58 protein-coding genes and 1 pseudogene (2 of these 59 cut by a window edge) are annotated in these 56,914 nt (G+C 61.2%); 8 read left to right on the top strand and 51 right to left on the bottom strand.

Annotation, left to right across the window (positions count from 1 at the left end; all coding sequences use genetic code 11):
- The 3 genes from DXD16_RS02445 to DXD16_RS02455 all read right to left on the bottom strand — a co-directional run.
- Positions 1-476 carry the 5' end (the start) of a hypothetical protein gene (locus DXD16_RS02445; protein ID WP_117655016.1) on the bottom strand. Its footprint begins 2,011 nt before the window's first position, so only the first 476 of its 2,487 coding nucleotides appear in the window; its start codon is at positions 474-476; its stop codon lies off the left edge, out of view.
- 325 nt (positions 477-801) lie between these two features.
- On the bottom strand, positions 802-1,461 hold the full coding sequence (locus DXD16_RS02450) for a 3'-5' exonuclease (RefSeq protein WP_158551512.1): 660 nt from the start codon (positions 1,459-1,461) through the stop codon (positions 802-804).
- Positions 1,462-1,820: 359 nt separating this feature from the next.
- Positions 1,821-2,462: an SIMPL domain-containing protein gene (locus DXD16_RS02455; protein WP_117655018.1), complete on the bottom strand. Its 642-nt coding sequence runs from the start codon at positions 2,460-2,462 to the stop codon at positions 1,821-1,823.
- A gap of 649 nt (positions 2,463-3,111) precedes the next feature.
- On the opposite strand from DXD16_RS02455, the gene DXD16_RS02460 reads away from it, so the two are divergent.
- Entirely contained in the window at positions 3,112-4,110 is a 999-nt protein-coding gene (locus DXD16_RS02460) for a hypothetical protein (RefSeq protein WP_117655019.1), read from the top strand.
- 414 nt (positions 4,111-4,524) lie between these two features.
- Here DXD16_RS02460 and xdh read toward each other — a convergent pair whose 3' ends face one another.
- The 5 genes from xdh to DXD16_RS02485 form a co-directional block, all read right to left on the bottom strand.
- The gene (gene xdh, locus DXD16_RS02465; protein WP_117655020.1) at positions 4,525-7,302 is read right to left on the bottom strand and encodes a selenium-dependent xanthine dehydrogenase; all 2,778 of its coding nucleotides are present in this window, start codon (positions 7,300-7,302) and stop codon (positions 4,525-4,527) included.
- Positions 7,303-7,314: 12 nt separating this feature from the next.
- Entirely contained in the window at positions 7,315-7,794 is a 480-nt protein-coding gene (locus tag DXD16_RS02470; RefSeq protein WP_117655021.1) for a 4Fe-4S binding protein, read from the bottom strand.
- 11 nt (positions 7,795-7,805) lie between these two features.
- A complete protein-coding gene (gene ygfK, locus DXD16_RS02475) occupies positions 7,806-10,805 on the bottom strand; it encodes a putative selenate reductase subunit YgfK (protein ID WP_117655022.1) in 3,000 nt (999 codons plus the stop codon).
- Between the two features lie 150 nt (positions 10,806-10,955).
- Positions 10,956-12,311, bottom strand: coding sequence for a putative aminohydrolase SsnA (gene ssnA / locus DXD16_RS02480; protein WP_117655023.1), 1,356 nt, complete (start codon positions 12,309-12,311; stop codon positions 10,956-10,958).
- Between the two features lie 195 nt (positions 12,312-12,506).
- Positions 12,507-13,901: a uracil-xanthine permease family protein gene (locus DXD16_RS02485; RefSeq protein ID WP_055285183.1), complete on the bottom strand. Its 1,395-nt coding sequence runs from the start codon at positions 13,899-13,901 to the stop codon at positions 12,507-12,509.
- Positions 13,902-14,251: 350 nt separating this feature from the next.
- Between DXD16_RS02485 and DXD16_RS02490 the strand changes: the two genes are divergently transcribed.
- The gene (locus DXD16_RS02490; RefSeq protein WP_231501550.1) at positions 14,252-14,908 is read left to right on the top strand and encodes a transcriptional regulator; all 657 of its coding nucleotides are present in this window, start codon (positions 14,252-14,254) and stop codon (positions 14,906-14,908) included.
- Between the two features lie 112 nt (positions 14,909-15,020).
- On the opposite strand, the gene DXD16_RS02495 is transcribed toward DXD16_RS02490, so the two are convergent.
- Positions 15,021-15,398: a RidA family protein gene (locus DXD16_RS02495; protein ID WP_035137477.1), complete on the bottom strand. Its 378-nt coding sequence runs from the start codon at positions 15,396-15,398 to the stop codon at positions 15,021-15,023.
- A 298-nt stretch (positions 15,399-15,696) separates the two neighbouring features.
- Between DXD16_RS02495 and DXD16_RS02500 the strand changes: the two genes are divergently transcribed.
- Positions 15,697-18,192 carry a U32 family peptidase gene (locus DXD16_RS02500; RefSeq protein ID WP_117655024.1) on the top strand — a complete coding sequence of 832 codons (2,496 nt, stop codon included), beginning with the start codon at positions 15,697-15,699 and terminating at the stop codon, positions 18,190-18,192.
- Between the two features lie 15 nt (positions 18,193-18,207).
- Positions 18,208-18,867, top strand: coding sequence for an RluA family pseudouridine synthase (locus tag DXD16_RS02505; RefSeq protein WP_233502584.1), 660 nt, complete (start codon positions 18,208-18,210; stop codon positions 18,865-18,867).
- Positions 18,868-19,299: 432 nt separating this feature from the next.
- On the opposite strand, the gene DXD16_RS02510 is transcribed toward DXD16_RS02505, so the two are convergent.
- Both DXD16_RS02510 and DXD16_RS02515 read right to left on the bottom strand, forming a co-directional pair.
- Positions 19,300-20,046 (bottom strand): DeoR/GlpR family DNA-binding transcription regulator, encoded by a 747-nt coding sequence (locus DXD16_RS02510; RefSeq protein WP_117655025.1) that lies wholly within the window; start codon positions 20,044-20,046, stop codon positions 19,300-19,302.
- Positions 20,047-20,049: 3 nt separating this feature from the next.
- Positions 20,050-21,129 carry a Gfo/Idh/MocA family protein gene (locus DXD16_RS02515; RefSeq protein ID WP_117655026.1) on the bottom strand — a complete coding sequence of 360 codons (1,080 nt, stop codon included), beginning with the start codon at positions 21,127-21,129 and terminating at the stop codon, positions 20,050-20,052.
- A 632-nt stretch (positions 21,130-21,761) separates the two neighbouring features.
- Here DXD16_RS02515 and DXD16_RS02520 point away from each other — a divergent pair.
- Entirely contained in the window at positions 21,762-21,998 is a 237-nt protein-coding gene (locus tag DXD16_RS02520; RefSeq protein WP_117563753.1) for a DegV family protein, read from the top strand.
- Positions 21,999-22,114: 116 nt separating this feature from the next.
- On the opposite strand, the gene DXD16_RS02525 is transcribed toward DXD16_RS02520, so the two are convergent.
- The 8 genes from DXD16_RS02525 to DXD16_RS02560 all read right to left on the bottom strand — a co-directional run bounded on the left by DXD16_RS02525 (position 22,115) and on the right by DXD16_RS02560 (position 30,181).
- A complete protein-coding gene (locus DXD16_RS02525; RefSeq protein ID WP_199407873.1) occupies positions 22,115-22,999 on the bottom strand; it encodes an ROK family protein in 885 nt (294 codons plus the stop codon).
- Positions 23,000-23,078: 79 nt separating this feature from the next.
- Positions 23,079-24,203 (bottom strand): glycoside hydrolase family 172 protein, encoded by a 1,125-nt coding sequence (locus DXD16_RS02530; protein WP_172676343.1) that lies wholly within the window; start codon positions 24,201-24,203, stop codon positions 23,079-23,081.
- A 12-nt stretch (positions 24,204-24,215) separates the two neighbouring features.
- Positions 24,216-24,614 (bottom strand): PTS sugar transporter subunit IIA, encoded by a 399-nt coding sequence (locus DXD16_RS02535; protein ID WP_089572475.1) that lies wholly within the window; start codon positions 24,612-24,614, stop codon positions 24,216-24,218.
- Between the two features lie 26 nt (positions 24,615-24,640).
- Complete coding sequence (locus tag DXD16_RS02540; RefSeq protein ID WP_089572476.1) at positions 24,641-25,474, bottom strand: PTS system mannose/fructose/sorbose family transporter subunit IID; 834 nt, start codon at positions 25,472-25,474, stop codon at positions 24,641-24,643.
- Between the two features lie 2 nt (positions 25,475-25,476).
- The gene (locus DXD16_RS02545) at positions 25,477-26,262 is read right to left on the bottom strand and encodes a PTS sugar transporter subunit IIC (RefSeq protein ID WP_117655027.1); all 786 of its coding nucleotides are present in this window, start codon (positions 26,260-26,262) and stop codon (positions 25,477-25,479) included.
- A 9-nt stretch (positions 26,263-26,271) separates the two neighbouring features.
- Positions 26,272-26,745: a PTS sugar transporter subunit IIB gene (locus DXD16_RS02550; RefSeq protein ID WP_089572478.1), complete on the bottom strand. Its 474-nt coding sequence runs from the start codon at positions 26,743-26,745 to the stop codon at positions 26,272-26,274.
- A 123-nt stretch (positions 26,746-26,868) separates the two neighbouring features.
- On the bottom strand, positions 26,869-29,610 hold the full coding sequence (locus DXD16_RS02555; protein WP_117655028.1) for a PRD domain-containing protein: 2,742 nt from the start codon (positions 29,608-29,610) through the stop codon (positions 26,869-26,871).
- 226 nt (positions 29,611-29,836) lie between these two features.
- Positions 29,837-30,181 carry a 5'-methylthioadenosine/S-adenosylhomocysteine nucleosidase gene (locus tag DXD16_RS02560; protein WP_233502308.1) on the bottom strand — a complete coding sequence of 115 codons (345 nt, stop codon included), beginning with the start codon at positions 30,179-30,181 and terminating at the stop codon, positions 29,837-29,839.
- A gap of 329 nt (positions 30,182-30,510) precedes the next feature.
- Between DXD16_RS02560 and DXD16_RS10450 the strand changes: the two genes are divergently transcribed.
- On the top strand, positions 30,511-30,612 hold the full coding sequence (locus DXD16_RS10450; RefSeq protein ID WP_231501554.1) for an IS3 family transposase: 102 nt from the start codon (positions 30,511-30,513) through the stop codon (positions 30,610-30,612).
- Between the two features lie 767 nt (positions 30,613-31,379).
- Here the strand turns inward: DXD16_RS10450 and rplX are convergent.
- From rplX to DXD16_RS02690, 25 genes and pseudogenes are all read right to left on the bottom strand, one after another.
- On the bottom strand, positions 31,380-31,685 hold the full coding sequence (gene rplX / locus DXD16_RS02570; protein ID WP_006235043.1) for a 50S ribosomal protein L24: 306 nt from the start codon (positions 31,683-31,685) through the stop codon (positions 31,380-31,382).
- Between the two features lie 13 nt (positions 31,686-31,698).
- Complete coding sequence (gene rplN, locus DXD16_RS02575; protein WP_006235041.1) at positions 31,699-32,067, bottom strand: 50S ribosomal protein L14; 369 nt, start codon at positions 32,065-32,067, stop codon at positions 31,699-31,701.
- 118 nt (positions 32,068-32,185) lie between these two features.
- Entirely contained in the window at positions 32,186-32,446 is a 261-nt protein-coding gene (rpsQ, locus tag DXD16_RS02580) for a 30S ribosomal protein S17 (protein ID WP_006235040.1), read from the bottom strand.
- Between the two features lie 16 nt (positions 32,447-32,462).
- Positions 32,463-32,678 (bottom strand): 50S ribosomal protein L29, encoded by a 216-nt coding sequence (gene rpmC, locus DXD16_RS02585; RefSeq protein ID WP_006235039.1) that lies wholly within the window; start codon positions 32,676-32,678, stop codon positions 32,463-32,465.
- A gap of 107 nt (positions 32,679-32,785) precedes the next feature.
- Positions 32,786-33,181, bottom strand: a pseudogene (rplP, locus tag DXD16_RS02590) (50S ribosomal protein L16); the annotation flags it as partial.
- The gene (rpsC, locus tag DXD16_RS02595; RefSeq protein ID WP_006235037.1) at positions 33,181-33,891 is read right to left on the bottom strand and encodes a 30S ribosomal protein S3; all 711 of its coding nucleotides are present in this window, start codon (positions 33,889-33,891) and stop codon (positions 33,181-33,183) included. The gene rpsC and the pseudogene rplP, both read right to left, overlap by 1 nt.
- A 6-nt stretch (positions 33,892-33,897) precedes the next feature.
- Positions 33,898-34,269, bottom strand: a complete 372-nt coding sequence (gene rplV / locus DXD16_RS02600) for a 50S ribosomal protein L22 (protein ID WP_006235036.1) — start codon at positions 34,267-34,269, stop codon at positions 33,898-33,900.
- A 14-nt stretch (positions 34,270-34,283) separates the two neighbouring features.
- Positions 34,284-34,544: a 30S ribosomal protein S19 gene (gene rpsS, locus DXD16_RS02605; RefSeq protein ID WP_006235035.1), complete on the bottom strand. Its 261-nt coding sequence runs from the start codon at positions 34,542-34,544 to the stop codon at positions 34,284-34,286.
- Positions 34,545-34,576: 32 nt separating this feature from the next.
- On the bottom strand, positions 34,577-35,407 hold the full coding sequence (gene rplB / locus DXD16_RS02610) for a 50S ribosomal protein L2 (RefSeq protein WP_055250219.1): 831 nt from the start codon (positions 35,405-35,407) through the stop codon (positions 34,577-34,579).
- Positions 35,408-35,586: 179 nt separating this feature from the next.
- The gene (gene rplW / locus DXD16_RS02615) at positions 35,587-35,874 is read right to left on the bottom strand and encodes a 50S ribosomal protein L23 (protein WP_022094197.1); all 288 of its coding nucleotides are present in this window, start codon (positions 35,872-35,874) and stop codon (positions 35,587-35,589) included.
- A complete protein-coding gene (gene rplD / locus DXD16_RS02620; RefSeq protein WP_006235032.1) occupies positions 35,875-36,501 on the bottom strand; it encodes a 50S ribosomal protein L4 in 627 nt (208 codons plus the stop codon).
- Between the two features lie 46 nt (positions 36,502-36,547).
- Complete coding sequence (gene rplC / locus DXD16_RS02625; RefSeq protein ID WP_035137484.1) at positions 36,548-37,168, bottom strand: 50S ribosomal protein L3; 621 nt, start codon at positions 37,166-37,168, stop codon at positions 36,548-36,550.
- 449 nt (positions 37,169-37,617) lie between these two features.
- Positions 37,618-38,244, bottom strand: a complete 627-nt coding sequence (locus tag DXD16_RS02630) for a histidine phosphatase family protein (protein WP_117655029.1) — start codon at positions 38,242-38,244, stop codon at positions 37,618-37,620.
- Between the two features lie 39 nt (positions 38,245-38,283).
- Positions 38,284-39,438: a cation diffusion facilitator family transporter gene (locus DXD16_RS02635; protein WP_192934459.1), complete on the bottom strand. Its 1,155-nt coding sequence runs from the start codon at positions 39,436-39,438 to the stop codon at positions 38,284-38,286.
- Between the two features lie 150 nt (positions 39,439-39,588).
- Entirely contained in the window at positions 39,589-40,803 is a 1,215-nt protein-coding gene (locus DXD16_RS02640) for a PTS fructose transporter subunit IIB (protein WP_147326441.1), read from the bottom strand.
- Between the two features lie 40 nt (positions 40,804-40,843).
- Positions 40,844-42,568 (bottom strand): acetyl-CoA carboxylase, carboxyltransferase subunit beta, encoded by a 1,725-nt coding sequence (gene accD / locus DXD16_RS02645; protein ID WP_117655032.1) that lies wholly within the window; start codon positions 42,566-42,568, stop codon positions 40,844-40,846.
- A complete protein-coding gene (locus DXD16_RS02650; protein WP_117647602.1) occupies positions 42,555-43,898 on the bottom strand; it encodes an acetyl/propionyl/methylcrotonyl-CoA carboxylase subunit alpha in 1,344 nt (447 codons plus the stop codon). Before DXD16_RS02650 ends, accD begins: the two co-directional genes overlap by 14 nt.
- Positions 43,899-43,908: 10 nt before the next feature.
- A complete protein-coding gene (gene fabZ, locus DXD16_RS02655; protein ID WP_117655033.1) occupies positions 43,909-44,331 on the bottom strand; it encodes a 3-hydroxyacyl-ACP dehydratase FabZ in 423 nt (140 codons plus the stop codon).
- A gap of 9 nt (positions 44,332-44,340) precedes the next feature.
- Positions 44,341-44,814 carry an acetyl-CoA carboxylase biotin carboxyl carrier protein gene (gene accB / locus DXD16_RS02660; RefSeq protein ID WP_117655034.1) on the bottom strand — a complete coding sequence of 158 codons (474 nt, stop codon included), beginning with the start codon at positions 44,812-44,814 and terminating at the stop codon, positions 44,341-44,343.
- A 3-nt stretch (positions 44,815-44,817) separates the two neighbouring features.
- Positions 44,818-46,065 carry a beta-ketoacyl-ACP synthase II gene (fabF, locus tag DXD16_RS02665; protein ID WP_117563765.1) on the bottom strand — a complete coding sequence of 416 codons (1,248 nt, stop codon included), beginning with the start codon at positions 46,063-46,065 and terminating at the stop codon, positions 44,818-44,820.
- Between the two features lie 39 nt (positions 46,066-46,104).
- Positions 46,105-46,878, bottom strand: coding sequence for a 3-oxoacyl-[acyl-carrier-protein] reductase (fabG, locus tag DXD16_RS02670; protein WP_089572490.1), 774 nt, complete (start codon positions 46,876-46,878; stop codon positions 46,105-46,107).
- A gap of 30 nt (positions 46,879-46,908) precedes the next feature.
- The gene (locus tag DXD16_RS02675; RefSeq protein ID WP_117655035.1) at positions 46,909-47,835 is read right to left on the bottom strand and encodes an ACP S-malonyltransferase; all 927 of its coding nucleotides are present in this window, start codon (positions 47,833-47,835) and stop codon (positions 46,909-46,911) included.
- Positions 47,823-48,767: an enoyl-[acyl-carrier-protein] reductase FabK gene (gene fabK / locus DXD16_RS02680; RefSeq protein ID WP_117563768.1), complete on the bottom strand. Its 945-nt coding sequence runs from the start codon at positions 48,765-48,767 to the stop codon at positions 47,823-47,825. The genes DXD16_RS02675 and fabK overlap by 13 nt, the downstream gene beginning before the upstream one ends.
- A 2-nt stretch (positions 48,768-48,769) precedes the next feature.
- Positions 48,770-49,006, bottom strand: coding sequence for an acyl carrier protein (locus tag DXD16_RS02685; protein ID WP_006235019.1), 237 nt, complete (start codon positions 49,004-49,006; stop codon positions 48,770-48,772).
- A 52-nt stretch (positions 49,007-49,058) separates the two neighbouring features.
- Positions 49,059-50,018, bottom strand: a complete 960-nt coding sequence (locus DXD16_RS02690; protein WP_117655036.1) for a beta-ketoacyl-ACP synthase III — start codon at positions 50,016-50,018, stop codon at positions 49,059-49,061.
- A 174-nt stretch (positions 50,019-50,192) separates the two neighbouring features.
- Here DXD16_RS02690 and DXD16_RS02695 point away from each other — a divergent pair, with 174 nt between their 5' ends.
- Complete coding sequence (locus DXD16_RS02695; protein ID WP_117635351.1) at positions 50,193-50,969, top strand: biotin--[acetyl-CoA-carboxylase] ligase; 777 nt, start codon at positions 50,193-50,195, stop codon at positions 50,967-50,969.
- Positions 50,970-51,085: 116 nt separating this feature from the next.
- Here DXD16_RS02695 and rpsJ read toward each other — a convergent pair whose 3' ends face one another.
- The 6 genes from rpsJ to DXD16_RS02725 all read right to left on the bottom strand — a co-directional run bounded on the left by rpsJ (position 51,086) and on the right by DXD16_RS02725 (position 56,314).
- The gene (gene rpsJ, locus DXD16_RS02700; RefSeq protein WP_022094184.1) at positions 51,086-51,394 is read right to left on the bottom strand and encodes a 30S ribosomal protein S10; all 309 of its coding nucleotides are present in this window, start codon (positions 51,392-51,394) and stop codon (positions 51,086-51,088) included.
- A 60-nt stretch (positions 51,395-51,454) separates the two neighbouring features.
- Positions 51,455-53,554, bottom strand: a complete 2,100-nt coding sequence (fusA, locus tag DXD16_RS02705) for an elongation factor G (RefSeq protein ID WP_022094183.1) — start codon at positions 53,552-53,554, stop codon at positions 51,455-51,457.
- Between the two features lie 19 nt (positions 53,555-53,573).
- Positions 53,574-54,047: a 30S ribosomal protein S7 gene (gene rpsG / locus DXD16_RS02710; RefSeq protein WP_006235013.1), complete on the bottom strand. Its 474-nt coding sequence runs from the start codon at positions 54,045-54,047 to the stop codon at positions 53,574-53,576.
- Positions 54,048-54,120: 73 nt separating this feature from the next.
- Positions 54,121-54,498 (bottom strand): 30S ribosomal protein S12, encoded by a 378-nt coding sequence (gene rpsL / locus DXD16_RS02715; RefSeq protein WP_006235012.1) that lies wholly within the window; start codon positions 54,496-54,498, stop codon positions 54,121-54,123.
- A gap of 270 nt (positions 54,499-54,768) precedes the next feature.
- Positions 54,769-55,845 (bottom strand): DUF4179 domain-containing protein, encoded by a 1,077-nt coding sequence (locus tag DXD16_RS02720; protein WP_117655037.1) that lies wholly within the window; start codon positions 55,843-55,845, stop codon positions 54,769-54,771.
- The gene (locus tag DXD16_RS02725; protein WP_055285248.1) at positions 55,796-56,314 is read right to left on the bottom strand and encodes an RNA polymerase sigma factor; all 519 of its coding nucleotides are present in this window, start codon (positions 56,312-56,314) and stop codon (positions 55,796-55,798) included. The genes DXD16_RS02720 and DXD16_RS02725 overlap by 50 nt, the downstream gene beginning before the upstream one ends.
- A 21-nt stretch (positions 56,315-56,335) precedes the next feature.
- Between DXD16_RS02725 and DXD16_RS10340 the strand changes: the two genes are divergently transcribed.
- Complete coding sequence (locus DXD16_RS10340) at positions 56,336-56,527, top strand: hypothetical protein (RefSeq protein WP_199408073.1); 192 nt, start codon at positions 56,336-56,338, stop codon at positions 56,525-56,527.
- Positions 56,528-56,624: 97 nt separating this feature from the next.
- On the opposite strand, the gene DXD16_RS02730 is transcribed toward DXD16_RS10340, so the two are convergent.
- Positions 56,625-56,914 carry the 3' portion of a DNA-directed RNA polymerase subunit beta' gene (locus DXD16_RS02730; protein ID WP_187361807.1) on the bottom strand. It continues 4,186 nt past the right edge of the window, so the window shows 290 of its 4,476 coding nt (coding positions 4,187-4,476); the start codon falls outside the window, past its right edge — the gene reads right to left on this strand; it ends in the stop codon at positions 56,625-56,627.

Consider the following 56,914-nt stretch of genomic DNA (forward strand, 5'->3'; position numbering starts at 1 on the left):
GCGTCTTCTAGAGTTGCATCCGCCTTTGTCATACCCGCAGACTTGGCAATCGTAAGAACGAATTTGCCAACCTTCTCGTCGCTCCACTCTTTGGCACCCTCTAGGTTGAAGTCTTTCTGCCAAAGGATATTCAACGCACCCGTGAGGAGCCCGCTAACGGCTGCAAGTTCATAGTCGAGCTTCGTAGCCCTTTCAGCCCGAGGGTCAAAATCAAAGAGGACCTCCTCCCCATCGGGAGCGTCCTTAAAACCAACCAGCACGGCGCTACCGTTCAGCGGCACAGATGTAACTTTGGGCAGTTGAGGCATGGCGTAAACTATCTCGCCAGCACTAAAAACAAGTTCGTCTGCCATACCGGCTTCCTCCTGCAAACGCGTAAAATCAGATTGCTCTACGCCGCCAAATCCCTCTTCGTAGAAGTATTCGAAAATCTCGGTGATGCAGTTGCTCAGAACCTCGTCGGGATAGTTCGCCACTGGCAGCCTATACACCTCATTGTGCACGATGACGCACGCAGCGTCACGGGTCTCTGCCTATTCGTCCAGCGAATCATGTTAGCAAGCCGCTCTTCGATAATGGAAGCCATCTCGATGTCCACGCTCTTGACCTGCTTGGTCCCAGCGAGTGTCAGCGCGTCCTTGAGTAGGATCCCAAACGCAGTCTTCTGCTGCTGATCCTAGAATCCTTCGCGCAACCATTCCGTCCGCTTGTCGCCAAATGAGCCTCCTACCTCCCCTCCGCCTTCAGCTTCAGCAGCAGGTCACCCAGCTCGAGGCACTTGCTGGAAAGGCGCGTCTGGGCTCACTCGCCCATCCCCCGCCGCTGGCGGACTTCCTGGGCGCGCGGACTCACGTGATAGTCCCCCTCCATCATCTGCTTGAGCAGCTTGGCGGTCACGCGCGCATCGGCTAAGGCGCTGTGGGCGTGGCCCGTCGACTCGTCGAACTCGATGCCAAACCACGTCGCCGCGTCACTCAAAGAGACGCACCCGTGGCTGCCAACGTCCATGATCGAGGTGTAAAACGCCTGTATGTCGGCCCAGTCCGTAGGAAATGCGGAAAGATCGATGTGCTTTGCCTGGCACTCGGTCAAAAGCTGTCGACGGTCCGTCCCACTCCAGCAAACCACCTGGGCGGAGTAGCGACCGACCCAATCGCTGAGCCTTTTGATCACCACGTAGAGCAGATCGGCCATCGCGGTGTCCACAGCCGATATCCCCGTAAGCTCGCGGACGGGAAACGCAACGCCTTCGGTAAATTCCGTCTGCACAAACTGCGAGAACTCGCCCATAACGTTGCCGTGGTAATCGAGCTTGACGGCGCCGACCTCGATAATCTCGTTGCGCAGTCCACGACGCTGGCGCTGCTTTGGCACCGGCGCAAACTCAAAGTCCAGCACGATCTGGCGCGCAAAGTTCGTCGTATCGATAGCCGAGATACCCGGCGTCTTTTCAGCTGACAAGGTTAGGGCCTTTCTCCGTTGCTTGCCGCTTGCTACATAGCTACATAGGCGGCTACATTGCCGTAAGAATAGGCGCCCACGCGGACATGAAATGACCAATCTGATTGATTTCGTGAAGCTCCTGACCGCTTTGGTCTCGCTCCTCACGGCGCTTATCGGGCTTACCGAGGCACTCAAGCAGCGTGCGAAGCATAAAAAGAGGGGTCGACGCCGCTAAGGCATTGACCCCTTAAACTAAGTAACGGCGCTGCCCAGCTCTTCACCACTTGGGCTGCCGTCGACTTTATTCTACCCACGGACGTTGGGTTTAACAAATGGTTTTTCAGTCATGAAGGCTCGACGCCCACCCGACTCGTCCGCTATTCCAGCCACCACTCCACGTCCACGGAGCACTCGACCTCGATGGGTTCCGGATCCAGCACCGTTTCCCCAAGGCCTCCGGATACCCCATCGGGAGCGCCCATGGCAGCGCAGTACACCCCGCCATAATCCCCCGGCCGGCTGTTATACGAGATATGCTTGATGCCGCCCAGCTTAGCCCCCGCCGCCGCAGCAAGCGCCTGTGCATTACCGCGGGCGCGCTCGACAGCGCGGGCAATCAGGACGTCCTCCGCCGCGCGCTCATCCGCAAGTTCAAATCGAATGTTCATGTCGGCATGCGATCCGCAGGTGTTGAGCGCCGTCCACACAGCCGCACAGTCAATCGAATCGACAGGCGCGGCAACCGTGCCGTACGCATAGTAGTCGTAGCCCACGATGATTGCCCTTTTGCGCGTCGTCTGCGCATAGCAGGTGTACCGGCGACACGTTAACTCGTCATCCAGACCAAAGGGCACCAGCGCGGCGGCGACCTTGGCGCGATCGGCGTTGTAATCGTCCAGGCACGCCTCCTTGGTATCAAAGCGGCCGCCAAAGCCAATGCTAAAGATCACGCGATCGGGCATGACCTTATCCTCGATCCGGGCACCAACGCTCACATAACCGGTCTTATCCGTTGCCATGGCATCCGTCCTTTCCACGAATGGCTACGTTGCAGTAAACATAGCCGTCCGTGCGGACACAAAGTTGTGTGGCGACGCCGTGTGGGGCCCCGGGACGCATGTTCCATTTGAAGCCCCTACCGGAAAGCGAATCCCATTCTGAGCGTCGAATCCGGAACACAGTTTCCGTCTGCGGCCCCATTGGGAAAGTTCATCCCGCTCTGAGCGCTCATTCCGGGATGCAATTTCCGCTTGAGGCCCGATCCGGAAACGGCATCCCACTCTGAGGCCGAAATCTGGGACACAGTTTCCGGTTGAGGGCTGTTCCGGAAAGCGTATCCCATTCCGAGCGGCAATTCCGGGTCACAGTTTCCGCAGATACAAGGCGACAGTCCGCCGCCCTTATCACATGCCTTCAAATATGCGATCCAGAAACACAAAACAGCAGATAGAATGCTCTTTTTCAAAAAAGTACACGTCCCTAAACTTACCAAGACTTCATATCTAGCTACCGTTCAAGGTCGCCGATTACCGCCCACCGATTCGGATGTAAAAATGTCGCCAAAAGCAGGTCATCTACCTGCATGGTTAGATTTTGGTCAGCTTTTGGTCAGCTGAGCGGCAAGTTCCAGCTGATACGTTTTTGCTACCCAAAAGGAGGCGGTAGCTCATGACCCATTGCAATGACCAGCTCATCGACCAACTGCTCACTCAAGCCGAACAAGAGGGGCGCTGTCTGATTCCCCCGAGCACGGCGATCCGAAAAGCGCTCCTTCGGCGCACCGGCGGCACGGTTGTCTCGCCCATGCCGGGGTTGTTTGCGCGAAAACCGCGCTGGGATGAACTCAACCGAGCGCAACGCCATTGCGAGATTATCCGCGCCCTTGCGATCATCCATCCCGATTGGACGTTCTGCTCGTTTTCGGCAGCTTGCTCGCTGGGGCTCGAGGTCTCGTGGCGACACCTGAACGTCGTGCATGTTTGCAGCTCGACAAAGCCGTCGGCTCGTCCGGGCGCACATATTCAGCGACACCAGATTGAGCCGACCGGAGCAATACGCAGAGCCGGCGTATCGGTAACGCCGCCCATCCAAACGGCCACAGATTGCCTGCTGCAAACTGGTTTTGCCGACGGCATGCCCATTGCCGATTCGGCGATCTCAAAGCTCGGCCTTGCGCCGGAACAGCTGATGGAGGCCGTTGAGCAACGAGCGACTGCCCGCAATGGTCGCGCGATTCGCACCGCCCTCACAACGCTTCGATATGCCGACGCCCGCGCCGAGAGCGGCGGGGAATCGGTCGCCCGAGCCGTCATGATCGAGACGGGCTTTGCGCCCGACTGGCTTCAATACGAGCTGACGGACCCCTTCGATTCGGCCAAGCCCATACGAACGGACTTTGCCTGGGAGCGCCAGGCGCGGGAACTCACGCTGGGCGAGCTCGACGGGCTCATCAAATATACCGACCAGACCATGCTGGCCGGACGCACCACCGCCGAGGCGCTCGTTGTCGAACGACAGCGCGAGGCGCACCTATCGCTCTACGGTCACCCTCTGCTGCGCTTTACCATGAGCGAAGTCCGCTCGGCAGGACTGCTCGCGAAAAAGCTGCAGACGGCAGGCATCCGGCAGACCGCTCTGCCGACATGGCTCAACGAGGTGGACCTGTAGGAGCTGCTAGGCCACGCATCGCCGGATCGCATCCCCCCCTATCTGGGCCGCGTTTTCCCAACGGCCACGCCAGCGGAAAGCGCATCCCAACCTGGACGCTCAAAACGGGATGCACTTTCCGGATGGCGGACCTAGCGGAAAGCGTATCCCGGAATCCGGCCTCAGAACGGGTTGTGCTTTCCAAACGACCGGCCAGCGGAAAACGCATCCCATTCTGAGGCACGATTCCGGGACGCAGTTTCCGCTTGAGGCTTCAACCGGAAAATGCAACCCATGTTGGAGCCATATTCCGGGACACAGTTTCCGCTTCAAACAAAAGGCCCCGGCTCGCGATGGAGCCGGGGCCAAAGGCGCAGCATATACAGTTGATGTTGAGCGCGGACGGCAGTCAGCAATGGCCGACCGCGCCCTACCCTATCCGCGGTTACGAACGCGGCTGTACGGCGTATCCACCATGGGCAGATCCGGACGCAGTTTGCCGTCAAACGCGCGGTAGGCGTTCTGTACGGCGGGCGCCGTGGGGATCGTTGCGATCTCGCCGATGCCCTTGCCGCCGTATGCCACGGGCAGCAGTTCGTCCTTCTCCACGTAGATGGCGTGGATATCCGGAATCTCGGGCGCACGGAACAGCCCGAGCGTGCCGTACCTTGCCTGGGGTACGCAGTCCTTGAGCGGCCAATCCTCGGTAAGCGCATAGCCCATACCCATGAGCACGCCGCCTTCGATCTGACCCTGAATGGAGATGGGGTTGACCACCTTGCCGGAATCGTGTGCGGCATAGACCTCGCTCACGCGGCCGTCGTCGTCCAAAATGACCACATGCGTGGCAAAGCCGTAGCAGATGTGACTCTTGGGATTGGGAACGTCGGCACCCAGTTTGTCGGTCGGCTCCAGGTACACGTAGCCAAACTCGCATCCCTCGAGTGCCTTGATGGCGGCCGCGGGGTCCTGAGGATGCATGCCCTGGCCGGCGACGAGTTCCTGCGTGCGCAGCTGATAGGCGCGACCGTCGTCGTACTCGATCTTGACGCCGTCGCCATGCGCACTCACGGGAGCATCGGGCGCAGGCTTGCCGGCCTCGATGCCAACCATGGCATCGCGCAGCAAGAAGGCGGCGCCGCGCACGGCCTCGCCGGTCACAACCGTCTGACGCGAGCCAGACGTGGTGCCGGAGTCGGGAGCGTTCTCGGTGGAGCACTCGCCGTTAGCGATGCAGCTCAGCGGCAGACCGCACGCCTCGGCAACGTCCTGCAAAAAGACGGTGTTGCAGCCCTGGCCGATGTCGGACGTGGCGGCATAGACCACAGCCACGCCGCCCTCGATGCGAATCTTGCAGCGGCCGGCATCGGGCAGGCCCACGCCCACGCCAGCATTCTTCATGGCGCAGGCAATGCCGGCGTGTCCGGGATGCGCGTAGTAGGCATCCTTGACCTCGAGCAGCGTCTCCTTAAGCGCCGTGGAGCAGTCGGCAATCTGGCCGTTGGGCAGAACCTCGCCCGGCTCGATGGCGTTGCGGTAGCGAATCTCCCACGGGTCCAGGCCGACCTTCTCTGCCAGCAAGTCGATTAGGCTCTCGAGTGCAAACTCGGACTGGCAAACGCCAAAGCCTCGGTACGCGCCGGCGGGCGGGTTGTTGGTGTAGTAGCCAAAACCGCGAATGTCGGTGTTCTGGTACTTGTAGGGACCGACGGCATGCGTGCAGGCACGCTCGAGCACCGGGCCGCACAGCGAAGCGTAGGCGCCGGTATCAAAGTTGATCTCGCAATCCAGGCCGGTAAAGTTGCCTTCGGCATCGCAGCCCAGTGTAAAGGTGCCGTCCATGGCATGACGCTTGGGATGGAACGCGAGCGACTCGGCACGCGTGAGCTTGCACTTCACAGGACGCTGGAGCTTATAGGCAGCAAGCGCGGCCAGGTGCTGGATCGAAACGTCCTCCTTACCGCCAAAGCCGCCGCCCACGAGCATGGTCTCGACGACCACGCGCTCGGGCTCGTTGTCCCAGCCAAACATGTGGGCACACTCTTTGCGCGTGTCGTAGGCACCCTGGTCGGTCGACTGCACCTTGACGCCGTTCTTGTACGGGAAGGCAACGGCGCACTCGGGCTCCAAGAAGGCATGCTCGGTAAAGGGCGTGGTAAAGCGCTGCGTCACGGTGAACGCGCTTTCGGCCAGCGCCTTGGCGGCGTCGCCGCGCGTCACGTGGCGGCTTTGACACACGTTGTCCTTGAGCTCCACCGTGTTGCCGAAGGCAAAGAAGCTGTCGTGCAGGCGCGGGGCGTCGGCGGCCCTGGCCTCGACAATGTTACGCACGGGCTCCAGCGGCTCGTAATCAATCTTTACGAGCTTCTTGGCCTTCTCGAGCGTCGCTTCGTCCTCGGCAACCACCAGCACAATGGCATCGCCCACGCAGCGGGTGATATCGCCCTGAGCGATCATGACGTCCCAGTCCTGGATAAGATGGCCGACCTGGTTGACCGGCACGTCCTCGGCGCGCAGGATGCCCACCACACCGGGCAGGGCCTCGGCCTTGGAGGTATCGATGGAGAGCACGCGGGCGCGCGGATACTTGGAGCGCACGGCGCTGGCATAGGTCAAGCCCGGCTGATCGGACTCGTCGATGTCGTCGGGGTACTTGCCCTCGCCGAGAACCTTCTTGCGCACGTCGATGCGGAAGGCGCGCTTGCCCACGCCGTAGTCATCGCCGCGCTCCAGATCCTCGTCGATCTGCTTTTCGCCGCGGAGTACCGCAGCGGCCAGCGAGATGCCCTCGATAATCTTCTTGTAGCCGGTGCAGCGGCAGACGTTGCCGCGGATGGCGTACTTGATCTGCTCCTCGGTGGGCTCGGGGTCCTCGGCGATGAGCGCCGCGCCCGCCATGACCATACCGGGGATGCAAAAACCGCACTGCACGGCACCCACGGCACCAAAGGCGTACACAAAGGCCTCGCGCACGTCCTCGGGCAGGCCCTCGACAGTCACGATGTTGCGACCGGCGGCAAGAGCAGTGGTCAGTACGCACGCCTTGACGGCCGCGCCGTCCACATGGATAGTGCAGGTGCCGCAGGCGCCCTCGGAGCAGCCGTCCTTGGCGGAATGGATGTGCAGGTCGTCGCGCAGGTAGCGCAGCAGCGGCTTGTTCTGAGTCGTTGTGCGCTCCACGCCGTTAACGGTAAAAGTGAATTCCTGTGCCATGGTGATTCCCTTCTACACGCCGGCGGCGATGCCGGTGCGGTCGTGAATGGCGCCATGCGGGCAGACGACGGCGCACATGCCGCACGACAGGCAGTCCGCGCCGTCGATATGGGCGCAGTTGTCCTCGATGCGGATAGCGCCTGCAGGGCACTTTTTGGCGCACATGCCGCAACCGATGCAGCTCGTGTCGCAGATCTTGCGCGCAATGGCACCCTTATCGGTGTTGTTGCAGCGCACCAGGATGTTCTGGTAGCCGGGAACGAAGGCAATCACGCGCTGCGGGCATGCCATGCCGCACAGGCCACAGCCCGTGCACTTGGAGCGGTCCACGCGGGCGATGCCGTCGACCAGCGCAATGGCACCGTGGGGGCAGGCCGTGACGCAGGCGCCACAGCCAATGCAGCCTTCGCTGCAGTGGGCATCGCCGCCTGCGGAAGCACAGCCGCTTCCGCAGGCAACGTAGGCCACGTTATGTTGAATGGATTTGGCCATAAGAGACTCGCCTATTTCTTAAGAAGATACGGATAGCTGTCGCGCACGGCCTTGATGGTCAGGCGGACGGCCTCGGGAAGGCCGGTGTTGACGGCATCGACCGAGACGGTACGGACCGTGCCGGCAACACGGACCTTAAAGTGATCCTCGTCCACGGCCAGGAAGCCCTCGTTCTCGGAGTTCTCCATGTCCTCCTCGCTCCAGAACAGGGTGAGCTTGTCCTTGTAGGGACGACCCTCCTGGTAGGGGCAGAACACAGCGCAGTTGCCACACTCGTTGCACATGCCATCGACATGTACCACCTGATGCTTGGCCAGGCCCGGCACCTTAATAGCAACGTTTGCGCGGTTGGGGCACACGTCGCAGCAAACCTCGCACACCGAGCCGCAGCCCAGGCAGCGGGTCTTGGTGCAGCTGCGCTTGTCGCGGCGCAGCGATCCCTTGCGCTCGTAGCAGGTGTCCTCGCGACCGGCCTGCTCGTTGCAGTCGGCGTACTTGTTAAAGTCCACGCCGGCGATGGCACGGGCGACCTCGGCGGCGTCGGCAATAGCCTCGACCACGGTGGCAGGACCGCGGCGGCAGTCGCCCGCAGCCCAGACGCCCTCGACGCCGGTGGAGGTGGCGACAAGGCGACCGCGACGGTCGTGCTCGACGCCCGCGGCATCGTACAGGCTGGCATCGATACCCTCGCCCACGGCGCAGATCACCGTGGTGGCGGAAAGCTCGACGGTCTCGCCCGTGGCGACGGGGCTGCGACGGCCGCTTGCATCCGGCTCGCCAAGCTCCATGACGTCGCAGGTCAGCACGGCGCCGTTGAGCGCCTTGGGCGCCAGCAGCTCGCAGAACTCAACGCCATCGGCAAGAGCAAGATCGAGCTCTTCCTCGTCGGCGGGCATCTGCTTCTTGGTGCGGCGATACACCAGGCGCACGTTCTTCACGCCTGCCAGGCGCTTGGCCACGCGGGCGGCGTCCATGGCGGTGTTGCCGGCACCAATGACCACGACGTCCTCGCCCAGCTCAAGCTTCTCGCCCTTCTTGGCGGCCTCGAGGAACTCCAGCACGTCGAGCTCGGCACCCTCGCCCAGGCCCGCAGAGCCGGGCATCCAGGCACCGGTGGCCACGACCACGTCGGTAAAGCCCTGGGCCTTGAGCTCGTCAATGGACTCCACGCGGGCGTTAAGCTGAACCTTGGCGCCAAAGGCCAGGCAGAGCTCGGCGTCGTGCGAGATATCGTCGCTGGCGATACGGAACTCGGGGATTACGTGACGGACCACACCGCCGAGCGAATCGCGGGCCTCAAAGATGGTAACGGGCACGCCGACACGCGTCAGGAAGAACGCCGTCGCCAGGCCGGCCGGACCGCCACCGATAACGGCAACGTTGCGCTCGCCGTCGTTGGCGATAGCCTGGGCGCGCAGCTTGGGCAGCACGGCGGTCATTGCCTCGCGGGCGGCCTTGAGCTTGCTGGCGCGAATCTGGGCGCCCTCGGGCTCGTAGAATGCACGCTCGCAGGCACGGCCGCAAGGATGCGGGCAGATAGTGCCGGTGATGAACGGCAGGGCGTTGCGCTCGATGATGATGTTGAGTGCGTCCTCGTAGCGGCCCTCGTCAACAGCCGCCAGATAGGCGGGAATATCCTGCTGGATGGGGCAGCTCGTGCGGCACGGCGTGGTAAAGCAGTCGGAAAGCGGGCTCTTGCCGGCGACCTTGCGGTCGGGCAGCGGGCGCAGCGGCTTCTTGTAGAGCGGGTTGGTGAGCGAGTCGGTCTGGATCGCCGTCACGGCCTCGAGCGAAACGCCCACGAACGGCTTGCCATCCAGATCGGTAAACTCGCCGGCCATCTGGCTAAAGCGCTCGTAGCCACCGGGCTTGAGCACGTCAGTCGCCAAGGTAACGGGCCAAATGCCGGCGTCATACAGGGCGCGGATGTTGTAGACCGTGGCACCGCCGGAGTAGCTGATGCGCAGCTTGCCATCGAACTGCTCGGTAATGCGGCGGGCAGCCTCGATGGTCAGCGAGAACAGCGAACGGCCGGACATATACATCTCGGTGGAAGGCAGCTCGTTCCTCGTCACGTCGACGGGGAAGGTGTTGGTGAGCTTGACGCCAAACTCCAGGCCGCGCTCGGCGCACAGGGCAATCAGGCGCTCGAACATAGGCACGGCATCGGCCCACTGCAGGTCCTCGCGGAAGTGCGTGTCATCGAAGACGATGTAGTCAAAGCCCAGCTCGTTGAGGCGCTGGCGGGCAAACTCATAGCCCAACAGCGTGGGGTTGCACTTGATGTAGGTGTTGAGGCCCTTCTCGGTGATCAGATAGGTCGCGATGCGCTCGATCTCCGCCGGCGGGCAGCCGTGCAGGGTAGACTCGGTGATGGAGTTGGAGACGCGCGCCGGGATGGACTCGACAAACGCAGCGTCGACATGCTCAAACTTGTCCAGGTTGGCGAGTGCCCATGCGCGGCACTCGTTCCAGACGTCGGAGCCGCTGGCGTCCTTCATGCCCTCGATGTAGGCGTCGACCTTGGGGCTCTTGATGCCCTCGAGGTCATAGCCCACGGACATGTTGAAGACAAAGCCGTCCGGGCTACCCAGGCCGTACTCGCGAGCGATCAGGTGGCAGGCGAACCATGCCTTCACGTACTCGGCAAAGGCCTGCGGAACCTCGAGCTCGGTCGACCACTCGCAGTTGTAGCACTCGTCCTGAGCCACGATGCAGGGCTTGTTGACGCACTTGGAGAGCTCCTCGCCGTCCATAACCTGGACGGTCTTGAGCTCAAAGAAGCGAGAACCGGCCACATAGGATGCCACGATGTTCTGGGCAAGCTGCGTATTGGGACCGGCGGCCGGGCCAAACGGAGTCTCGATGCGCTCGTCAAAAATGGGAAGCGCGCCCTCCTGGTTGGTCGCGACCATCTTGCGTACGCCAAAGATGGCGTCCTGGGTCTTGTGCTCCTCGATGATCCAGTTCATCAGCTGCGAAAACGGGATCGGCCTCATGATGTCGCTCATAGTGAGCTCCTCTCTGTAACGCCCGGCGAGACCGCGCGGCGGGCGCAAATACGGTGTAGCGCTAGCACAGCGCCGGCGACCCCGCGGAGGCCGCCTATGCGCGCGTCGGATGCGGCGAAACATCCGACGCGCGCGAATCTCCAATTGGAATTAATACACGCGATCGTTGAGCGTGCTCCAGAGCTTCTTGGACTCAGCCATGGTCCACGCGTTGATCTTTTCCTCATCAATGCCAACGAACTCGCGATCCTTGTACAGGACGCGGCCGTTGATGATGGTGGTACGGCAGTTTTTGCCCATCATGCCAAAGAGCATGTGGCCGTCGATGTTCTCCTCGCTCAGCGGCGTAAAGGGCTTGTAGTCCATGACGATGACGTCGGCGGCAGCGCCGGCCTCGAGCACGCCGAGCTTGCGATCGAAGTACTTGCTCGCCATCTTGGCGTTGTTCTCGAACAGCATCGTCATGGCCTCGCACCAGCCCACGTTGGGCATGGCGGCGTTGTGGCGCTGAATGATCAGAAAGACCTTGAGGCTCTCGAGCATGTCGTGGGTGTAGGCGTCGGTGCCCATGCACACGGGGATGCCGCGGCGGAAGAACTCGAGCACGGGGGCGCAGCCCACGGCGTTGCCCATATTGGATTCGGGGTTGTTGACGAGCCAGGTGCCGGACTCCTTGACGATATCCATCTCGGCAGGCGTCACGTGGATGCAGTGGCCGAGCATGGTGTCGGGACCCAGCAGGTTGTGCTGCAGCAGGCGCTCGACGGGGCTGATGCCGCCGCGGTTGAGGCGGGAATCCCACACGTCATTCATGCCCTCACACACATGGATGTGGAAGCCGGTCAGGCCGTTGTTGGCCTCGGCCATCTTATCCATGGTCTCGTCCGACAGCGTAAAGGTGGCATGTCCGCCAAACATGGCGGCGATCATGTGGTTGTCGTTATCGCGACGCTCCTTGGCGGCCCACTGGGCAAACTCGGCGTTCTCGGCAATGGCCTGGTCGCATTTTTCCTGACCGCGGCGGTCGGAGACCTCGTAGCACAGGCACGAACGCATGCCCAGCTCCTGAGCGGCGTCCTTAATGGTAAAAAGGCTTCCCGGGATCTCGCAGAAGCTCGCGTGGTGATCGAAGATCGTGGTGACGCCATCGCGGATGGAGTCAAGAATCGTGGCATAGGCGCTTGCCTTGGTGCCGTCGAGCGTCAGGTTGTCGTCGATCTTCCACCACTGCTGCTCAAGATTCTCCAGGAAGTTGGTGGGGTTGCAGCCCTTAATGGCAAGGCCGCGGGCCAGACCCGAGTAGATGTGGGTGTGGCAGTTGATGAGTCCGGGCATGATGAGGTTGCCCCGGGCATCGACGTACTCGGCATCCGGGTACTTGGACTTGAGCTCGCACTCGGGGCCCACTTCGACGATCGTATCTCCGTCAATGGCGACCGCACCGTTTGGAATGAACGGGGTCTGAGAATTGCGGGTAAAGACGGAACCGTTAGCGACCAGAAGCATGAATGCTCCCTTCAACATCAGGGGCGGGGTTTGACACCTCTGACATGGCGGAGTGCGAAGCGCCGGCCTACACCGGAAACGGGCCCTCTCCCGTCAACGCTTCACCAAAGGGACAAACCCTTTGAAGTGCGGCTTGGCGCCGCATGACGTCGGCGGACGAGGCGATGCGTCCGCCGACGAATAGCACCGAATTGGTTACTTCTTGCTCTCGGGCAAGACCAGATCCACGGCAGCGTCCTTGGCAGCATCGATGTGCTGAGCCACGACCGGCGTCTGCGGAAGGATCAGGTTAAGGACAATGGCCATAATGGCGGTGGGGGTTACGGCATTGGAGCCGATGACGGTGGATACCCAGGCGGGCATACCCTCGCCGGCAAGGCAACCGCTGGCCATCCAGATACCCAGGCCAAAGACGACGGAGGTACCGACGATGGTGGTAGTGCGCTGCGTGAGGCCTTCGCGGGTGAACATGCGCACGCCGTTCATGGTGATGGTGCCGAAGACGCCGACGGTCGCGCCGCCGATGACGGGCTGCGGGATAGCGGAAAGGACGGCAGAGAGCTGCGGGAACAGACCGGCGATGGCAAAGACGGCCGCGATGATCACAAAGACCCACTTGTTGACGACCTTGTTGGAGCAGATGATGCCCACGTTCTGGCCAAGGGCGCTGGTGGGAAGACCGCCCAGCAGGCCGCCGACCATAGAGGTGAGGCCCTGGGACACGATAGCGCCGGAGAGCTCGCGCTCGGTGGGCATACGGTCGATGGAGCCCAGGCAGGCGGCGGAAACGTCGCCGATAACCTGGATGGCAACCATGGGGAACACGACAGCGAGGGTAATGCAGACCTCGGGATCAAACTCGAGCGCGTAGGGCATGAGCTTGGGAAGGGCGAAGACCTGAGCGGTGGCGACGCTGGAGAAGTCGATCATGCCAAAGGGGATGGAGACGATCATGCCAACGATCATGCCAAAGAACACGGATCCCAGCTTGAGCGTGCCCTTGCCAAAGTTGGCGAGCGCAAAGACCACGGCGAAGGTGATAAGAGCGACGCACCAGGCCTGCGGGGTGCCCCATAGCGGCGTACCCATACCGCCGGCCATATACTTGACGGCCGTGGGATAGAGAGAGACGCCAATGGAGAAGATGACCGTACCGGTCACGACGGGCGGGAACAGCCACTTGATCTTGCTGTAGGCCAGACCAAAGAGGACCGCGACGGCGCCGCCGACGATCTCGCCGCCCAGCAGCGCACCAAAGCTAAAGCCCGAGGCACCCATGGCCTGCAGAGCCGGCAGGAACGCGAACGAAACGCCCATGACGATGGGCAGGCCGCCGCCGATGCGACGGAAGGGAGCGAAGGCCTGAAGGGCCGTGTCGATTGCCGAAAGAATGAGCGCAACCTGAATGATGTCGGTGCTCTGCTGGCTATTAAAGCCGTAGACGCCGGCCATGATGACAGCCGGGGTGATGATACCGGCAAACGAAGCCAGTACGTGCTGAAGGGCACACGGGATCATTTCCTTAACGGGAGGCATGCCTTCACGAGTGAACAGGGCTTCAGTGCCGTTCGTAACCGTCTCCTGGGTCATTTGACCACCAATCCTCGAAATAGTTGTTTCGCATCTAACGCTCTATTGTGACGCAGTGCGGGGTTGAGGTTGTGCCTTCGTTGCATATCGTATTAAAGATGATTCTCATTCTCAATAATAATTTTTTGTTATCAGACTATTCTTCAGCTGAGATAATGCATTTCCGCAGGTCAGGAAAGTGTCTGGTCAAAATAACATCTAACTTTTCTTTTGGTCAACCGTTTACCGCCAAATTCCTACCGTTCGTCTGTATTACGCAATGTACCTGCGGATATACGAGATGAAGAGTAGCGTGTTACCATGAGAAAAAATTGTTATGAACCTTCCGATTTCACCCAAAGGAGTTGCCCGTGAACGAGACCGTACGTCGCTTTTTGCCGATGGTCGATTTCCTGGAGCAGATACTCGGTAAGAACAGCGAGATCGTCCTGCACGATTTCTCGGATCCCGACCACGCCATCGTCGATATTCGCAACGGCATCGTGAGCGGCCGCAAGGTCGGCGGTCCCGCCACCGATCTGGCGCTCAAGATCATGCACGACCCCAAGTATCGCGACCTGCCGTTTATTACGGGCTACGAGGGGCGCGGTGCCGGTGGCAAGACGTTGGAGTCCGCGACGTTCTTTATCCGCGAAAATGACGAGATCGTCGGTATGCTCTGCGTCAACACCGACCTCTCGACCGTACGCTCCATCAACGCCATGGCGCAGCAGCTCATGGCGTGCTTCGACGCAGCGCCGACGCGCACGGAGCCCGCCCCTATCGAGGTCGAAAGCCTTTCGGAGTCCACCCAGGAGCTCATCGACCGCAGCATTGCCGAGTTGCTGAGCGCGCGCGGGCTGGATGTAGCGTCGCTTGGTCAGAGCGACCGCGTGGACGTCATTCGCCACCTCAACGGCAACGGGGTGTTCATGCTCAAGGGCGCCGTGGCCTGCGCCGCCACCGCGCTGGGCATCTCGGAGCCCAGCGTGTACCGCTACCTGCAAAAAGTCCGCAAGGAGGGCTAACGAGCAAAATGGAGCGCGGCTCCACAAGCGATTCGTCACCTGACAAAAGACCCTGCAGCTCGCACGCGCTGCAGGGTCTTTTTGCATGTCATGTTTAGTTGTGGTCAACGCCTTAGAGAGCGGCGACGACCTCGATCTCGACCAGACCGCCAGCCGGAAGAGCGGCAACCTGGAAAGCGCTGCGCGCGGGGAACGGGGCCTCGAACTTGGAGGCGTAGATCTCGTTCACGGCGGCGAAGTCGGCAATGTCAGCCAGGTAGACTGTGGTCTTGACGACATCGGCAAAGGTGGCGCCGGCAGCGGTCAGCAGGGCCTCGACGTTAGCAAGGGACTGCTTGGCCTGGGCCTCGACGCCCTCGGGCATCTTGCCAGTTGCGGGATCGATGCCCAGCTGGCCGGACAGGAACACCATGTTGCCGGTCTGGATACCAGGGGAATACGGGCCGATGGCTGCGGGTGCGTTATCGGAAGACACGACGGTCTTGCTCATGTTTTTCTCCTTACAAGTAAAAGGGAACGGGAGCGCGGCGTTCACACCGGGAGGCACAGTTCGGTCTGAACACCGCGCTTGATTGAGATAGTACTCAAGGTTTCCGCGCGATGCAAGATTATTATCACGTTGCGAGAATATTTTATCGCCCAACGGTTTCCCCGGACCGCTGAACGGTTCTCATGTGAAGCAGCCAGTCCAAGCTGCTGAAGACTTTATCCCGCTTAGAGCACGGGCATCGCCTGCCGCGACGGCACCACTATACTTTTGATTATCTGAGCATTTTGAAAGGCAGGATATGACCGCAACCGCCAGTCGAACCACCAACCGCAGACCCGAGCTTTTGGCGCCCGCCGGAGGGCCCGAGCCCTTTGCCGCCGCACTCGCCGCCGGGGCAGACGCCATCTACTGCGGCATGGGCAGCTTCAACGCCCGCCGCAAGGCCACCAACTTTACCGACGAGGCCTTTGAGCAGGCCTGCCGCGCCGCGCATCTGGCCGGCTCGCGCGTCTACGTCACGGTCAACATCGTCATCAAGGAATCCGAGATGAGCGATGCGCTGCAGCTCATCCATCGCTGCTCCACGCTGGGCGCCGACGCCTTCATCATCCAGGACTGGGGCCTGTTCTTTGAGGTCAAGCGCACGATGCCCAGCATCGAGACGCATATCTCGACCCAGGCGAACATCCACGACGACCGCGGAACCCTTTGGTGCCGCGAGCAGGGCGCCGACCGCGTGACCCTCTCGCGCGAGCTTTCCATCGACGAGATTGCCGCCATTCACGATGCCGCGCCCGATGTGGACCTTGAGGTCTTTAGCCATGGCGCCATCTGCTTTTGCTACTCGGGCCTGTGTCTGCTTTCGAGCTTTGCCATGGCGGGACGATCGGCCAACCGTGGCATGTGCGCCCAGCCCTGCCGCTTGCCCTACGAGCTGATCGACGAGAACGGCCGCTCGCTCTCCCCTGCCGGTCGCGAGCGCGCGCTGTGCCCGCGTGACACCAACACCTCGCAGCTTGTTCGCCGTCTGTATGACGCCGGCGCCGCGTCGCTCAAGCTCGAGGGCCGCATGAAGGCGCCCGATTACGTGTACTCCATCGTTGATGTGTATCGTCATCAGATTGACGATATGCTGGCCGATGTTTCGACCTCTAAGGACGAGGAAGCCGCCCGTCAGCGCCAGCTCAAGCGCTGCTTTAACCGCGACTTTACGCACGCCTATCAGGACGGCACCTCGGGCGACGAGATGATGAGCTATGAGCGTTCCAACAACCGCGGACAGATCGTGGGCACGGTGCTGGGCAGCCGCCCGGCCAACCGCGATGTGCGCGGCCTCAAGCCCGACGACCGCCGTCGCCGCGCCGCCATCGCCCGCATTGAGCTGTTTGAGCCCGTGGGCAAGGGCGACCTGCTGGAGCTTCGCCACGATAACGAGTTTGACCAGTTCCTGACCACCATTGCCGCCGATGATGCCGCTGCCGGCGATGTTATCGAGTGTCGCGTGCCCCGTAGCATGCCCGAGGGCTGCCGTGTCCGCGTGATTCGCAGCCAGCGTGCCATCGACGCCGCCGGCGCCGCGCTCAAGCGCGATGTGCTGCGCCGCCGCGCTGTTGATGTGTCCGTCGTGGCGCGCCTGGGCAAGCCGTTTACTGTCACACTCACCTGCTGTGACGACCCCGCGCTCACCGCCACCGCCACGGGCTTCACCGTCGAGGCCGCCAAGACCCGCGCCGTCGAGGCGGCGGACATGGTTGAGCATGTGGGCCGCATGGGCTCCTCGCCCTTTGAGGCAGCGAGCTTTGAGGTGGCGCTCGATGAGGGCTGCGGCATGGGCTTCTCCGCCGTGCACAAGGTGCGCGCCGCCGCCTGTAAAGCATTGGAGGAGGCCATTCTGGCGCCGTACGCGGAGCGCGCGAAAACGCTCGAGCTGCCGGCGATTGTCACCAGTGATTCCCGCCCCGCGCCCGAGCACTACCGCGACGAGCCGCAGATCTGCGCCACCGTCACCTCGCTCGAGGCCGCCGAGGCAGCGCGGGCGGAGGGTGCAACGCGCATCTACATGACCACCGACGCGCTCGATGCGGCCAAGCTCTCCCCCGCCGATACGTTTGAGCAGGACATCGTACCCGTGCTCGATGAGGTCTGCCGCGCCGTTGACCACGTCCGCGTTGACCCATGGGTTGTTGCCGGCGCCACGGTCGCTATTGGCAACATCTCTGAGCTTGCCCTGGCCGCCCAGGTTGGCGCCACGGCCGAGATTCGCTCTTGCCTGCCGGTGCACAACACGCCCTGCATGGAGGCGCTTGCCGAGCGCGGAGCCGGTGCGTTTTGGCTCTCGCCCGAGATCACGCTCGACGAGATTGTCTCGCTCGGCGCCGCCGCGCCCGCGGCTCTAGGCATCACCGTCTTTGGCCGCCCGCGCGTCATGACAAGCGAGCATTGCATTCTGCAGGTTGCCAACGGCTGCATCCACGATTGTGCCAACTGCCGCCTGCGTGCCCGCAAGCTCTCGCTCAAGAATATCGACGGAAAGGTCATGCCCGTCCGCACCGACATCCACGGCCGCTCTCGCCTGTACGACGCCTACCCCATCGACCTCACACCGCAGGTTCCACAGCTGCTCGACGCCGGCGTGCGCCGTCTTATGGTCGACGGAACCTTGCTCGAGGCCGATGAGATTGGCCGTGCCGTCGCTCGCGTCCGTCGCGCTGTCGAGGCGGCTCAAGCCGGCCGCAAGCCGGCCGCCCGCCTGCGCGGCGCCACCTCGGGCTGCATGTTTGTGGGAATTAGCTAACCGAAAGGCTTACACGTGAACGAAGAACCTCAAGTCCTCTACTGCGACGCCTGGCTCATGGCCATCGACAAGCCCGCCGGCATGATCGTCCACGGTGACGGCACCGGCGAGCGCACACTTACCGACTACGCCAGCGACCTGCTGCTGGCGATGGGCGACGGCTTTGCCGCGACCGACATGCAGCCGCTCAATCGCCTGGACCGTGACACCACCGGCGTGGTGCTGTTCTCACTCGACAAGCAGACGCAGCCCGCCTTTGACCAGATGGTCATCGACCACGCATTCGAAAAGCACTATCTGGCGCTCGCCGAGGGCAAGATCGACTGGAACGAGAAGCTCATCGACAAGCCTATCGCCCGCGACCGTCACGACAGCCGCAAGATGCGCGTCGGCGCCAGCGGCAAGCCGTCTCAGACGCGCGTCAAGGTACTCAAGCGCCTTAAGAGCCGCCGCGGCCTGCCCACGCGCTCGTATATTGATGTCGAGCTGCTCACCGGCCGCAAGCATCAGATTCGCGTGCACCTGGCAAGCGAGCATCATCCCCTGGTTGGCGACGACCTGTACGGAACGCCGCGTCCCTGCGGCCTCATGCTCCATGCCCACAGCGTGTCCTTTACGCATCCCGTAACCGGCGAGCACATCCACATCGAAGCCCCCTGCCCCTGGGAGCCCTAAACCACCACAAAGGGGACAAGCACCTTTATGGTGGTTTTGCCGCAATGGCTCAGCCGCGGTCCCAAAACGTCTCGATCTGTAACAGTTAGAACCCATTTTCCGGTCTATCTGTTACAGATCGAGACATTCGAATCCCCCTTAAGGGAAAACCTCAATCTGTAACAGTAACTCGGCAAAATCGATCCCAGATGTTACAGATTGAGACAAAGGGACGGCGCGGTTCGGAAGCATCTCAATCTGTAACACCTATCCCACTTTTAACGGTCCAGTTGTTACAGACTTAGACAGAAACAGTAGACGACGAAAGCGGCAACGTCCGTGATGGACGTTGCCGCTTTTCTATTGAGAAAACTACTCGGTTTTCGTTACTAACCACCACAATGGGGACAGGCACCTTTGTGGTGGTTTTGGCCTTAGCCCGTCCCCCTGCTGCTAGACCGTGATGACGTTGTCCATTGCCCGGTACTTGGCGGGGACCTCGCCTGCGGTAATAATCGTTGCGTCGCGGAAGTCCGCGAACTTGACGGGCGCCACCATGCCAAATTTGCTGGCGTCCGAGATTACGTAACGTTTGGCCGTATGACGCATCGAGATACGCTTGACCTGCGCCTCCTCGATATCGGGCGCCGTGAAGCCCTGCTCGGTGGCAATGCCGTTAGAGCCCCAAAAGCCGCAGTTGAAGTTATAGCGGTCTAGGGTTGCCAAGGCATCGGGACCGACGAGAGCCTCGGTCTCAGGCTTGAGCTCGCCGCCCAGCACAACGGTGCGCATGCCGCGCACAGCGAGATGCTGAGCATGGAGCACGGAATCAGTCACATAGGTGACATCTTCAAGGTGTGGAAGATGCTCGATGAGCCTGAGCGTCGTCGAACCCGAGTCGATGTATACAAAGCTCTCGGGCTCCACAAGTGCCGCCGCACGGGCGCAGATACGCTCCTTGTCGTCGTTATGGAGGTCGCTGCGCTCATTAAGCGTTAGGTCGCGCGTCACGTGCGCGCGCTCCAGACTTGTCGCGCCTCCGTGCACCTTGGCGATACGGTGTGCTCGGTCGAGCGTCTGCAGGTCGCGCCGAATGGTAGACGCCGTCACGCCCAGGGCTTCGGCAAGCTCCGGCACGGTAACCGAGCCGGTCTGCTGAACCATCGACACGATCGCGTTGAGCCTATCTTCCGCTAGCATCGCTTACTCCTCCTCGGGGTACACGACTCCCCAGTCGGCGCGTAGCTTGGTCATCAGCTCCATAACATCAGAAGCATAGCCCAGAAGCTCACGCTTAGAGTCGTCGCCGGCAACGGCCTTCTCAAGATCGGCCATCTCGTAGCACAGTGCGTAGGCCTCGGTGCCAGCGTGGACCTCCTCGCGGTGACCGTCGGCAGTCCACACGATGGTCGCGTGATCGGCACGCGGATATTCGTTGACCTCGATATAACACTTGTCGAAGCTAATGATCGAGCGCTTGGGCTGCTTGGAGTGGAGCGTAAGGCTCACCACGCCCAGCTGCTGTTCGGCATTACGGCAGACGATGCCGCCCGCAACGTCAACACCGGTCTCACAGGTGTTGCCCAGTGAAACGACCTCAGCGGGCTGGCTTGCCATAAAGAGACGCATGACGGACAGGGCATACACGCCAATGTCGAGCATGGCACCGCCAGCAAGGTTGCGGTTGTAGAAGCGATTGGTCAGATCGCCGTACTCCTTGTAGCTACCAAAGTTGAGCTGGGCGAGGTTCATGCGACCAAACTCGCCGGCATCCATGCGACGGCGCAGCTCTTGATACAAGGGCATATGAAGCACCGTGGTGGCGTCCATGAGGACGACGTTGTGCTCGTCGGCGATGGCACGCGCCTCGTCGAGCTCAGCGGAATTGAGGGTAATGGCTTTCTCGCAGAGCACGTGCTTGCCGGCGGCCAGCGCGTCACGCAGATAGGTGATATGCGTGTTGTGCGGCGTGGTGATATAGACGGCGTCGATGCCCGGATCGGCGTAGAGGTCCTCAACCGATTCATAGACCTTCTCGATGCCATACTGCTCGGCAAAAGCCTGAGCCTTGGACAGCGTACGGTTGGCGACGCCCGCAAGCTTGCGGCCGGCAAGAGCGAGAGACTGGGCCATCTGGTTGGCGATAACGCCGCACCCGATCACAGCCCAACGAAGCTCGGGAGCCGTAAAGATATCATCGGGGAATGGCTTGTCCTGGACCGAAGCGAACGCTGCTTTTGCGGCTGCCGCGGAGTCGAGTGGAGCCTGCTTGGAATCTACCATATGTGCCTCCTGTGTCATAGAACGTCTTGCATTTCGGATAGCTCTATATTCGCACAAACACGCGCGTCTGTGCGTGTTTGTGCGTATCTCACCGCTAAACGGTCATTTTTGTCCCGTAAACGGCGCATCTATACGCATATTCACGCAATCCCACGCACGCAAATACGCACAAATGCGAACCGGTCATTGCTCAGAGACAGGGGCTTATGCTTAGAACTCAAAAGACAGGATGATCCGCTTCGCCTCGTCGCTCATGGCGCGCTGCAGCTCTAAGGACCGTCCCAAACTGCCGACAGAAAAGGAACGTTCCAAACTGCAGACAGAAAAAGAACGTCCCCAGGCGCCGGCATTTCAAGAGCACTCATTTAAGTCTGTCCCCAATGAGTGGGAGTAATCAGAGACCCTTTGCGAGGGAGGCCGGACGTGGCCTTCCTCGTTTTTATTCATGGACTTTAGTCCGTGCCGCGCGGCACGCGCGGCATAGAAAGCCACCCGCTCAGCGGGTGGAGGCCAATTTCCGCTACGCGACAAAAACCTTCCCCCTAGCATGAGGATTGTTCAGGTCATCATACTAGGGGGAAGGTGATTGCTGTGGCCCAGAAAGCCAACAGCCTCGCGTACACGAAATGGCTGTGCAAGTACCGCATCGCACCGAGGTCAAGCTCATCGCCGCCATCGTCGAGAAGCACCCCAAGGTGCGCTTTGCCGCGAGCCGCACCTCGGCCCACGCCGACCTCTACGACCGCATGGAGCAGGCCCTGTGCGAGTGCGTGGCCAACGCGGTGGAGGTCGTCCGCTCCGACATCAGCCCCGCGCTTCTTGTCCACACCGGTCCAAACCTCGTGGGTGTGGCGGTCCAGGGACTCTAGCGGAGGCGGGGCGTCCTGCCCCAAAAACAAATGCAAAAGACGAGCACTTCTTGCCGCTCAATTGGCAAGAAGCGCTCGTCTTTTCTTAACGCGTTGTATGGCGGAGAGAGCGCAAGTTACGCGAGCGCCCTTCTTGCCAGCTCGGCCGCGCCGAGGATTCCTTGGTCGCCGCCGCAGCCCGGGGCGCAGATGTAGCTCTCCATGTCCTTAAGCTCGGCGGTCTGGATGTAGCCACCCAGATATTCGAGGGTCTTCTTGCGGACGATGCCGTAGAGCTGCTCCTGGTGCATCACGCCGCCGCCGAGGACGATGCGGCGAGGCGAGTACATGAGCACGAGGTTCGCGCACATCTGCCCCAGATAATCCCCCTCGAGCGCCCACACCTCATCGTTGTCCGCGAGCTCGGCCGCGGGCTTTCCCCAGCGCGCGGCGATGGCGGGGCCGGAGGCGAGCCCCTCGAGACAGCTCGCGTGGCTCGGGCAGACGCAGCGTCCCTCCTCGGTGGGACGGGTCCTTACCAGCATGTGACCGGCCTCGGGGTGCAGCATGCCGTGAAGGAGTCTGCCCGCGCACATGACGCCCGCGCCCACGCCGGTGCCGATGGTCACGTAGACGGCGTCCTCGAGCCCCTTGCAGCAGCCGAAGACCACTTCGCCGAGGCAGGCAACGTTCACGTCCGTGTCGTAGGCCACCGGAATCCCGAGGGCGTCGGCGAACGCGGCGCGAAGACCATGGCCTCGCCACGCGAGCTTGGGCGTCTGGAGGATGGAGCCGTAGCGCTCGTCGTTGGGGTCGACGCAGGTCGGGCCGAAGGCGCCGATGCCCAACGCGTCCACATCGCGGGCGGTGAACCACTCGATCATCTGCGGGACGGTCTCGGCGGGCGTAAGCGTCGGGGTCTCCATGCGGTCGAGGACCTCGCCGTCGCCGGACACCACGGCACAGACCATCTTGGTCCCGCCGGCTTCGAGGGCGCCGAGCCTCATTTGCTTTTCGCTCATGTGATCCTCCTTACAAAGGGACGCCCGCAGTCATGGTCAACCGCGGGCGCCCATAACGTTGGCTTGTTTCGAGGCGACCCTACCTGGGCACGCGGTCCTGCCTTGCGGCAAACGGGGCGAGCACGGCGTGCGGCTCGCTTTGGTACCAGTAGGCGACGGTGGAGATGTCGTCCTCGCGCTCGTAGAGCTTGATGTCGTCGTTGCCGAGGTCCTGGAACGTCACGCGCAGGTCCTCCTTGAACGAGATCGGGTCGGGAAGGTGCCACCTGTAGAGGCCGTGCCTGGGCAGCGCGTCGTCGTTAGTCGCGAGCATCGGATTCGGGTTCGGCTTGCCCGCGCTGAAGCGGTCGCGCGTGGCGTCGCGCGTCGAGCGGTACGGGTAGCCGGCGAACAGCGTGTTGAAGCACTGCGCCTCGGGCAACGCGTGGGGCGGCCTGTCGAGGAAGGCCCAGGCACCGCCGAAGTAGTCCTCGGCTCCCGTCGAGGTGACCGTGGGGAACTCCTCGTCGCCGTCGAGGAAGAACTTCATCTCGCCCTCGCCCCACCAATAGCGCTCCAGGGCGCAAAGGGCCATGTAGGTGCCGACGTAGTAGCCCTTGCCGCGCACGCCGTCGAGCACGGTGTAGTCGACGCCCCTGCGGGTGCTGCGCTCGCGGTTAAAGCGGGCGTGGAAGTACATGGCGTCGTCCGGCACGTCGGTGAGCGCGTAGTTGAACGTGTAGAAGATGTACTTAATGAACCCGGGGTGCTCGCTCGTAAGCGTGACCTTGGCGTGCTTCCTGAAGGGCATCTCGAAGTAGCAGTTCATGCCGCCCGTCGGGTTCACGCAGATGGGCATCGAGTTGACGATGGCGCGCTCACCGAAGCCGTTGCAGAAGAAGTCGCCGACAGGGCACTCGACCGAGGGGGTCTCCTCGTCGTCCCAGTAGAAGCGCAGCACGAGGTCACGCATGACGAAGCTGCCGGCGGCGGTCTTGTCGGGGACGGTCATCCAGATGTGGCGGATGATGCCGGGGCCCTCGATGTCCGCGAGCGTGATGGTCTCGCCGGACTCAAGGGGCACGCAGCACGAGCCCTTGCGGCCGACGCCGAGGTGGCTGGCCGACATGGCGGCGCGGCCCTTCTCGCCCGTGATGTTCTCGGGGGTGATGGCGCGGCTTTCCTCACCGCCGTGCATCCACACGTCCTTAAGGAACTCTCTCATCGTCGACCTCCTCTATTCGTCGTCGTCGCACTCGGCGGAACTGGCACCGTTCACGTAGATGATCTGCTGGCGCGCCTCGTTGACGAGGGCGTCGAAGTCGAGTTTCTCGTCGGGGCGCGCGAGCGCGACCGTCATGGCGAGCGGGAGGTTGACACCCGCGATCACGTGGATCCGGTCGGAGGCGAAGCGGGAAAAGCGCTGGTTCACGCTGCCGCCGTACGCGTCGGTGAGGACGACGACCTCGTCAGTGCCCGAAAGAGCCGCCTCGACCGCCGCGTCGAGCCCCTCGCCGTTGTCGTTCACGTAGGCGCACACGGCGTTGACGGCGTCGCCCTTACCCGTAAGGAACTCGAGGGTGTCCTTGAAGCCCTGGGCGAGAAGGGAATGGCTCGCCACAACTATCTTTCTCATTGATTCACCAATCTCTTGGGTCGAAGCTAGGCGAGGATGCCGGCGGCGGAGGCGACCATCGCGAGGACGATCACCACGAGGATGAGGGCCGTCATGCTCGCGTTCTTCTTGGTAAGAAGGTAATACGCGCTTCCCGTGATGGCGGCGGGGATCATGGCAGGCAGGATCTTATCGAGCAGCGGCTGAATCTCCATCGCGACGTCGCCGAAGCTGAAGCTAATCGGGCAGGTGACGCCGATGACCGAGGCGATGAGGCAGCCGACCACGGTGAGGCCGAGCACGGAGGCGGCGGCAGTGAGGTTGGGAAGCTTCTCGCTGAAGTCGGTGACGAGCTTCACGCCCTGCTTGTAGCCGAACTCGAGGGCGTGCATGCGGACCCAGAAGATGGCCAGGATGAGCGCGAACCAGATGCCGGCTCCCACGGGGTTGCCCTCGATGGCCATGTAGGCGGCGATGGAGCCCATGATGGTCGGGATCATGGTCATGAGCAGGGAGTCGCCAACGCCGGCGAGCGGTCCCATGGTGCCGATCTTCAGGTCTTGGACGGCGTCCGCCGCCGCTAGGCCGTCGCGCTCCTCCATGGCCACGCAGGCGCCAAGGATGATGGCGGCGAGCCAAGGCTGGGTGTTGTAGTAGCGGAAGTGGTTGTTGAGCGCTTGCTTATAGTCCTCGTCGTTCGTGTAGATCTTCCTCAGGACCGGCGAGAGGGCGTAGGCGACTGAGGCGCCCTGCTGGGTCTGGTAGTTGAAGGTGCACACGCTCATGAGCCAGCGCCAGTTCGCGTTGCGCAGGTCCTTCTTGGTGACCTTGTAGCCGGAGGGCTTGCCCTCGGCGACGGCGGTGATGTTCTCGTTTTCCATGGTTACTCATCCTCTCCGATGAAGACGTCTGCGGAAGCGTGGGCGGCGAGCTCGGTGTCCCTCTCGGCACGCTGGTAGAACGCAATCGCGAGGGCAACGCCGACGATGGCGGCGCCGATGATGGGCACGTTCAGGAAGGCCGAGAGGAAGAAGCCGGCGAGCAGGTACTGGAAGTACTTGGCGGTTGGCATGTAGCGGAGCAGCATGGCGATACCGACGGCCGGGAGCATCTTGCCGGCGAGGGTGAGGCCGGAGAGGAACCACTGGGGCATGACCTCGAGGAGCCAGTTGACGGCGGGCTGGCCGAGCGTCACGGAGACAAAGACGGGCAGGGCGGCGCACAGGCCGAAGAGCGCGGGGCAGACCCACAGGATGGCGTTCATCTGATTGAACTTACCCTCGTTGCAGAACTTCTGGGACTTCTCGACGACAAAGCCGTTGAGGATCTTGGCGACGACGTCGAGCTGGATGCCGAGCATGCCGACCGGCAGGCCGATGGCGAGGCCCGTGTCGGAGCCCAGGGTCACGCCGTAGGCGGTGGCGATGATGGCCATCGTGCCGTAGTCGGGAATGGAGGAGCCGCCGAAGCCCGCGACGCCGAGCTGCATGAGCTGAATGGTGCCGCCGATGACAAGGCCGGTCTTCCAGTCGCCCATGACGACTCCGGTGATGAGGCCCCAGAAAACGGCGTAATTGACGAAGATCATCGGGATGCCGTAGTAGTCCACGTGCTTGATGAAGGCCAGCAGGGTCAAAAGGACGACCTGCAGGATAGTGAAGTTGACCATATTTCCCCCTTAGATGAGGTCTGCGACGGAGACGGGCTTGTCGGCGGGCACGAACTGGGCCGTCACCTTGACGCCACGGGCGATGAGCGCCTTGTAGCTCTGGACGTTCTCGGCGGAGGCGTAGGCGCGCTGGGTGAGCTGGATGCCGTCCTCCTTGACGAGCGAGCCGCCGACGACCAGCGACGGGAGCTCGACGCCCGACTCGACCAGGCGAAGCATCGTCTCGGGCTCCTTGGCGATGACGAAGACCTTCTCGCGGTCGTACTTGCCCGCGGCGAAGTTCTTGAGCGCGGTCTGCTCGGAGATGATCGAAACGGCCATGCCCGCGGGGCGCGCCATCCTCATGGTGGACTTCAGGACCTCGTCGCCGGCGACCTTGTCGTCGATGACCATGACTCGGGTCGCGCCCGACACCGGGGCCCACTGCGTCACGATGATGCCGTGAAGCAGGCGATTGTCGATTCGTGCCATAACAACACTCATGTTTGCTCCTATCAAATGAAGTTTTGCGTTCGGTACTGCCTCGGCACTATCCGGATTCGCGCCGGGCAAGGGGTTATCGGATTATTGAGGACGCGCGGTCAGCTTGCGGCGGCGCGGGGAAGGTCACTCGTCGAGCAGGAGGTCCGAGGAGCCGAGGCGCTCTTCTCGCGCCGGGGCGGCGCTCACGCTTATGTAGTCGAAGACATATGCGATCTCGCTTACGGGAACCTCTACGCGATAGCGCGTCGAGATGCTCGAGAAGCTCTGCCTGAAGGACTCGATGAAATCGGCGCGTTCCTCCTCGAAGCGGTCCTGGCCAACGTAGGTCTCAATGGGGTTTCTGGTAACAAGGCGCTCGACGAGACAGCAGAGGTGAACGTAGAGCCCAATGATGGCGTTGCTGCCGATCTTCTCGCCTGTCCTGCGCTGAAGCTCGTGCACGGCGCTCTCGATCTCATGGAATAGCCGCTCCGGGTCGAGGATGGTGATGGAGCGGATGACGTTCTGCAGCGTCATGTTCGAGAGCAGCTTCTCGTGGAAAGAAGAGAGCTCGGAAGCGTCAAGCCACCTGCCGAACACGGCATCAACCTTAGAGGCGGACGCCGTCGACATGATGTCCTCGAGGGCGACGAAGGGGACGGAGGCGACCCCGGGGTCTCCCGTGCCGATGACGGCGCAGACGCGGTGCTCGGAGAAAACGGCGTCGTTCGACCCGTTCGCGACGAGCTGCTTGAAGGGCCTCGTGAGCAGGCGCGCGCCTATGGTGCGCGGGAGGCTCTGCGAGACGAGCTGGCGTATCCTCTCCGCGGCGTCGACCCCGGACTCGGAGCAGAAGACGATGGCGTCCTCACGGTTGACGCGCTCGATCACCTTGCAGTGCGTCACGCACGCGGCGGTCGCATCGCCAAGAACCTCGGCGATGGACTTGCCGCCGAGCAGCCCGACCCCGATCTCGAGCGCAAGACCGGTAGAGACGTTGTTCACCACGCCGATAGTGGAGTCGGTAACGTTCTCGAGGGCCTTATAGGCCTCCTCCAAGGAGCCCATGTCGACGAGGAACACGACCCCGGTACAGTAGGAATGGCGGTCGACGAGGCGCTGGAGCGGACCGACGATGTCCTTCAGCTGCTGGTCGTAGGGCATGTCGACAGCCTCGTACACATGCATGCCGAGCATACGGTTCGCCGCGTCGGCGATGCTCGTCGCCGTTGAGTAGCCGTGGGACAAGATGACGCAGAGCGTCCGAAGGGCCTTCGCATCGCGAGACTCCGATGCGACGCACAGCGTCAGAAGCGTCTTCGTGAAGTGATCGAGCGAGATTCCCAGCGCCCCTTCCACGTCTGCGGCGACCTGATCGGAGACACTCGAGGCAAACGGCAATTCGGAGGTCACGGCACCGAGGAGATGGGAGATTTGCTCCGCACAGGCAGACTTTCGCTTAGCCAGGCCGATACCCGGCCACAACTGCAGGCAAATCTCCTGGGCCAGTAGAAAAGCGACCTTCCTCGAAAGCTCGATGCCATAAGAAGAGCCTGCGTCGGCAAGGACCGCGCCCACGACGCGCTCGAAGGCGCGCGACCTCGAGGAGGCGACGCCGTGGTCGAAGATCAAGTGATCCTCAACGCCGCGCACAGCGGAGACAGCTTGCGAGACAAGCTCGGAGACAGAGAGCTCCCCGGCGCAGAATCGCTCATCGAGGGAGCACAGGGCATCGAGCGCCTGCTCGACCGGCCCTGTGCTCTCGGCGGCATCCAGAGACGCGTCGATCAGAACGCCATCGTCGGGCTGTTGATCGATCTGCGCGGAGGAGAGGAGCCCGCTGGGAAGAAGATACGGGCGAACGACGACGTAGTCGCCCTCGCGATTGAGGAACGCTTTGGCACAGCAGTTCGTCACGCAGGCGCGCAAGCCGGCGATGTTATCGGAAAAGTCCGCGTTCACGAGGCAACGGTATGCGCCGCGGCTGATCTTCACATCAGAACCGATTCGGCACCCCTCGCTGCGCAGGAAGCTCAAGATGAGATCCTCGCGCTCCTCGGGGGTCCGCTCCTTGAGTGAGGGGACGCGGGCACAGATGGGCATTTTGCTGTAGGCCGAGGAAACCTTCAGGTCATCGGCGGAAAGCGTCGTCGAAAGAACGAGGCGAGCGCGCGGCGCATCCTGGGAGGCATCGAGCCCGAGGGCCGTCGCAAGGCAGTGCTCCATCGCAGAGGGAGAGAGTGCCTCGATGCCGTTGACAAAGACCACACCCCCGCGCGCTTTCGCGATCGACTCGTCAAGAAGCCCGTTGAACGAGGCGGCGTCCGGGACCCCGGCGCAGTCGATGCGCACATAGGAGGAGTCGCGGGACAGCAAGCCCTGGTTCTTGCCGTACTCGTACACAAGGCGAGAAAGGAAAGACTTACCGACACCCACGCCGCCGCTCAAGAGGATGGGCAGGCCAAACGGAGGGTACTGAACCGCAGCCTTGCACTGCTCGACAACGGAGCTGAGGCTCATGTCGAAGCCCACGGCACGCGCGAAGTCGCGGTGATCGGCGATTCCCGTCGCCTGGATGAGGTCGGCGAGCGAGGCGTACTCGCTTGCAGAGAGCTTTACCTGAAAACGCTTCTGGAACGCGCGGCGATGAAAATAACGGACAGGCCTGCCCGCCACCTTAACCACAAGACCGGCGCGAACAAGGTCGTTGAGGTACTGGCTCGCCAGGCTCCTGGAGATGATGAGCGTCTCGGCGATGTCGGAGGTGGACAGACGGGCAAGGTCGTCGAGCGAGACGGCAGAGGTGAGGGCCTCGAGATGCTCGAGAATCCTGTCCCTCATGTCGACGGGTTTCTTTGACAAGCTGTCCTGTGTGGTCTTGTCCATGACTTCTTACCTCCTCGTACAAGGAGTATAAGGGGAGAACAGAGAACGGAAGGGGGCGCGTGGGGGAATCAACAGCTCCGAGGAAAAGTCCACCACTTGAGGGGCAGAAAACAACGGCCATTGAACATTCAGGGCCGACGCTCAACACTTCGGCTCGACACTTCGCTTTGGAAAGGGCCCGGCGCGCCGGGGTCCCAACATAAAGAAGGGCCCCGGCGCGCAGGGCCTAAAGCTTAACCATGCGCGCGGCGATGCGGGCGCAGTCGCAGGCGGCCTTCTTCTCGAAGGTGTTGTAGTCGACGACCCGGCCCTCGGCGCAGGGCTTGTCGCTGATGGCGCGCACGACGACGAGGGGCACGCCGTTGAGATAAGCGGCCTGCGCGATGGTGCAGCCCTCCATCTCGCAGCACAGGTCGCCGAAGGTCGCGAGGATTCGCTCCTTCTGTTCCGCGGGCGAGACGAACTGGTCGCCGGAGACGACGCGGCCCTTGAGGACCTTAATGTCGGGGGCGACGGCGGCCGCGGCGGCGCACGCCGCCAGCAAGGGCCGGAACGGATCGCGCAAGATCAAGGCGTCGCCCGGGAGGTCGGGCGTTACCGTCAGCCGGCGCCGCGTCTGCCGCATCATGAGGGAGAACGGCCTGGCCGGCGCATACGGCAGGAAGAGGTTCAAGGTGCACCCCGGGGCGGTCAACGAGGCCGACGTGTCGAACGTCGTCGCGCGCGGCTTCGGCGGCAGGGCGCCGTGCACCCATATATGCAGCGACTTGGCCTGCGTGCGCGTCGGGGCGTCGTGGAACTACGTCTGCCTGCTCGTCGACCTCTGCAACGGGGAGATCGTCGGCCACTCCGAAGGACCGAGGAGGGACGCGCGAGCTCCGAGCCAAGCTCTTGGATTACGTGCACTGGTACAACAACTTCAGGATCCACTCAACGCTGGGCTACATGTCGCCGGTCGAGTTCAGGGAGGCGGGGCCGTCCCTCCCGGAATCGTCCAAATAAGTGTTGCCAATCCATAGCCAATCCAGCCATCATCTTCGCGAAGGCGGACGTCAGGAAAAGCTCGGCTTGAGCTCGGTCGGACGCGGTCTGTGGGGCATCATTCAGGCTCAGGGGGTCTCCTTGTCTTCTTCGGTCGCAACCTGAATGATAGGGACGGCCCCTTCTCTCTTTCCCCTTCGTTTTCGACGCGTCACCCTCTCGGCGGGCTTAAGGCCCGCGCTCGCGGGTGCAGGGGCTACGCCCAAACCCCAAAAACGTAACGCCGTGCTCGAAGCGTTTCCGGACGTCAGCGTAATCTCAAATCCCGTTCGTCAACTCATGGGCAAGCCACCTGAGACTACTCATTTCTCCTACTGGCAATGAAGACCTGCGACCTGCAGTTTTGCAAACTGCTTGAAAGCCACCTGCGTTGATTCACTTCCTATTGCAGCTGGCGGCTTGCACGCGAAAAGGCATTTAAGTTTCAAAACGGGCGTTTTCGGCGCTATCGAGCCTCCAAAGGCATCCCGCCGCGCCCTTTGGGACAAAAACAAAAACTCAAAGCCCTGAGTTCGAAAATAGTTTTTGAAGTTGTCCCGACTTTTGTCCCCGAAGCCGACGAAACGCGACAGGGTGTCACCTGGCGGCACTCGATTCGAGACGGCACCGAAAACTGGATGCAACCGGAATGACAGGACGGCAGAACCGAAGCCATCGAGTGGGGATAGAAAAAGGCCCGGGTGCCGTGGCATCCGGGCCTTTGCTAGCAACTTGATGTTGCGGGCAGCTTAGAACTTGTGGCCGCACTTCTTGCAGACGCGCAGCTTGTTCTTGCCGTCCTTCTCGTGACCGACGCGGGTAACCTTACCGCACTCGGGGCAGACGAGATTGACGTTGGAGGCGTCGATGGGAGCCTCCTGCGAAACGATGCCGCCCTGCTGGTTGGCAGCGTTGGGCTTGACGGCCTTCTTGACGACCGAAACGCCCTCGACAACGACCTTGTTCTCGGCGGGGAGAGCACGCAGGACAACGCCCTGCTTGCCGCGATCCTTACCAGAGAGAACCTGGACCTTATCGCCCTTCTTGATATACATATATCTCCCCTAACTACAAGGTCTCGGGAGCGAGCGAGACGATCTTCATGTACTTCTTGTCACGAAGCTCGCGAGCGACGGGCCCGAAGATACGGGTGCCGACGGGCGAACCATCGTTGTTGATGACAACGCAGGCGTTCTCATCAAAGCGAATGTAGGAGCCATCCTTGCGGCGGATCTCCTTAACGGTGCGAACGACGACGCAACGGACAACGTCCTTCTTCTTGACGTTGGCGCCAGGGGTAGCCTCCTGGACAGCACCGATGAACACATCGCCGATGCCTGCATAACGACGCTTGGAACCGCCAAGCACCTTGATGCAGCGAATCTTGCGAGCGCCGGAGTTGTCGGCGACGTTCAGCATGGTTTGCATCTGAATCATGGTAGATGTTCCTCCGAACTAAGAACCGAAGAGAGGTGCGCAGCCTTTATACGGCCCGTGGTATGCAAGCCAGGCATACGCACATCTTCGGAAACGTACAAGTCGTAAGAGCGACTGCTTATTTAGCGCGCTCGACGACCTCGATGAGGCGCCAACGCTTCATCTTGGACATAGGACGGGTCTCCATAACGCGGACGGTGTCGCCCACGCCAGCCGTGCACTCCTCGTCGTGAGCGTGCAGCTTCTTGGAGCTGGTCATCATCTTGCCGTACTTGGGGTGACGCTTGCGCTCGGTGATGGTGACAACAATGGTCTTGGCACCGGAGACGGAGGTAACGACACCCGTACGGACCTTACGCGAGTTACGCGAATCAGTCATGTTCTCTCCTTAGGTCCTACTCGGCGACAGCGGACTTCTCCGCTGCGATCTCGCGGGCGCGCTGCTCCGTGAGGACGCGAGCGATGTCCTTCTTCACGGTGTTGACGCGAGCGGTGTTGTCCAGCTGGCTGGTGGCCATCTGGAAACGAAGGTTAAAGAGCTCGGCGCGCATTTCCTTCAGCTTCTCAACGAGCTGAGCGTCCGAGAGCTCACGAATCTCTGCGGGCTTCATTAGTTCTCCTCCTTGGCGGCGGCGGCGTCCTCAGCAGCCCACTTGGCCTCGAGAGCGGCCTCCTCAGCCATCTCCTTCTCGATGCGCTGCTCAGCGTTCTTGGCAGCAACAATCTTGGTCTTGATGGGAAGCTTGTGCTGTGCAAGACGCAGAGCCTCGCGAGCGACCTCCTCGGGCACGCCCTTGACCTCGAACATGATGCGGCCGGGCTTGACGACGGCCACCCACTCCTCGGGGTTACCCTTACCAGAACCCATGCGAGTCTCGGCGGGCTTCTTGGTGATGGGCTTATCGGGGAAGATCGTGATGTAGACACGACCGCCACGCTTCATGTAGCGGGTCATGGCAATACGAGCGGCCTCGATCTGACGGTTGGTGATCCAATGGGCCTCGAGAGCCTGGATACCAAACTCGCCGAAATGCAGCTCGGTATTACCCTTGGCCTGGCCCTTCATGGAGCCACGCTGCACCTTGCGGTGAAGAATACGCTTAGGGGCAAGCACTACTGACCCCTCCTCTCGGAGTTACGACGACGAGGACGGGAAGAGCCCTCGAGTGCAGGGTTGGGAACAGGCTGGCCCGGGAGCTTCTCGCCCAGGTAGATCCAGACCTTCACGCCGCAAGCGCCCATGGTGGTGCTGGCGACAGCCGTGCCGTAGTCGATCTTGGCACGGAGGGTGTGCAGAGGCACGCGACCCTCGCGGTACCACTCACGACGGCCCATCTCGGCACCGCCGAGACGACCGGAGCACTGGATACGGATGCCCTTAGCGCCGGCCTTGCGGGCAGACTGGACAGCCTTGCGCATAGCGCGACGGAAGGCAACGCGGCCCTCGAGCTGCTCGGCGATAGACTGAGCAACGAGGTTGGCGTCGAGCTCGGGGCGCTTGATCTCGACAACGTCGACGGAGAGCTGGCCCTTGGAGACGCCAGCGACCTTCTCGAGCTCGGTGCGGAGGGTATCGATCTCGGCACCCTTCTTACCGATGACAACGCCGGGGCGAGCGGTGAGGATGATGACCTTCACCTTGTCGCCAGCGCGCTCGATCTCGACGCGGGAGACAGCTGCGCGGGAAAGACGCTTCTCGAGGTACTTGCGGATCTCGAGATCGTTACCGAGGGTCTTAGCGTAATCCTTCTCTGCGAACCAGCGGGAGCGCCAGTTCTCGGTGATGCCAAGACGGAAGCCGGTGGGGTAGACTTTCTGACCCATACAGCTTTACGCCTCCTTTCGAGGAGCAACGACGACGGTGATGTGGGAAGTACGCTTCAGAATGCGAGAAGCGGAACCCTTGGCGCGGGGACGGATGCGCTTAAGCGTCGGACCCTCGTCAACATAGGCAGCGGCGACAACCAGGTTGTCGGCACGCAGACCGTTGTTGTTCTCGGCGTTCGCAACGGCGGAACGGAGAACCTTCTCGACATCCACGGCGACGGCGCGGTCGCAGAAGTGGAGGATGTCGAAGGCCTGAGCGACAGGCTTGCGGCGGATCAGATCGACCACCAGGCGGGCCTTGCTGGGGGAAACACGCACGTACTTAGCGACGGCGCGAACCTCGGTGGCCTCAGTTTCAATAGACTTAGTTGCCATTTACGGTTAACCCCCTATTTGGCCTTGTGGCCACGGAACGTACGAGTCGGCGCGAACTCGCCGAGCTTGTGACCAACCATGGACTCGGTAACATACACGGGCACATGCTTGCGGCCGTCGTGGACGGCGATGGTGTGACCAACCATCTCGGGGAAGATGGTGGACGCGCGGGACCAGGTCTTCACGACGTCCTTCTTGCCAGCCTCGTTCATCGCGGTGATACGCGAGAGAAGGCGAGTCTCCACGAACGGGCCCTTTTTGAGACTTCTGCTCATAAGTGCTTTCTCCTAAAACTCGGTATCCGAAATTACTTCTTACGGCGACGAATGATGTGCTGGTTCGAGACCTTCTTCTTCTTGCGCGTACGAAGGCCCTTCGTCGGCTTACCCCAGGGGGTAACAGAGGGACGACCAGAGGTGTGGTTCTTGCCCTCGCCACCGCCGTGCGGGTGGTCGACAGGGTTCATGACGGTACCGCGGACGGTCGGGCGCACGTTCATGTGACGCTTACGGCCGGCCTTGCCGATGACGATGTTGGCGTGATCGGCGTTGCCGACCTCACCGACGGTGGCGCGGCAGGTAACGAGGATGCGGCGCATCTCGGAGGAAGGCATACGGACGATAGCGTACTTGCCCTCCTTACCCATCAGCTGGCAGGAATTACCGGCGGAACGGGCGATAGCAGCGCCCTTGCCCGGCTGGAACTCGACGGCGTGGATGAGCGTACCGACGGGGATGTCGGCGAGGGGCAGAGCGTTGCCCGGCTTGATGTCGGCGTCAGAACCGGACATGATGGTCTGACCGACCTCGAGGCCCTTGGGGGCCAGGATGTAGCGCTTCTCACCGTCAGCGTAGTGCAGCAGAGCGATGCGAGCGGAACGGTTCGGATCGTACTCGATCGTGGCAACCTTGGCGGGCACGCCGTCCTTGTTGCGCTTGAAGTCGATCACGCGGTAACGACGCTTCACGCCGCCGCCCTGGTGGCGGGTGGTGATGCGGCCGTTGTTGTTACGACCGGCCTTCTTGGGCAGGGGCTCGAGAAGAGACTTCTCGGGCTTGGTGCAGGTGATCTCGGAGAAATCGGAGATCGTCTGCCAACGCCTACCAGCGGAGGTCGGCTTAAGGTGCTTTACAGCCATTACAATCCCTTTCAATAGGAATCCGTTAGCCATCGCAGACAGGGATTCGAGGTTCTGCCTCGGGTGCGATGACACCGGACGTATACACGGTTCCGGGCGTGTCCATTTTATACGCCCGAAACCTTGAGCTCTCGCCTCCCCTATTTGGGAGGCATGAGCTCACTCAACAGCAGCGAGTCTTAGGCCTGGTTGCCAAAGACCTCGATGGTGTCGCCCTCGGCCAGCGTGACGATGGCCTTCTTCCAAGAACGGGTCTTGCCGGCGACATAGCGCACGCGCTTGGTCTTGGGCTTGACCGTCAGGGTGTTCACGCGAACGACCTTGACGCCGAAGATCTCCTCGACAGCGTCCTTGATCTGATACTTGTTAGCATCCTTGGCGACCTCGAACGTGTACTTGTTCAGCTCCATGCCGGAGAAGGAACGCTCGGACACGATCGGACGGATGATGATCTCGTGGGCGGTCATTTATGCAAGCACCTCCCCGAAGTGAGCGGCGATGTCGGCGGGCATCAGCACAGCGTTGTTGTTGACGAGATCGTAGGTGTTGGCCTCGTCGGCAGTGATGATGAACGTCTTGGGAATGTTGCGGAACGACAGGTAGGCGTTGACGTCCTCATCGCGAACGATGATGGTCAGACGCTTGCCCTCAAGGCCGAGAGCCTTGAGCATGGCGACGGCAGCCTTGGTGGAAGGCTTCTCGAAGCCGTAGTCGTCGACGAGCACGAGCTCGCCATCGGCCAGCTTGGCGGACAGCGCGGAGCGCATAGCCAGCTTGACCTCCTTGTTGTTCATACGCTTAGCGTAGGAACGGGGCTTGGGGGCGAAGACAACGCCACCGTGACGCCACTGGGCAGCACGGATGGAACCCTGGCGGGCACGGCCGGTGCCCTTCTGACGCCAAGGCTTCTTGCCGCCACCGGAAACCTCAGAGCGACCCTTAGCAGACTGGGTGCCCTGACGCCAAGAGGCCATCTGGCACTTGACGATGTGGTGCATAACGTGGATGTTCGGCTCGATGCCGTACACCTCAGCGGCGAGCTCGGCCTCGGCGACCTTCTTGCCCTCGCTGTTCTTTACTTCAAACTTTGCCATTTAAGTGTTCTCCTTGGTATGACGCTGGGCTAAATGGGCTGGGCCCTTAGGCCATACGGATGGCGACGAGACCATTCTTGGCACCCGGGACAGCGCCCTTGACCAAGATGAGGTTCTGCTCGGCATCGATGCGGACAACGGAAAGGTTCTTGACGGTAACGCGCTCGTTACCCATGTGACCGGCCATCTTGACGCCCTTGAGGACGCGCGCAGGATAGGCGCACTGACCGATAGAACCGGGGTGACGCTGGAAGTGAGAACCATGCGTCATAGGACCGCGGCGCTGACCCCAGCGCTTGATGCGACCCTGGAAGCCCTTACCCTTGGAGGTACCGATGACGTCGACCTTCTCGACATCAGCGAAATCAGCGACGGTGACGACCTCGCCGACCTTGTGCTCCTCGCCGTTCTCGACGCGGACCTCACGAAGGAAGCGGACAGGCTCGACGCCAGCCTTGGCGAAGTGACCAGCCATGGGCTTGTTCACGTTCTTGGCCTTGATGTCGCCGAAACCGATCTGGACGGCGTCATAGCCGTCGGTTGCCTGAGTTTTAACCTGCGAGACAGCGCAGGGGCCAGCCTGGATGACCGTGACGGGAACGACGTTATCGTCCTCGTCCCAAACCTGGGTCATGCCAATCTTGCGGCCGAGAATCATGCTGATCAAGATATGATCCCAACTCTCGCGTGGTCTTGGGACAATGCGTACGCCACCGAGCGTACGCCCCTAGAGGACCACTACTTACACGACGTGCTCCCCAGCCTTGTATTTCGCCCGGACTACCTGACAACCCTATTAAGCAGGCATTTTGTCCAGCCAGAATACTCCCCTGGTTTCACACAGCTGTTTAGTATACACGGCTGCGGGCGTATCCATCGAGATTCATATTTCACTCACATTGTTTACGCAGGTAAAGTGCGTGGATGGCTCCCGAGCACGGCGGAGGGCCGGAGAAATATATTAAGGTCCCTGCTCTACAGTCCTGCGCAAGACGGAGAGCACATTAAGTGCTCTCCTTTGCGTGCGGAACTCGCGATGACCTTAATATATTTCTCCGGCCCTCCGCCGTGCTCGGGAGACGACACGTTGATGTCTGCTTAACTCTGCTCGCTCAGCTAATTACTTTGTTGAGGATCGATGATTTGCTGCAAGATAAACTTGGATTGGGGCGCGTTGCCTTCTTCTCCCGACTTTTCCTCTTCGAAATCGAAAATCATGATGGCGCAGTTGGGGAGTTTTGTTGGGAACTCGAAGCCCTCTGGGGCTGCAGCTTTGATGAATTGGCGGCTGGCGCTGCCGTGGCTTACTGCTAGAAGGGTTTCGATGCCCTCAGAGCCCATGAGATTGGTGAGGGTGCCCACCATGCGCTCCTGCAGGGCATGGCTTCCTTCTCCGCCAAATGGGATCAGGTCCTCGCCGGGGTCCCAGACGTCGGTGGGTAGGGCGTCGTGGGGGCCTTCTTCGAAGGTGCCGTAGCTGCGCTCGATGATGCCTTCGCAGGGCTCGACTGCTGCATCCCGGCCGAGGAGTTCGGTTGCGACGAGACTTGCCGTGTCCATGGCTCGGCCTAAGGGCGAAGAGACCACTTTGTCGGGGACGACGCCGTGGGCTTTGAGCCATGCGGCTGCCATTCCCGCTTGTTTGCGGCCGAGGTCGGTCAACGGAGAATCGCAGCGGCCCTGGACCAGCTTTTTAACGTTGAATTCTGTCTGACCGTGGCGGAGTAGATATAGACGCTTCATGCTCTCCCCTTCTGTATAACTTGCTCTACCGGCGCAGCCCTACTCGTGGGTATGGCCTACGTAGTCTTCGTCGATCGTGATCTTGGCAATCGACTTGGGATATTCGGATTCGACACGTTTCGCCAACGCGCGCTTTAGGTCCTCGGCGTTCATCGCCAAATCCGAGGGTCGCACGCAGTCAAAAATCACATTGGTGTGCGTGGGGCCCGGTACGCAACGCAAGTCGTGAATCGAAAGGCGGCTATCAATCTCCTGAGCCATGGCGTGAATGCGCAAGCGCATGCTCGCCACTTTGGGGTCGTCGGTCACGATGGGGTCGTAATGGAGCGTGACGATCATGCCGTCTTCGTTCCTAAACGACTGCTCGATGTTATCGAGCGTGTCGTGGCTTTCCAGCGGGCTTGCCTCGGCCGCCATCTCGGCGTGCGCGCTTGCAAACTTCCTGCCCGGACCGTAATCGTGAACCATTAGGTCATGAACACCCAAAACGCCGGGGTAGCTCATGATCTTGTCTCGGATGTGCTTGACCAACTTGGGATCGGGTGCCTGGCCCAAAAGCGGGCTTACCGTATCCTGGATGAGCTCAAAGCCGCTCCAGCCAATATAGGCGCCAACGGCAAGGCCGACCCATGCGTCAAGATTGATGTGCGTCACCTGCGAAACAATTGCGCACGCCAGCACAGCACCCGTAGCTAGGACATCGTTCTTTGAGTCCTGAGCGGTCGCATGCAGCGTCTCGGACTCAATACGATCGCCGAGCTTTTGGTTGAGGGCCGCCATCCAGAGCTTTACGACCATCGAAAGCACTAGAACCGCCACCAGGGCAAGCGAGAACTCGACAGGCTCGGGGTTGACAATTCGCTCCACCGACGACTTCACCAGCTCAACGCCAATCAGCAGCACGAGCGCCGCCACGACCAGACCCGAGAGATACTCGTAGCGGCCATGTCCGTAAGGATGCTCGGGGTCGGCCGGCTTGCCCGCCAGCTTAAAGCCAAGCACGCTCACGATGTTCGAGCTGGCATCAGACAGGTTGTTCATAGCGTCCGCCACAATCGAAACCGATCCCGACAGCACGCCAATTGCACCCTTCGCAGCGCAAAGCGCAACATTGGCGAGAATACACACTATGCCCGTCAACGTTCCCACGCGCGCACGGTCGCCCTGCGCACGACGAACAATCCACTCGACCATCCTCATCAGTCCCCACGGTACTACCTATATATCTATTGCTCAAACGGATTGTAGTGTAGCCACTTTGTCCTCCAGATACAAAAAGGCCGCAGCCCACACGGGCCGCAGCCTTGGAATATGACAAAGGAATCGTCCTTTTGTCGCACAGATTTATGCGCTTGCTTCAGCAGCGCTCGCCACTGTTTCGAGCGAATCAGCTTCGTCTTCTGCCGCCTGCACCTTTGTCGGCACCACGCCAAAGCAGTAGCTCAGCGCCGCAGACACCGCAAATGCTGCGCCGCCGGCAGCGCAGCACCACAGCAGATTCGAGATGCCGCCCGTGGCAAAGCCAATGACCATAAGAACATTCGTCATACCGATAGTATAAGCCGTAACGTGGCCTACGGCCGCAACAAGGCCTCCGACGGCGCCGCCAACGGCCATGCACGTCAGACACCTGCCATATTTAAAGCCGCATCCGTACAGCGCTGGCTCGCTTACGCCGCCAAGAATACCCGAGATTGAATAGCCCAGCATGAGCGCCTTCTCGTCCTTATCCGCAACGCGGAGCGACGCGCCAAAGGGCATACCCCAAACGGCGAACGTTGCCATCGTCGCGGCGATCAGGATGCACGAATCCGTTCCCACACTCATAAACTGCGCATAGGCGAGCGATAGGACAACGTTGCTGACACCCGCGATCTTAAGAAACTCCCAGCCCGCGGCAAGCCCCATGAGCGTGAGCAGCGACACGATGCCACCGGAATTGCCAAGCATAAACATAAGCTGTCCCAACAGCATGCCCAGATAGCTGCCTGCCGGCGCCGTAACACACAGCGACACCGGAACCATAACGAGCATGGTTGCAAACGGTACAAAAGAAAACGCCACAGCCTGAGGGATAGTGCGCTTAAAGAAACGCTCCACCTGCCATAGCACGGGCACCGAGATGAGAACCGGAATAACAGTCGTTGTGTAATCGTTGACCGGCGCGGGAAGCAGACCATACACGAAAGCCATCGCTGCCCCCGTCGTCGATGCGGCATCGACGAGCTTAAGCAGATCGGGCGCAATCAATACGCCGCCCAGCATCATGCCCAGCTGCTCCGAGCAACCGAGCTGGCGGGCGGCCGCCCAACCAAGATAAATGGGCAAAAAGTAGTAGCCGGCGTTATAGAGCCAACTGTAGAACAGGCGATAGATTTCGGAATCGGCAGACCACAGGCCCAGCATGCCTTCGCCCATAACGACGGCGGCGGTGCGGAACAACGCCGCGCAAACAATAAACGGCAGCGCCGACATCATGCTTTTGGACAGATAGTCCACCACGGCCATGGCGTTTGATGAAACCGTCGTTGTAAACGAGGTGTTAGAAACTTGTGACATGGAACGCCTTTCCCAATGTGACATGCGGGCTGTCCCTTTGTCACATCGTGCGGTACTGACCGATTGCGCGGTACTTTTCGTAGCGGAGGTTTGTGAGGGTCGCGTCGTCGAGCTGCCCAAGCGTATCGAAGGCATCAAATGCCGAGGACATGACGGCACCGGCGATCTCCTCATGCGACAGGCCCCTATCGTCGACAATGCCGTCGATGATGCCGAGCGCCAACAGATCGGGGGCCGTGAGCTTAAGCGCCTCAGCGGCCTCATTCGCGCGCTCGGTATCCTTCCACAGGATCGACGCACAGGCCTCGGGGCTCACGACCGAATAGGCCGAGCTTGAGAGCATCAGGATGCGGTCGGCCACGGACAGCGCCAGCGCGCCACCAGAGCCGCCCTCGCCTGTCACCACCGAGACAATCGGCGTCTTAAGGCCGCTCATCTCCATGAGATTCTGGGCAATCGCCTCGCCCTGGCCGCGCTCCTCGGCACCGATGCCGCAAAACGCGCCCGAAGTATCAACCAGGCACAGAACCGGCCGACCAAATTTCTCGGCTTGGTGCATCAGGCGACGTGCCTTGCGGTAGCCCTCGGGATGTGCCATACCAAAGTTGCGACGCATGCGCTCTTTGGTCGTGGTACCGCGCTCGATGGCGATAACCGTCACGGGTCGCCCGTCTTTCCAGCCGATGCCGCCCACCACGGCAGCATCGTCGCCAAAGTAGCGGTCGCCGTGCAGCTCTACGAATCCGTCGAGACCCAACGAGATCATCTCGCCTGCCGTGGCGCGGTTCGCCGAGCGAGTCTGTTTGACGATTTCGAGCGCGCTTTTTGGTGCGACCGAGCGCTTAAACAAGTGTCCCAGCTTTTTGTCGCGACGACCCGTATGCACGATCTCATGCGGTGCCCCCAGGCCGGGCGCGTGCCCTTCGTGCAGCGCCAGCAGCTCGCCTACCGTGAGCGCAATCTCACCACGCGGAACAACGGCATCGCAAAAGCCGTGCTCCAGCAAAAACTCGGAACGCTGGAATCCCTTGGGCAGACGCTTGTGCATGTTCTGCTCGATCACGCGCGGGCCGGCAAATGCCGTCAGGGCATCGGGCTCGGCCAGGATAATGTCGCCCTCCATGGCAAAGCTCGCGGTTACACCTCCGGTCGTGGGATCGGTGAGCACCGTGATATACAGGCCGCCCGCCTCGCTGTGGCGCCTAACCGCCGCAGAAATCTTGGCCATCTGCATGAGCGAGGTCACGCCCTCCTGCATGCGGGCGCCGCCCGATACGGTAAAGCCAACGACCGGCAGCCCCAACTCGGCCGCGCGCTCAAAGACACGACAGATCTTCTCGCCCACCACGGAGCCCATTGAGCCCATCATAAAGTTGGCATCCATAAAGAAGAGCGCGGTATCGCAGCCGCAGATTTTGCCCCTGCCGCACACAACGGCATCGCGCTCGCCCGAACGCTCGCTCACGCTCTTAAGCTTGTCGGCATAACCGGGAAACGAGAGGAAGTCCTTCGACGCCAGATTGGCATCCCATTCCTCAAAGGTACCCGCGTCGACCGTCATGCGCATGCGCGCGCGACCGCTCACGCGAAAGTGTTTGCCGCAACGAGGGCAGACCTCGAGGTTGTCGTGCAGGCGCGCCTCATCGATCACACGGCGGCACTCCGGGCATTTGACAAACACGTGGCGCGCGGGGAACTCGGCGCACGACTCGGTTATCGGCCCCTCAAGGACATTGACCGTCTTCGCTTTTCTATTCATCAGCATAGAGATGCCCCATCAGATCGGTGTGATACATGCCCGACAAAAACTCGTCGTTTGCCAGCACGTCGAGCTGAAGCTCGCTATTTTCGCTCACGCCCTCAATCACGAGCTCGCCCAGGGCCGAGCGCATCTTGCGAATGGCACCGTCACGCGTGGGCGCGCACACGATGAGCTTGCCGAGCATGGAGTCGTAGTACGGCGGAACTTTCGCTCCGGTAAACATGGCGGAATCCCAGCGCACGCGCGGACCACCCGGCACACGCAACGCGGTGACCGTTCCACATGACGGTAGAAAGTCCGGCGTTTCGGCATTGATGCGGCACTCCATGGCGTGGTTGCGGACCGGTACGTCCTCCTGCTCAAAGGGCAGAGGCTGGCCGGCAGCCACGCGCAGCTGCCACTTAACCAGGTCGGTATCGGTCACAAACTCCGTAACCGGATGCTCCACCTGCAAGCGCGTGTTCATTTCCATAAAGTAGAAATTGCCGTCATCTGAGTACAAAAACTCGATGGTGCCAGCGCCCTCATAGCCAACGGCACGAGCCAGGTCGCGCGCGGCCTTGTGCATGCGCGCGCGAATATCATCGCGTCCGTCGAGGCACGGCGCGGGGCTCTCCTCGATCAGCTTTTGGTTGCGGCGCTGCACCGAGCACTCGCGCTCGCCGAGCGAAAACACATGGCCCTGCTTATCGGCCATAATCTGTACCTCAACGTGATGCGCCGGCGCAACGAACTTCTCCATGTAGCACTCGCCGTCGCCAAAAACGGCCTCACCCTCGGCACGCGCCTCGATGAACGCCTTTGCCGCATCTTCCACGCGCTCGACCTTGCGAATACCGCGACCGCCGCCGCCCGCGCGCGCCTTAATAAGCACGGGGCAGCCGATGCGCTCGGCCTCGGCCGTTGCTTCCTCGGGGCTTTTGAGCAAATCGCAGCCCGGCACGATGGGCACGCCCGCAGCAGCGGCCGTTCGGCGTGCGGCGTCCTTGTCGCCCATGCTGTCGATCACCTCGGCCGAAGGACCGACAAACGCCAGACCGAACTTGTCGCAGTCGCGCACGAAGCTCGCCTTCTCGGAAAAGAAGCCATAGCCGGGATGGATCGCCTTTGCCCCCGACTTTACGGCACAGGTGAGCACGGCATCGTCGTTGAGGTAGCTCTCGGCAAGACGCGGGCCGCCGATGCAATACGCCTCGTCGGCAAGCTGCACGTGTAGCGCGTCCGCATCGGCCGTGGAATAAACGGCGACGGTCTTGATGCCCATATCGCGGCACGCGCGGATAACACGGACCGCGACTTCGCCGCGGTTGGCGATGAGCACTTTGTCGAACATGGAGCCTTCCTTAACTTTCGTGCATGAGTGCAAAAGACATATCGGCGCGGCAGCAAACCTCACCGTTGACGCTCGCAGTACCCGTCGCAAAGCGGAACGGCCCGCGCGCACGCGTGATGGAGCACACTAGATCCACCGTGTCGCCCGGGCGCACCGGACGCTTAAAGCGCACCTTGTCCAGACTCGTGTAGAACGGCGTCGCGCCGCGCGCCTCCTCATCGCCCATCAGCAGCACGCAGCAGTTCTGGGCGAGCATCTCGCACTGAATCACGCCGGGAACGACCGGGTTTCCCGGAAAATGTCCCTGCAAAAAGTACTCGTCGCCTGTAATCGCGATCTTGCCGTGGGCCTCGTCGCCCACCAGCTCGGCTTCGTCGAGCAAAAGCATCGGCTCGCGATGCGGTAATAGCTTCTTGAGCTCTTCTTTGTTCATGGATATCACCTATCCGATCCTCATGAGGCAGCTGCCAAACTCCACGAGGTCGCCGTCGGCCACGCAGATCTCGAGCACCTCACCGTCTGCCTCGGCCGTCACCTCGTTGAGAACCTTCATGGCCTCGATGATGCAGAGGGTCTCGCCGGCCTTGACCTTGGAGCCCACGCGCACAAACGGCTCGTCGCCCGGCGCAGGGGCAGCATAGAAGACGCCCACCATGGGAGCAGTCACCTCGGTGCCCTTGGGCTCCGGCGCGGCGGCAGGTGTCTGCGTGGCGGGTTCCGGTGCGGCAGGCGCGACTGTGGGAGCTGCAACTTGAGCGGCCACGGCACCCGGCATAGGCACGGGCACGGCAACCGGCTGCGCGGCACTCGCGCGCTCGAGTTCGACCGCGGTGCCATCGGGCTCCTCAACACGTACGCGCGTAAGGCCGCGGTCCTCCATCACATCGGCTATCTCGGCAAGTCTTTTGGAATCCATGCTCTAGCTCCTCGTATATCTACGCAGCGCGATGGCGGCGTTGTGCCCGCCAAAGCCCAGGTTGGTCGAAAGCGCCCAGGTAAGGTCGGCGCGAACCGCTCGATTAGGCGTGTAATCAAGATCGCAGGCGGGATCGGGCGTGTGGTAGTTAATGGTCGGGGGCACCACGCCCTGCTCGAGCGCCATGGCACAGGCCATGACCTCGATGGCACCCGTGGCACCGATCATGTGCCCGGTCATCGACTTGGTCGACGAGACGTGCGCGGCGCGTGCCGCGTCCTCGCCGAGCGCCCGCTTAATGCCTGTCGTCTCGGACGAATCGTTGAGCTTGGTCGAGGTGCCGTGGGCGTTGATGTAGAGACCCTCGGAAGGCTTGACGTCGCCCTCGGCTACCGCCAGCGATATCGCACGGGCAATGCCGGCGGCATCGGGGTCGGGGCTCGTAATGTGATAGGCATCATCGGTGTTGCCGTAGCCCACGACCTCGGCATAAATGTGCGCACCGCGCGCCTGCGCATGCTCCATGCTCTCGAGTACCAGCACGCAGGCGCCCTCACCCATCACAAAGCCATCGCGGTCTGCGTCGAACGGGCGGCAGGCCGTCGCGGGATCGGGGTTGGTGGTCAATGCGCGGCAGGACGTAAAGCCTGCAACAGCATCGGGGATAATGGCCGCCTCGGCACCGCCCGCGAGGATCGCGTCGGCATAGCCGTGCTTGATAGCACGGAACGCCTCGCCCACCGCATGGGCCGAGGTCGCGCACGCAGTCACGACTGGCAGGGTCGGTCCCTTTGCCTTGTGACGGATTGCGATATTGCCCGATGCCATGTTGGGGATCATCATCGCGATCATGTAAGGCGATGCGCGGCGGGGCCCACGGTCGGCAATCGTATGGACGTTGTCGACGAGCGTCTGCATGCCGCCCACGCCCGACCCCACGTAAACGCCCAGGCGCTCGCGATCGATGGCGCCTTCGGCATCAAAGCCCGCATCGTGCATTGCCTCGTCCGAAGCCACCAGCGCAAACTGAACGCAGGGGTCCAGATGCTTGGCGTCGCGCTTGCCAAAGTACTCGTTGCCGTCAAAGCCCTTGACTTCGGCCGCCACCTTGACGGTAAACGCATCGGTATCAAAGTGCGTGATCGGGCCGATGCCACAGGTCCCGGCGCACATGGCCGCCCAGGTGGCAAGCGCGGTGTTGCCGAGCGGCGATACGGCACCGATGCCGGTGATTGCAACTCTCTGTTCCATCATGGTCTCCTCATCCAAGCCGTTCTTCGGCCCTGGTTTCTACATCGCCATTCCGCCGTCGACGCGCACGACCTCGCCCGTAATGTAAGCAGCCGCATCGCTCGCTAAAAAGCGCACCACGCCGGCCACTTCCTCGGGACGTGCCATGCGCTTAAGGGGAATCTGTTCCTCGGTTGCCGTACGCACCTTCTCCGAGAGCTTTGCCGTCATATCTGTCTCGACAAACCCGGGAGCGACCGCGTTCGCTCGTACGCCACGAGGCGCAAGCTCGCGCGCCACCGCCTTGGTAAGCCCTATCACGCCCGCCTTGGAAGCAGCGTAGTTGGCTTGCCCGGCATTGCCCATCAGGCCCACGACCGAGCTCATGTTGACGACGCAACCGCCGCGCTGGCGCATAAAGGTCTTGGTGAGCGCGCGCGTCATATTGAATGTTCCCTTGAGATTGACATCGAGCACGCGATCGAATGCGTCATCGCCCATGCGCATGAGCAGGCCATCGCGGGTGATGCCGGCGTTGTTGACGAGCGCCCAAATGGAACCAAAGTCGTTGAGGACCGCTTCCACGCACGCGTTGACAGCAGCGGGATCGGCCACGTCGCATTGATATGCGCGTGCCGTGGCGCCAACCGCCTCACAGGCTTCGCACGTCTTGCGCGCCGCATCGACGCTGCCGGCATAGACGACGGCGATATCAAAGCCGTCCTCCGCCAGACCGACAGCGCAGGCGCGGCCGATACCCCGCGAGCCGCCCGTGACCAGTGCCACACGACGTGAGTCGTTGCGCTCGAGCGCGCCGTTGTTCAAGTTGCCCATGTCATTCCTTTCGGGTTACAGCCCTGTGGACTATGCGAGCTCGTCGGCAATAGCTGCGACCTGCTCGGCCGTTTCGCACGAATACACGCGAACGTCGCTCAGCGTACGCTTGGCCAGGCCCGACAGCGTTTTGCCAGGGCCGACCTCAATAAACGTGTCGATGCCCTGATTCTGCAGAGCATGCAGCGTGTCGACCCAACGAACGGCATGACTCACCTGATTGGCCAAGACATCCGATGCCGCTCGCGGGTCCGCCGGATAGGGCGCCGCCGTCATGTTTGCCATGACCGGAATCAGCAGCGGTGACGGCGCGTGGCCGGCTTGGATATACGTCGCCAGCCCCTCAGTCGCCTCGGCCATATAGGGGCTATGAAATGCGCCCGACACCGCGACTTTCATAGCGCGGCCGCCAGCCTCTTTTACTAGGACGTCGAGCTCCTGCAGCGCCTCGGGCGCTCCGGCAACAACCGTCTGCTGCGGACTGTTGTAGTTGACCGGCCAGCAGTCCTCGCCGGCCTGTTTTGCCAGGTTCTCGACTTGCGCCGCATCGAGCTTGATGACGGCGCGCATGCCGCCCGGATGGCGCTCGGCAGCCGCGGCCATCAGCGCCGCGCGCTCGCACACGAGCTCAAAGCCCGCTCGCGTATCGAACGCCCCCGCAAAGGTGAGCGCGGCGACCTCGCCAAGCGAAAAACCCGCACAGGCGGCAGGTACCACGCCGCGCTCACGCAGGGCGACAGCCGCTGCCAGATCGTGAACGAACACGCACGGCTGCGTGTTCTCGGTCTGCGAGAGTTCCTCCTTGGAGGCGCTTCGGCACTGCTCACTGGTCCCCGGGCGCACCTCGTCGGCAATGGCGAACACCTCGGCGGCGGCCGGCGATGCCTCGATCAGGTCGACGCCCATCGCGGGGTGCTGGGCGCCCTGGCCGGCAAACAGAAACGCTACGCCACCCATGCGCACGCACCCTTCAGGACGTGCTCGGCGCCATCGACCAGGTCGTCAACGATTTCACGTGCACTTTGGCGCTCGTTGACCATGCCGGCAATCTGTCCACACAAAAACGAGCCCTCTTCGTAATTGCCGTCCTTGGCGGCCTTGCGAAGGGCGCCCGTGCCCATGGCCCCGAGCTCCTCGACGCTTACGCCCGCCGCCTCGCTCTTGGCGTAGGCGTTGGTGAAGGGGCTCTTGAGGGCACGCACCGGGTGTCCCGTCGAGCGGCCGGTCGCACGCGTCGAGGTGTCGTTGGCCTTCAGGACCATCTCCTTGTACTGCTCCGATACGGTGCACTCATCTGCGATCAGAAAGCGCGTACCCACCTGCACGCCGGCGGCGCCCAGCATAAAGGCGGCCGCCACGCCGCGGCCATCGGCGATACCGCCAGCCGCAACCACGGGAATATCGACCGCATCGACAACCTGCGGCACCAGTGCCATCGTCGAGGTCTCGCCAATATGGCCGCCTGATTCGGTACCCTCGGCAACCACGGCAGTGGCTCCACGACGCGCCACGAGGCGCGCCAGCGCCACCGAGGCAACGACCGGGATGACCTTGATGCCCGCCTCGTTCCACGCCTTCATGTACTTGGTGGGATTGCCGGCACCCGTCACGACGACCGGCACCCGCTCGTCAATCACGACCCGCGCGACCTCGTCGGCAAACGGGCTCATGAGCATGACGTTGACGCCAAAGGGCTTATCCGTCCTGGCGCGCAGCTCATGAATCTGGTCGCGCAGCCAGTTGGCGTCGGCGTTCATGGCCGCGATAATCCCTAAGCCGCCCGCCTCGGACACTGCGGACGCCAGCGAGGCGTCGGCGATCCAGGCCATACCGCCCTGGAACACGGGCTTTTCGATGCCGAGCAGATCGCAGAGAGGAGTCTTGAGCATCTCTACTTCTCCAATGCCGCCTCGACCGTATCGGCGAACTCGCCGACCGTCTTGGGGTTCTCCTCGGTATCGAGCTGGATGCCAAACTCGTCCTCAACGGCGACGAGGATCTCGACGGTGCCCAGACTGTCGAGACCAATCTCCTCGAGCGTGGACTCGGGCTTCATCTCGACGTCGTCAAGACCGGCGGTCTCGCGGATAACATCGCAAACGCGCTCGAAGGTCTTCTGATCTGCCATGGTAGTTCTCCTTTGTTTGTGCCCTAGGGGCGTTTTTATTTCCTATGTGCAACTACTTCCAACGAAGTAGATAGCCACCTATATCCAGACCGGCGCCAAATCCAACGAGGGTGATGGTGTCGCCCGTGTGAAGTGCACCGGCGTTTGCCAGCCGGTCGAGGGCAAGCGGAATGCATGCGCTCGAAATGTTGCCGGTCTCGCGCAGCGTTCGAACCACGCGCTTGTCTGGCACACCGAGGCGCTTGACCGCCTGACTCAGGATTCGTTCGTTAGCCTGATGGAATACAAAATGGTCGATGTCCTCGACCGAAATGCCCGCATCGCTCGCAAGCTTATGGACCGTGTCGCAAATCGCGTTGACGCCGAACTTGAACACGCGGCGGCCATTCATGGACAGCACGCTCTCGCTATCTGCGGAGGCCTTAAACGGCGAGGTGCCGACCAGACCGGGAACGCACAACGTCTCGACGTCGGGCGCCGTCGAAAGCTCAACGGCAAGGGGGCTGTCTCCCCCAGCCTCAATCACCGCGGCGCCTGCCCCATCGCCAAAGAGCACACAGGTGGCGCGGTCGGTCCAGTCGAGCGCGCGCGTCATCTGCTCGGCGGCAACGACAAGCACATGCTTGGCTCGTCCTCGGGCGATATAGCCCTCGGCAACATCGAGCGCAAATACGAAGCCGGCGCAGGCAGCCGAGACATCGAAGGCAGGGCACGTCGCGCCCAGTCGTACAGCAACGGCACACGCCTCGGCGGGAACAAGGTGGTCACCCGTCGTCGTCGAGCAGACGATCAGATCCAACTGGCTCGCGTCGATTCCGGACACCTGAAGTGCCCGCTCGCTCGCCGCTACGGCAAGGTCGTCAAGTGACTCGGTGGTGCAGACGTGGCGACTCTTAATACCTGTGCGGGTAAAAATCCACTCATCCGAGGTATCGAGGAACTCGGACAGCTCGTCATTGGAAACACTGCGCTTAGGAAGCGCCGAGCCTGTTCCAAGAATCGTGAAACCCATCACTAACCTCCTTTGAGTTGTTGACGTGTTTACATCGACCAAGAGAGGATAGCGCATTTCAGTCGTTGTTAACGTGTTAACATTAAATTGTCCAAATGCGACAAAGGCTTCACATTGTGTCTCTCTCGACACCATTGCGTTATTCACTTATTCATTAAGGAGGTAGCAGCCGTTATGGATGCCAAATTAACGATAGTCGACGTAACCGGATCGACCAACGATGACCTGCTCGAAGCAGGAAAACAGGGAGCGCCGCACGGCACAGGACTTGCCGCCCGGGCTCAGACAGCAGGACGCGGCCGGCGCGGCCACAAGTGGGATTCAACCGCCGGCAACCTATTGCTTTCGATTGTCCTGCGTCCATGCGTTAATCCTGCGAAGTACTCTGGTCTTGCTGCCGTCAGCGGCCTAGCGGTGCTCGAGGCGCTCGAAAAACAGGGTCTTGCAAACGAGATTGGCCTCAAATGGCCCAACGACCTGGTCGCGCGTGGACGCAAACTCGGCGGCATTCTGGTCGAGGCCGCACGCGATAACGAAGGCAAACCTTTCGCCGTCTGTGGCATTGGTGTCAATGTGAACTATGCGCCCCAAGAGGTGCCCGATGGCGGCCTGCCGGCAATCGGGCTCTCGGACCTTAACGAGAACGTTCCAGCTGTCGACATGCTCCTCGATGAGGTCTATCACGCAGTTATAGACGCTATAGATGCCTGGGCAGAACGCCTCAACGCCATGGAAGAAAACACCGGACCGCTCGCGCCCGTCCACGGCGAATATGTCGCTCACCTCAATTGGATTGGAAAGCACGTTATCGCCCGCTCCCCTGCCGGTGACGAGCTGGCGCGAGGCATCTTTAAAACGGTCGATGGCTTTGGTCGTGCGTGCATCGAAACAGAAGACGGCTTGCGATCCTTCCATTTTGAGGAAGCGTCATTGCGCCCCTTGAGTGAGTAGGTCGCCACAGCCAGCCGCTCGGCAGCCTTACCCGGCGATCCAAACCCATCATGCAAAACAAAAGGGCCCCGCTACCGTAACGGCAGCGGGGCCCTTTAAGCTATGAGCGATATCGCTTAGAGCTTGATGTCGATGTCGACGCCAGCGGGGAGGTCGAGACGCATAAGCGAATCAACGGTGCCCGAGGTGGGGTCGAGGATGTCGATGAGGCGCTTGTGGGTGCGCATCTCGAACTGCTCACGGGAGTCCTTGTTCACGTGCGGCGAGCGGATAACCGTGTACAGGTTGCGCTCGGTGGGCAGGGGGACAGGACCGGAAACGCGAGCGCCGGTCTTCTGAGCGGTCTCGACGATGAGCTTCGCGGACTGATCGACGACCTCGTGATCATAGCCCTTGAGGCGAATGCGGATCTTCTGGGTAGCCAACTTAAACCTCCAAAGAGTGCGAGAGATGCTCTCGCGGATTACGTAACAGGGAGCTCGAACTTAGGCGTTCTTGCTCATGACCTCGTCCACGATGGACTTGGGCGCGGGCTCATAAGAGTCGAACTGCATCGTGTAGGATGCACGGCCCTGGGTCTGGGAGCGAAGGTCGGTAGCGTAACCGAACATCTCGCCCAGCGGCACCTTGGCACGGATGAGCTTGCTGTTCTTGCGATCCTCCATGCCCTCGATCTTGCCGCGGCGACCGGAGAGGTTGCCCATAACGTCGCCCATGTACTGCTCGGGGGTCTCGACCTCGACAGCCATGATCGGCTCGAGCAGCTGCGGGTCGGACTTCTTGAGGGCGTCCTTGATAGCCATGGAACCGGCGATCTTAAAGGCGGCCTCGGAGGAGTCGACCTCGTGGTAAGAACCGTCGAACAGGGTGACCTTAACGTCGAGGACCGGGAAGCCGGCGATAACACCGGTGTTCAGGGCCTCCTGGATGCCCTTGTCGATGGACGGGATGTACTCCTTGGGCACGACGCCGCCGACGATAGCGTTGACGAACTCGTAGCCGAAGCCCTCCTCCATCTTCTCGAGCTTGATGACGGCGTGGCCGTACTGACCGCGACCACCGGACTGACGGACGAACTTGCCCTCAGCCTTCTCGACGTCGTGACCAGCGGTCTCGCGGTAGGCAACCTGGGGCTTACCAACGTTAGCGTCAACCTTGAACTCGCGGAGCAGACGGTCGACGATGATCTCGAGGTGCAGCTCGCCCATGCCGGCGATGATGGTCTGGCCGGTCTCGTGGTTGGTGGACACCTGGAAGGTCGGGTCCTCCTCGGCGAGCTTGGTCAGAGCCAGGGACATCTTGTCCTGCTCGGCCTTGGTCTTGGGCTCGATGGCAACGTCGATAACGGGCTTAGCGAACTCGATCTTCTCGAGGACGATCTCCTTGCCCTCGGCGCACAGGGTGTCACCGGTGGTGGAGTTCTTGAATCCGACGCAAGCGACGATGTCGCCGGCGGCAGCGTCGTCACGGTCGATACGCTCGGCGGCGTTCATCTCGAGGATGCGGCCGAGGCGCTCGCGCTGACCGTTGGAAGCGTTGACAACGTAGGAGCCGGACTCGGCGCGGCCGGAGTAAACGCGGACGTAGGTGAGCTTACCGACGAACGGGTCGGTCATGATCTTGAAGACCAGGCCGGAGAAGGGCTCGTCGAAGGAAGGATGACGCTGGATCTCCTCGCCGGTGTCCGGATCGGTACCGGTGACGGCCTCAACGTCGAGCGGGCTGGGCAGGTAGTCGACGACAGCGTCGAGCAGCTCCTGGACGCCCTTGTTCTTGTAGGCGGAGCCCACGAAGACGAGGTTGAGCTCGTTGGCCAGAACGCCCTTACGCAGAGCAGCCTTGAGCTCCTCGACGGTGAAGTCCTCCTCCATGAGGATCTTCTCCATGAGCTCGTCGTCAAAGCTGGCAGCAGCGTCGAGGAGCTCCTCGCGCTTGGTGGCAGCGATGTCGGCGAACTCAGCCGGGATCTCGTCCATCGGCTCGGGGTAGGTCATGCCCTTCTCGTCGGCCTTGAAGTCCCATGCAGTCATGGTGACCAGGTCGATGACGCCCCAGAAGTTGTCCTCGGCGCCCATCGGGACCTGAGCGGCCACGGCGTTAGCGTCGAGACGATCCTTCATGGTCTCGATAGCGTTGAAGAAGTCAGCGCCCACGCGGTCATACTTGTTGATGAAGGCGATGCGGGGAACGTTGAAGGTAGAAGCCTGACGCCAAACGGTCTCAGACTGGGGCTGAACGCCGGCAACGGCGTCGAAGACGGCGACAGCGCCATCGAGGACGCGCAGGCAGCGCTCGACCTCGGCGGTGAAGTCAACGTGGCCCGGGGTGTCGATGATCTGGATGCGGTAGTCCTTGCCGTCCTTGTTCCAGAAGCAGGTGGTAGCAGCGGAGGTAATGGTTACGCCGCGCTCCTGCTCCTGAACCATCCAGTCCATGGTGGCAGCGCCCTCATGGACCTCACCGATCTTGTGGGTCTTACCGGTGTAGTAAAGAATACGCTCGGTCGTGGTGGTCTTACCGGCATCGATGTGGGCCATGATGCCGATGTTACGGGTATCGGAAAGCTTGTACTTAGGCTTAGCCATGTTAGTTCCTTACCTTAACTTACCAACGATAGTGAGAGAACGCGCGGTTGGCCTCGGCCATCTTGAAGACGTCCTCACGCTTCTTGACGGAAGCGCCCAGGCCGTTGGAGGCGTCGAGGATCTCGTTGGCGAGACGCTCGGCCATGGTCTTCTCCTTGCGAGCGCGGGAGAAGTTGACGATCCAGCGGATACCCAGAGCGGTGGAACGACGGGAGTTGACCTCCATCGGGACCTGATAGGTAGCGCCGCCGACACGCTTGGGCTTAACCTCGAGCGTGGGCTTGACGTTGTCCATAGCCTTCTTGAAGGTAGCGAGAGCGTCGCCACCCTCAGACTTCTCGGCAACGATCTCGAAAGCGGTGTAAACGATGCGCTCAGCGGTGGCCTTCTTGCCGTCAAGAAGGACCTTGTTGATGAGCTGAGTCACCAGGCGGTTGTTGTAAACGGCGTCAGGCTGAACCTCACGACGATTAGCTGCTGCACGACGCGGCATGTGAAATCTCCTTAAGTGTCTACCGTGCGGCGCTTAGGCGGCACACGGCGAAAGTATCAAAACGTTATCTGGCTTATTTAGCCTTGGGGCGCTTAGCACCGTACTTGGAACGGGCCTGCATACGGTTCTGGACCGGAGCAGCGTCGTAGGCGCCACGGATGACGTGATAACGGACACCAGGGAGGTCACGGACACGACCGCCGCGGACGAGCACGATGGAGTGCTCCTGCAGGTTGTGGCCCTCACCCGGGATGTAAGCAGTAACTTCGATGCCGTTGACAAGGCGAACACGGGCAACCTTACGAAGAGCCGAGTTCGGCTTCTTGGGGCTCGTGGTGAAGACGCGGGTGCACACGCCGCGCTTCTGGGAGTTGTGCTGCAGAGCAGCGTTCTTGGACTTCTTGGGCACGGAACGACGGCCCTGGCGAACCAGCTGGTTAATAGTAGGCAAAGCGTACTCCTTCTCGAATGATTCCAGCTTTCTGTAAAGTGCAACGGCTTGAATCGAGGGGTCAGCATCCCCCTACGAAACACGCAGTTCGATAGGATACGTGCCGTTAGCTGTGTCGTCAACAGACCACGCCGCCGGGCGTATCCCAAAATAGCTATATTTCCGCAAAGCCTCCATAAAAGGAATCCCCGCCTGTGCGCAAGTGCCCATTCCAGCCGTCCATGTAACGCAAAAATGGCCGCTTCCCCTAGTGGGAAGCGGCCTCAAGTCTTACGAGTAGACGATGGTAAAGGGTACTTCTGTTTCGGTCTCTCCTGTTGATGTGCACCTCGTTCCCTCAAGGGTTACCGATACAACCTGATCGACATTGATGAGCCTTGCCGGAACCCAGATGTTCTCTCCGCTATTGCGCGCCATCGAAACATAGAAATTGTACGCCCCTGCGTCGTCATCTTCGATAATCTGCTCCGATCCATCCTTGTAGCTGACGGTCAGTTTATGATCAACTGCTTCATAGCCCAGATCATCGATGTGCGTCTGGATGGAAAACGGGCTGATCTCGAGAGGCGAGTCGTCGGAGCGGAGCTCCTTTGTATCGACGTGCGCTCCGACGTTAAACTCTGGCGTCGATACCTCGATCACCTTCGCATCCTCACCTTTGCCCTCCGTCCAACTGATATTCCAGGTGACCGCATGTCGTAAATCTCGATCGCGATTCCAAGATGCAAAGTACATCGTGCCGTTAATGACCGTGTCGCTTGATGTGTCTTTATCAATGGTGCAGCGTGTATCAGCCCATTCCTCGCCGAAGTTCATGCTGGGTGTACTGACGCCCCCTTCTTCTTCACCATAGAGAACAAGTTCGCCAGTCTCTGCCGCCGGCTTGTAGTAGTTAACACCATTTGGATTGGACAACGTAAACGTCACGGCACCGCAACCGTTTTTATCGATAGCCATATCATGAATGTCGAGTGTATAGCCGTTGCCCTCGACGGACAGATTGACCTTCTGTACTGAACCCTCCAAGCTTTGGGGCGCAATGCCGTCACCAAACTCTCTGGTGTAGGTATATTTAGTCCCCGACGAGCCACCTTGAGTCCAGGTAATGGACTCTCCGTTGCCATGGTTTCCCCAGGCAGAGGCAAAATAGCTGGAATTGACGACGGCGTAGGCGACCCCTCCGGTCGCCAGCACTCCGGCAAGGCATCCGATTACGGCAACATAGAGAGGCTTCGCGTGGCCCTTTCGATGAAGCGGCTCACCCGCAGCAGCATCAATAACACGGTCGGCAAGATCGCTATCGGCTTGGATGGACTCGAAGGCCTGCTTGATTTGATTGGATTTCACGGTCGCCCTCCTCTAGGATGAATTTGAGCTTCGATCTACCGCGAGCTAAACGCGTTCGAACGGTCGCGGCTGGCACATGCAGTAACTCGGCAATCTCTGAGGTCGAAAAGCCCAGATAGTAATAGAGCACGATGGGGACACGGAATCGCTCCGGAAGTCGCATAACGTCTGACAGGACCGCCTTGGTCTCATCCTGCGCCGCCGAAAGCGAATCGGCCAGGTTCTCAATATCCTCTACACGCCTCCATGGCTTTCGAAAGAGCGATTTACATTCATTGATCGTGACCCGGATAAGCCAGCGGCGAAGATGTTCCCAACTTTCAAAGTGTCCATCGCTTTTAAGCAACTTAAGAAAGACATCTTGGGCAATATCGTCGGCATCGGCGCGATCGCGCAGGTACGTCAAGGCGATTCGAAACACGACATCCCGGTGATCTTCGACCGCCTGTCTAAATGCTTGTTCTTCCATAATCACCTCCCGGTGACGGTAATGATTCTTGATGAGGTCCTCACCATAGATACGCTCTGGCCGGACGAAATGTTTCAAATTCAAGCAGGAAAAACCTACCAAAATAAACCTGCCCCTTTTTGGCAAGGGATCAACGGAACGCAACAGGTTGAGCATACGCAAGCGAGCGGCCCCCAGAGCGTACAAGGTGGCATGAAAAAGGCAGGGCATTGACCTTTTGGTCATGCCCTGCCTTTTGAATGACAGATTGTAGCTCTGGGGGCCGCGCAGCGACGGAGGTCGCCGCCGTTCGTTAGAACGGCGGAACTAGTTACTCCTCGTCGTTGTCCTTGGCCTCTTCGGCGTCATCGGTGTCCACGAGCTGGTTGAGCAACTCGTCGAGGGAAGCCATGTCCTCGTTGATGGCACCGTTGGCGGGAGCCTTCTTGTCGTCGATCGGAGCGCCCAGGAGCTCCTCGTCGGCGTCGGCGTGATGCGTCGGAGCGGAGGTACCCAGCAGGATATCGTCCGGACCGTCGGGGCTAAAGACCATCTGCAGCAGCTGCGAGAGGTCTTCCTCATCGGCAACGTCGTCGTTGTTCTCGAGGATGTAAAGCAGGT

The organism is Collinsella sp. TF11-5AC (assembly GCF_003436775.1).
GTDB lineage: Bacteria > Actinomycetota > Coriobacteriia > Coriobacteriales > Coriobacteriaceae > Collinsella.

Coding starts and splice junctions, on each gene's coding strand:
- rplW (WP_022094197.1), bottom strand. CDS start 35,874: ATGACCGCCCACGAGATCATCATCCGTCCGATCGTGTCCGAGCGTTCC.
- rpsG (WP_006235013.1), bottom strand. CDS start 54,047: ATGCCGCGTCGTGCAGCAGCTAATCGTCGTGAGGTTCAGCCTGACGCC.
- DXD16_RS02675 (WP_117655035.1), bottom strand. CDS start 47,835: ATGGGTGGCGTAGCGTTTCTGTTTGCCGGCCAGGGCGCCCAGCACCCC.
- DXD16_RS02650 (WP_117647602.1), bottom strand. CDS start 43,898: ATGTTCGACAAAGTGCTCATCGCCAACCGCGGCGAAGTCGCGGTCCGT.
- DXD16_RS10340 (WP_199408073.1), top strand. CDS start 56,336: ATGATTCTTGATGAGGTCCTCACCATAGATACGCTCTGGCCGGACGAA.
- accD (WP_117655032.1), bottom strand. CDS start 42,568: ATGCTGATGAATAGAAAAGCGAAGACGGTCAATGTCCTTGAGGGGCCG.
- rpsQ (WP_006235040.1), bottom strand. CDS start 32,446: ATGACTGATTCGCGTAACTCGCGTAAGGTCCGTACGGGTGTCGTTACC.
- rplV (WP_006235036.1), bottom strand. CDS start 34,269: ATGGCAACTAAGTCTATTGAAACTGAGGCCACCGAGGTTCGCGCCGTC.
- ssnA (WP_117655023.1), bottom strand. CDS start 12,311: ATGCTTCTGGTCGCTAACGGTTCCGTCTTTACCCGCAATTCTCAGACC.
- accB (WP_117655034.1), bottom strand. CDS start 44,814: ATGGATTCCAAAAGACTTGCCGAGATAGCCGATGTGATGGAGGACCGC.
- DXD16_RS02485 (WP_055285183.1), bottom strand. CDS start 13,901: ATGACCCAGGAGACGGTTACGAACGGCACTGAAGCCCTGTTCACTCGT.
- DXD16_RS02550 (WP_089572478.1), bottom strand. CDS start 26,745: ATGAGTGTTGTTATGGCACGAATCGACAATCGCCTGCTTCACGGCATC.
- rpsC (WP_006235037.1), bottom strand. CDS start 33,891: ATGGGTCAGAAAGTCTACCCCACCGGCTTCCGTCTTGGCATCACCGAG.
- DXD16_RS02455 (WP_117655018.1), bottom strand. CDS start 2,462: ATGGCAACGGATAAGACCGGTTATGTGAGCGTTGGTGCCCGGATCGAG.
- DXD16_RS02545 (WP_117655027.1), bottom strand. CDS start 26,262: ATGGTCAACTTCACTATCCTGCAGGTCGTCCTTTTGACCCTGCTGGCC.
- fabK (WP_117563768.1), bottom strand. CDS start 48,767: ATGCTCAAGACTCCTCTCTGCGATCTGCTCGGCATCGAAAAGCCCGTG.
- DXD16_RS02470 (WP_117655021.1), bottom strand. CDS start 7,794: ATGGCCAAATCCATTCAACATAACGTGGCCTACGTTGCCTGCGGAAGC.
- DXD16_RS02460 (WP_117655019.1), top strand. CDS start 3,112: ATGACCCATTGCAATGACCAGCTCATCGACCAACTGCTCACTCAAGCC.
- DXD16_RS02540 (WP_089572476.1), bottom strand. CDS start 25,474: ATGGAAAACGAGAACATCACCGCCGTCGCCGAGGGCAAGCCCTCCGGC.
- rplX (WP_006235043.1), bottom strand. CDS start 31,685: ATGTATATCAAGAAGGGCGATAAGGTCCAGGTTCTCTCTGGTAAGGAT.
- DXD16_RS02510 (WP_117655025.1), bottom strand. CDS start 20,046: ATGCTAGCGGAAGATAGGCTCAACGCGATCGTGTCGATGGTTCAGCAG.
- DXD16_RS02635 (WP_192934459.1), bottom strand. CDS start 39,438: ATGGTCGAGTGGATTGTTCGTCGTGCGCAGGGCGACCGTGCGCGCGTG.
- fabF (WP_117563765.1), bottom strand. CDS start 46,065: ATGGAACAGAGAGTTGCAATCACCGGCATCGGTGCCGTATCGCCGCTC.
- DXD16_RS02525 (WP_199407873.1), bottom strand. CDS start 22,999: ATGAGCGAAAAGCAAATGAGGCTCGGCGCCCTCGAAGCCGGCGGGACC.
- DXD16_RS02690 (WP_117655036.1), bottom strand. CDS start 50,018: ATGGGTTTCACGATTCTTGGAACAGGCTCGGCGCTTCCTAAGCGCAGT.
- ygfK (WP_117655022.1), bottom strand. CDS start 10,805: ATGAGCGACATCATGAGGCCGATCCCGTTTTCGCAGCTGATGAACTGG.
- DXD16_RS02535 (WP_089572475.1), bottom strand. CDS start 24,614: ATGAGAAAGATAGTTGTGGCGAGCCATTCCCTTCTCGCCCAGGGCTTC.
- DXD16_RS02515 (WP_117655026.1), bottom strand. CDS start 21,129: ATGGTAGATTCCAAGCAGGCTCCACTCGACTCCGCGGCAGCCGCAAAA.
- DXD16_RS02630 (WP_117655029.1), bottom strand. CDS start 38,244: ATGAAGCGTCTATATCTACTCCGCCACGGTCAGACAGAATTCAACGTT.
- rplB (WP_055250219.1), bottom strand. CDS start 35,407: ATGGCTGTAAAGCACCTTAAGCCGACCTCCGCTGGTAGGCGTTGGCAG.
- xdh (WP_117655020.1), bottom strand. CDS start 7,302: ATGGCACAGGAATTCACTTTTACCGTTAACGGCGTGGAGCGCACAACG.
- rpsS (WP_006235035.1), bottom strand. CDS start 34,544: ATGAGCAGAAGTCTCAAAAAGGGCCCGTTCGTGGAGACTCGCCTTCTC.
- rplN (WP_006235041.1), bottom strand. CDS start 32,067: ATGATTCAGATGCAAACCATGCTGAACGTCGCCGACAACTCCGGCGCT.
- fusA (WP_022094183.1), bottom strand. CDS start 53,554: ATGGCTAAGCCTAAGTACAAGCTTTCCGATACCCGTAACATCGGCATC.
- rplD (WP_006235032.1), bottom strand. CDS start 36,501: ATGGCAAAGTTTGAAGTAAAGAACAGCGAGGGCAAGAAGGTCGCCGAG.
- DXD16_RS02530 (WP_172676343.1), bottom strand. CDS start 24,203: ATGAGAGAGTTCCTTAAGGACGTGTGGATGCACGGCGGTGAGGAAAGC.
- DXD16_RS02695 (WP_117635351.1), top strand. CDS start 50,193: ATGGATGCCAAATTAACGATAGTCGACGTAACCGGATCGACCAACGAT.
- DXD16_RS02495 (WP_035137477.1), bottom strand. CDS start 15,398: ATGAGCAAGACCGTCGTGTCTTCCGATAACGCACCCGCAGCCATCGGC.
- fabZ (WP_117655033.1), bottom strand. CDS start 44,331: ATGAACAAAGAAGAGCTCAAGAAGCTATTACCGCATCGCGAGCCGATG.
- DXD16_RS02725 (WP_055285248.1), bottom strand. CDS start 56,314: ATGGAAGAACAAGCATTTAGACAGGCGGTCGAAGATCACCGGGATGTC.
- rpmC (WP_006235039.1), bottom strand. CDS start 32,678: ATGAAGCCCGCAGAGATTCGTGAGCTCTCGGACGCTCAGCTCGTTGAG.
- DXD16_RS02555 (WP_117655028.1), bottom strand. CDS start 29,610: ATGGACAAGACCACACAGGACAGCTTGTCAAAGAAACCCGTCGACATG.
- DXD16_RS02685 (WP_006235019.1), bottom strand. CDS start 49,006: ATGGCAGATCAGAAGACCTTCGAGCGCGTTTGCGATGTTATCCGCGAG.
- DXD16_RS02500 (WP_117655024.1), top strand. CDS start 15,697: ATGACCGCAACCGCCAGTCGAACCACCAACCGCAGACCCGAGCTTTTG.
- fabG (WP_089572490.1), bottom strand. CDS start 46,878: ATGGGCAACTTGAACAACGGCGCGCTCGAGCGCAACGACTCACGTCGT.
- DXD16_RS02640 (WP_147326441.1), bottom strand. CDS start 40,803: ATGTCACAAGTTTCTAACACCTCGTTTACAACGACGGTTTCATCAAAC.